The sequence below is a fragment of the Streptomyces sp. NPDC037271 genome, assembly GCF_055603605.1.
Genome location: NZ_JBVJVN010000010.1, coordinates 159734 through 216254 on the forward strand (window position 1 = coordinate 159734; position 56521 = coordinate 216254).

The 56521-nt window shown below is 73.0% G+C and carries 51 protein-coding genes (2 of these 51 cut by a window edge); 21 read left to right on the forward strand and 30 right to left on the reverse strand.

Annotated elements, in window-relative coordinates:
- From ACZ7G3_RS19400 to bdeA, 9 genes are all read right to left on the reverse strand, one after another.
- Nucleotides 1-386, reverse strand: partial view of an SAM-dependent methyltransferase gene (locus ACZ7G3_RS19400; RefSeq protein WP_426597707.1) — the 5' portion only. The gene continues 433 nt to the left of window position 1, outside the view; only the first 386 of its 819 coding nucleotides appear in the window; the start codon lies at nt 384-386; its stop codon lies beyond the left edge, outside the window.
- A 146-nt stretch (nt 387-532) separates the two neighbouring features.
- On the reverse strand, nt 533-1813 hold the full coding sequence (locus ACZ7G3_RS19405; protein WP_470927020.1) for an ABC transporter substrate-binding protein: 1281 nt from the start codon (nt 1811-1813) through the stop codon (nt 533-535).
- Nucleotides 1810-2946: a branched-chain amino acid ABC transporter permease gene (locus ACZ7G3_RS19410; protein ID WP_470927022.1), complete on the reverse strand. Its 1137-nt coding sequence runs from the start codon at nt 2944-2946 to the stop codon at nt 1810-1812. The genes ACZ7G3_RS19405 and ACZ7G3_RS19410 overlap by 4 nt, the downstream gene beginning before the upstream one ends.
- A complete protein-coding gene (locus ACZ7G3_RS19415; protein ID WP_426597710.1) occupies nt 2939-3835 on the reverse strand; it encodes a branched-chain amino acid ABC transporter permease in 897 nt (298 codons plus the stop codon). The genes ACZ7G3_RS19410 and ACZ7G3_RS19415 overlap by 8 nt, the downstream gene beginning before the upstream one ends.
- Nucleotides 3832-4632, reverse strand: a complete 801-nt coding sequence (locus tag ACZ7G3_RS19420) for an ABC transporter ATP-binding protein (RefSeq protein ID WP_470927025.1) — start codon at nt 4630-4632, stop codon at nt 3832-3834. The genes ACZ7G3_RS19415 and ACZ7G3_RS19420 overlap by 4 nt, the downstream gene beginning before the upstream one ends.
- The gene (locus tag ACZ7G3_RS19425) at nt 4629-5438 is read right to left on the reverse strand and encodes an ABC transporter ATP-binding protein (protein ID WP_470927027.1); all 810 of its coding nucleotides are present in this window, start codon (nt 5436-5438) and stop codon (nt 4629-4631) included. Before ACZ7G3_RS19425 ends, ACZ7G3_RS19420 begins: the two co-directional genes overlap by 4 nt.
- 584 nt (nt 5439-6022) lie before the next feature.
- On the reverse strand, nt 6023-7315 hold the full coding sequence (locus tag ACZ7G3_RS19430) for a PucR family transcriptional regulator (RefSeq protein ID WP_470927029.1): 1293 nt from the start codon (nt 7313-7315) through the stop codon (nt 6023-6025).
- A gap of 117 nt (nt 7316-7432) precedes the next feature.
- Nucleotides 7433-10381 (reverse strand): helix-turn-helix transcriptional regulator, encoded by a 2949-nt coding sequence (locus ACZ7G3_RS19435; protein ID WP_470927030.1) that lies wholly within the window; start codon nt 10379-10381, stop codon nt 7433-7435.
- A gap of 248 nt (nt 10382-10629) precedes the next feature.
- Complete coding sequence (bdeA, locus tag ACZ7G3_RS19440; RefSeq protein WP_470927032.1) at nt 10630-11562, reverse strand: bis(hydroxyethyl) terephthalate hydrolase; 933 nt, start codon at nt 11560-11562, stop codon at nt 10630-10632.
- Nucleotides 11563-12168: 606 nt separating this feature from the next.
- Here bdeA and ACZ7G3_RS19445 point away from each other — a divergent pair.
- Nucleotides 12169-13050 carry a Gfo/Idh/MocA family protein gene (locus tag ACZ7G3_RS19445; RefSeq protein ID WP_470927034.1) on the forward strand — a complete coding sequence of 294 codons (882 nt, stop codon included), beginning with the start codon at nt 12169-12171 and terminating at the stop codon, nt 13048-13050.
- A 188-nt stretch (nt 13051-13238) separates the two neighbouring features.
- On the opposite strand, the gene ACZ7G3_RS19450 is transcribed toward ACZ7G3_RS19445, so the two are convergent.
- On the reverse strand, nt 13239-14150 hold the full coding sequence (locus ACZ7G3_RS19450; protein WP_470927036.1) for a GNAT family N-acetyltransferase: 912 nt from the start codon (nt 14148-14150) through the stop codon (nt 13239-13241).
- Nucleotides 14151-14576: 426 nt separating this feature from the next.
- Here ACZ7G3_RS19450 and ACZ7G3_RS19455 point away from each other — a divergent pair, with 426 nt between their 5' ends.
- The gene (locus tag ACZ7G3_RS19455) at nt 14577-15794 is read left to right on the forward strand and encodes a beta-1,3-glucanase family protein (protein WP_470927038.1); all 1218 of its coding nucleotides are present in this window, start codon (nt 14577-14579) and stop codon (nt 15792-15794) included.
- Between the two features lie 195 nt (nt 15795-15989).
- Nucleotides 15990-16211, forward strand: coding sequence for a hypothetical protein (locus ACZ7G3_RS19460; RefSeq protein WP_426597719.1), 222 nt, complete (start codon nt 15990-15992; stop codon nt 16209-16211).
- Nucleotides 16212-16396: 185 nt separating this feature from the next.
- On the opposite strand, the gene ACZ7G3_RS19465 is transcribed toward ACZ7G3_RS19460, so the two are convergent.
- The 4 genes from ACZ7G3_RS19465 to ACZ7G3_RS19480 form a co-directional block, all read right to left on the reverse strand.
- A complete protein-coding gene (locus ACZ7G3_RS19465) occupies nt 16397-16885 on the reverse strand; it encodes a DUF5709 domain-containing protein (protein ID WP_470927040.1) in 489 nt (162 codons plus the stop codon).
- A 91-nt stretch (nt 16886-16976) separates the two neighbouring features.
- Nucleotides 16977-18455: a hypothetical protein gene (locus ACZ7G3_RS19470; RefSeq protein WP_470927042.1), complete on the reverse strand. Its 1479-nt coding sequence runs from the start codon at nt 18453-18455 to the stop codon at nt 16977-16979.
- A gap of 192 nt (nt 18456-18647) precedes the next feature.
- Nucleotides 18648-21002, reverse strand: coding sequence for a glycoside hydrolase family 65 protein (locus ACZ7G3_RS19475; protein WP_470927044.1), 2355 nt, complete (start codon nt 21000-21002; stop codon nt 18648-18650).
- Complete coding sequence (locus ACZ7G3_RS19480; protein WP_470927046.1) at nt 20999-21739, reverse strand: beta-phosphoglucomutase family hydrolase; 741 nt, start codon at nt 21737-21739, stop codon at nt 20999-21001. Before ACZ7G3_RS19480 ends, ACZ7G3_RS19475 begins: the two co-directional genes overlap by 4 nt.
- Before the next feature lie 80 nt (nt 21740-21819).
- On the opposite strand from ACZ7G3_RS19480, the gene ACZ7G3_RS19485 reads away from it, so the two are divergent.
- Entirely contained in the window at nt 21820-22482 is a 663-nt protein-coding gene (locus ACZ7G3_RS19485) for a nucleoside/nucleotide kinase family protein (protein ID WP_470927048.1), read from the forward strand.
- Between the two features lie 317 nt (nt 22483-22799).
- Here ACZ7G3_RS19485 and ACZ7G3_RS19490 read toward each other — a convergent pair whose 3' ends face one another.
- Nucleotides 22800-22961 carry a hypothetical protein gene (locus ACZ7G3_RS19490; RefSeq protein ID WP_351401975.1) on the reverse strand — a complete coding sequence of 54 codons (162 nt, stop codon included), beginning with the start codon at nt 22959-22961 and terminating at the stop codon, nt 22800-22802.
- Between the two features lie 383 nt (nt 22962-23344).
- Here ACZ7G3_RS19490 and ACZ7G3_RS19495 point away from each other — a divergent pair, with 383 nt between their 5' ends.
- A complete protein-coding gene (locus tag ACZ7G3_RS19495) occupies nt 23345-24262 on the forward strand; it encodes a MurR/RpiR family transcriptional regulator (protein WP_470927050.1) in 918 nt (305 codons plus the stop codon).
- Between the two features lie 317 nt (nt 24263-24579).
- Nucleotides 24580-24963 carry a hypothetical protein gene (locus ACZ7G3_RS19500; protein WP_426519014.1) on the forward strand — a complete coding sequence of 128 codons (384 nt, stop codon included), beginning with the start codon at nt 24580-24582 and terminating at the stop codon, nt 24961-24963.
- A 250-nt stretch (nt 24964-25213) separates the two neighbouring features.
- Here ACZ7G3_RS19500 and ACZ7G3_RS19505 read toward each other — a convergent pair whose 3' ends face one another.
- Entirely contained in the window at nt 25214-25702 is a 489-nt protein-coding gene (locus ACZ7G3_RS19505; protein WP_426597816.1) for a flavin reductase family protein, read from the reverse strand.
- A gap of 24 nt (nt 25703-25726) precedes the next feature.
- Nucleotides 25727-26563 carry an ATP-grasp domain-containing protein gene (locus ACZ7G3_RS19510; protein ID WP_426597727.1) on the reverse strand — a complete coding sequence of 279 codons (837 nt, stop codon included), beginning with the start codon at nt 26561-26563 and terminating at the stop codon, nt 25727-25729.
- Between the two features lie 128 nt (nt 26564-26691).
- Here ACZ7G3_RS19510 and ACZ7G3_RS19515 point away from each other — a divergent pair, with 128 nt between their 5' ends.
- Together ACZ7G3_RS19515 and ACZ7G3_RS19520 are read left to right on the forward strand one after the other, a co-directional pair.
- A complete protein-coding gene (locus ACZ7G3_RS19515) occupies nt 26692-27426 on the forward strand; it encodes a TetR family transcriptional regulator (protein ID WP_426597728.1) in 735 nt (244 codons plus the stop codon).
- 197 nt (nt 27427-27623) lie between these two features.
- Nucleotides 27624-28046, forward strand: a complete 423-nt coding sequence (locus ACZ7G3_RS19520; protein ID WP_426597729.1) for a Zn-ribbon domain-containing OB-fold protein — start codon at nt 27624-27626, stop codon at nt 28044-28046.
- A gap of 53 nt (nt 28047-28099) precedes the next feature.
- Here the strand turns inward: ACZ7G3_RS19520 and ACZ7G3_RS19525 are convergent, their stop codons facing one another.
- Nucleotides 28100-28486 carry a PPOX class F420-dependent oxidoreductase gene (locus ACZ7G3_RS19525; RefSeq protein WP_426597730.1) on the reverse strand — a complete coding sequence of 129 codons (387 nt, stop codon included), beginning with the start codon at nt 28484-28486 and terminating at the stop codon, nt 28100-28102.
- Nucleotides 28487-28536: 50 nt separating this feature from the next.
- The gene (locus tag ACZ7G3_RS19530; RefSeq protein WP_470927052.1) at nt 28537-29715 is read right to left on the reverse strand and encodes a MalY/PatB family protein; all 1179 of its coding nucleotides are present in this window, start codon (nt 29713-29715) and stop codon (nt 28537-28539) included.
- Nucleotides 29716-29945: 230 nt separating this feature from the next.
- Here ACZ7G3_RS19530 and ACZ7G3_RS19535 point away from each other — a divergent pair, with 230 nt between their 5' ends.
- The gene (locus ACZ7G3_RS19535) at nt 29946-31313 is read left to right on the forward strand and encodes a S1 family peptidase (protein ID WP_470927054.1); all 1368 of its coding nucleotides are present in this window, start codon (nt 29946-29948) and stop codon (nt 31311-31313) included.
- A 696-nt stretch (nt 31314-32009) separates the two neighbouring features.
- On the opposite strand, the gene ACZ7G3_RS19540 is transcribed toward ACZ7G3_RS19535, so the two are convergent.
- The gene (locus ACZ7G3_RS19540) at nt 32010-32195 is read right to left on the reverse strand and encodes a hypothetical protein (protein WP_426597733.1); all 186 of its coding nucleotides are present in this window, start codon (nt 32193-32195) and stop codon (nt 32010-32012) included.
- A 150-nt stretch (nt 32196-32345) separates the two neighbouring features.
- Entirely contained in the window at nt 32346-33509 is a 1164-nt protein-coding gene (locus tag ACZ7G3_RS19545) for an ROK family transcriptional regulator (RefSeq protein WP_470927056.1), read from the reverse strand.
- Nucleotides 33510-33663: 154 nt separating this feature from the next.
- Between ACZ7G3_RS19545 and ACZ7G3_RS19550 the strand changes: the two genes are divergently transcribed.
- From ACZ7G3_RS19550 to ACZ7G3_RS19565, 4 genes are read left to right on the forward strand one after another with little or no spacing between them, the layout of a single operon-like run.
- Nucleotides 33664-34560: a carbohydrate ABC transporter permease gene (locus ACZ7G3_RS19550; protein ID WP_470927058.1), complete on the forward strand. Its 897-nt coding sequence runs from the start codon at nt 33664-33666 to the stop codon at nt 34558-34560.
- A 16-nt stretch (nt 34561-34576) separates the two neighbouring features.
- Nucleotides 34577-35542, forward strand: a complete 966-nt coding sequence (locus ACZ7G3_RS19555) for a carbohydrate ABC transporter permease (protein WP_470927060.1) — start codon at nt 34577-34579, stop codon at nt 35540-35542.
- A 10-nt stretch (nt 35543-35552) separates the two neighbouring features.
- Entirely contained in the window at nt 35553-36893 is a 1341-nt protein-coding gene (locus ACZ7G3_RS19560) for an ABC transporter substrate-binding protein (RefSeq protein ID WP_470927062.1), read from the forward strand.
- Between the two features lie 14 nt (nt 36894-36907).
- Nucleotides 36908-38110, forward strand: coding sequence for a Gfo/Idh/MocA family protein (locus ACZ7G3_RS19565; protein WP_470927064.1), 1203 nt, complete (start codon nt 36908-36910; stop codon nt 38108-38110).
- 31 nt (nt 38111-38141) lie between these two features.
- Here the strand turns inward: ACZ7G3_RS19565 and ACZ7G3_RS19570 are convergent, their stop codons facing one another.
- Entirely contained in the window at nt 38142-38837 is a 696-nt protein-coding gene (locus ACZ7G3_RS19570; protein ID WP_470927066.1) for a L,D-transpeptidase family protein, read from the reverse strand.
- A 168-nt stretch (nt 38838-39005) separates the two neighbouring features.
- Nucleotides 39006-39806 (reverse strand): SDR family NAD(P)-dependent oxidoreductase, encoded by an 801-nt coding sequence (locus tag ACZ7G3_RS19575; protein ID WP_470927067.1) that lies wholly within the window; start codon nt 39804-39806, stop codon nt 39006-39008.
- A gap of 49 nt (nt 39807-39855) precedes the next feature.
- Here ACZ7G3_RS19575 and ACZ7G3_RS19580 point away from each other — a divergent pair, with 49 nt between their 5' ends.
- Complete coding sequence (locus tag ACZ7G3_RS19580) at nt 39856-40389, forward strand: hypothetical protein (protein ID WP_470927069.1); 534 nt, start codon at nt 39856-39858, stop codon at nt 40387-40389.
- Here ACZ7G3_RS19580 and ACZ7G3_RS19585 read toward each other — a convergent pair.
- The 3 genes from ACZ7G3_RS19585 to ACZ7G3_RS19595 form a co-directional block, all read right to left on the reverse strand.
- On the reverse strand, nt 40380-41318 hold the full coding sequence (locus ACZ7G3_RS19585) for an SDR family oxidoreductase (protein ID WP_470927070.1): 939 nt from the start codon (nt 41316-41318) through the stop codon (nt 40380-40382). The two genes, ACZ7G3_RS19580 and ACZ7G3_RS19585, sit on opposite strands and share 10 nt — an antisense overlap.
- A gap of 88 nt (nt 41319-41406) precedes the next feature.
- Nucleotides 41407-42036, reverse strand: coding sequence for an MBL fold metallo-hydrolase (locus tag ACZ7G3_RS19590; RefSeq protein ID WP_470927072.1), 630 nt, complete (start codon nt 42034-42036; stop codon nt 41407-41409).
- Complete coding sequence (locus ACZ7G3_RS19595; RefSeq protein WP_426597743.1) at nt 42036-43124, reverse strand: S-(hydroxymethyl)mycothiol dehydrogenase; 1089 nt, start codon at nt 43122-43124, stop codon at nt 42036-42038. Before ACZ7G3_RS19595 ends, ACZ7G3_RS19590 begins: the two co-directional genes overlap by 1 nt.
- A gap of 177 nt (nt 43125-43301) precedes the next feature.
- On the opposite strand from ACZ7G3_RS19595, the gene ACZ7G3_RS19600 reads away from it, so the two are divergent.
- On the forward strand, nt 43302-45056 hold the full coding sequence (locus ACZ7G3_RS19600; protein ID WP_470927074.1) for an ABC transporter ATP-binding protein: 1755 nt from the start codon (nt 43302-43304) through the stop codon (nt 45054-45056).
- 331 nt (nt 45057-45387) lie between these two features.
- Nucleotides 45388-45753: a nuclear transport factor 2 family protein gene (locus ACZ7G3_RS19605; RefSeq protein WP_426597745.1), complete on the forward strand. Its 366-nt coding sequence runs from the start codon at nt 45388-45390 to the stop codon at nt 45751-45753.
- 111 nt (nt 45754-45864) lie between these two features.
- Here ACZ7G3_RS19605 and ACZ7G3_RS19610 read toward each other — a convergent pair whose 3' ends face one another.
- The 4 genes from ACZ7G3_RS19610 to ACZ7G3_RS19625 all read right to left on the reverse strand — a co-directional run bounded on the left by ACZ7G3_RS19610 (nt 45865) and on the right by ACZ7G3_RS19625 (nt 48769).
- A complete protein-coding gene (locus tag ACZ7G3_RS19610; protein ID WP_426597746.1) occupies nt 45865-46365 on the reverse strand; it encodes a metallophosphoesterase family protein in 501 nt (166 codons plus the stop codon).
- Between the two features lie 107 nt (nt 46366-46472).
- Nucleotides 46473-46652 (reverse strand): hypothetical protein, encoded by a 180-nt coding sequence (locus tag ACZ7G3_RS19615; protein WP_470927076.1) that lies wholly within the window; start codon nt 46650-46652, stop codon nt 46473-46475.
- Nucleotides 46653-46736: 84 nt separating this feature from the next.
- Nucleotides 46737-47156 carry a CBS domain-containing protein gene (locus tag ACZ7G3_RS19620; protein WP_470927077.1) on the reverse strand — a complete coding sequence of 140 codons (420 nt, stop codon included), beginning with the start codon at nt 47154-47156 and terminating at the stop codon, nt 46737-46739.
- Between the two features lie 320 nt (nt 47157-47476).
- The gene (locus ACZ7G3_RS19625; protein WP_470927079.1) at nt 47477-48769 is read right to left on the reverse strand and encodes a S1 family peptidase; all 1293 of its coding nucleotides are present in this window, start codon (nt 48767-48769) and stop codon (nt 47477-47479) included.
- 567 nt (nt 48770-49336) lie between these two features.
- On the opposite strand from ACZ7G3_RS19625, the gene ACZ7G3_RS19630 reads away from it, so the two are divergent.
- The 5 genes from ACZ7G3_RS19630 to ACZ7G3_RS19650 all read left to right on the forward strand — a co-directional run.
- A complete protein-coding gene (locus tag ACZ7G3_RS19630; RefSeq protein WP_426597750.1) occupies nt 49337-49552 on the forward strand; it encodes a type A2 lantipeptide in 216 nt (71 codons plus the stop codon).
- Nucleotides 49553-49776: 224 nt separating this feature from the next.
- Nucleotides 49777-50583, forward strand: coding sequence for a hypothetical protein (locus ACZ7G3_RS19635; protein WP_470927081.1), 807 nt, complete (start codon nt 49777-49779; stop codon nt 50581-50583).
- Complete coding sequence (locus ACZ7G3_RS19640; protein ID WP_426597752.1) at nt 50580-52805, forward strand: NHLP family bacteriocin export ABC transporter peptidase/permease/ATPase subunit; 2226 nt, start codon at nt 50580-50582, stop codon at nt 52803-52805. The genes ACZ7G3_RS19635 and ACZ7G3_RS19640 overlap by 4 nt, the downstream gene beginning before the upstream one ends.
- Nucleotide 52806: 1 nt before the next feature.
- Nucleotides 52807-55629, forward strand: a complete 2823-nt coding sequence (locus ACZ7G3_RS19645) for an NHLP bacteriocin export ABC transporter permease/ATPase subunit (RefSeq protein WP_426597753.1) — start codon at nt 52807-52809, stop codon at nt 55627-55629.
- A gap of 89 nt (nt 55630-55718) precedes the next feature.
- Nucleotides 55719-56521, forward strand: the 5' portion of a protein-coding gene (locus ACZ7G3_RS19650; RefSeq protein ID WP_426597754.1) for a Ppx/GppA family phosphatase. Its footprint extends 208 nt past the window's final position; the window shows 803 of its 1011 coding nt (coding positions 1-803); the start codon lies at nt 55719-55721; its stop codon lies off the right edge, out of view.

Here is a 56521-nt window from a genome sequence, read left to right on the forward strand (position 1 = left end):
TGGATGACGGCGGTCCGGTCGTTCTGGTCGAGCAGCGCCCGACCGTGGACCAGCACCATCGGGTCGTTGTCTATGTAGACGACGCGGGAGTCGGGGGCGACGCGCTGCGCGACCTGGTGCACGTTGTCCTGTGTGGGCAGGCCGGAGCCGTGGTCCAGGAACTGGCGGATGCCGTACTCCTCCGCCAGAGTCCTCACCACCCGGTGCAGGAAGCGCCGGTTGTTCAGCGCGAGCCGGCGGGTACTGGGGACGACCTTGTCGAGTTCCCCGACCGCCGCCCGGTCGGCCGCGTAGTTGTCCTTGCCACCCAGGTAGTAGTCGTACATGCGCGCGGCCGTGGGCACGTTGGCGTCGATCTCCGTGGACAACTGCTTGTCGGCTTGCATCGTTCCCCCAGCTCCGTACCGCGCCAACTGCACCGGCATGACAGAGAGTACATCCTAGGGACCTGGTCTTCAGGGAAACCAGTAGTCGGACCGAGCGGCCGTCAAGAGGGCGGTGCAGCAGGCCACTTGACGGCCGCTCAGGTCGGTCAGCCGCGGGCGGCCAGGTACGCGTCGACGCCGGGGGCCTGGTGGGCCTCCTCCACTCCGACCAGGCCGCCTACGGCCTTGGCGTCGGGCTTCAGCACGTAGGTGGACCGGCTGGCAGGCTCGGTCACGTAGGTGAAGTTCTGCGGCGTGCCGAGGCCGGTGTCGGCGTTCTTCTGCGAACGGTGCGCCTTCACCACGGCTTCGCGGGTGAGACTGCCGCCCTCGCAGGCCTTCTCGAGGTCGGCTCCCATGAGCTGGGCGGCGTTGTACCCGGAGAGCACGCCGGAGTCGACCGGCTGACCCGGGTACTTCTTGCCGTAGGAGGCGACCATCTTCTTGACGCCCGGCAGGTCGGAGCTGACCGCCGGTGCGGCGCTGACCACGTGGACCATGGCTTCCAGCGCCGGTGCCGCGGGAGTCTTCATCAGCTGCGGGGAGTAGCCGGGAGCGCTGCTGACGATCGGCACCGTCAGGCCCCGGGCGGCGGCCACGCCGGCGAGGGAGGCGGTCTGGGCGGGGCCCGCGCTGATCAGGACCGCCTTCACGCCGGCCTTGCTCAGCGCCGACACCTGCGCGGTCAGATCGGTGTCCGTGGCCTTGATCTTCTGGCCGGCCACCTTGATCCCCGCCTGCTCGGCGGCCCACTCGGAGCCTTCCAGCGCGTTGGCGCCGTAGTCGCCCTCGAAGTACACGTGGCCGATCGTGTCGCCCTTGGCGATCTTCTTGGTGCGGGTGAGGAAGTCGACGGCGGCGATCATGTCGAGGTCGTAGGTGGTGCCGAGGACCTGGACGGCGTCCATGCCGAGCAGGGAGGCGGCCCAGGCCTGCGGGAAGGTCAGCATGCTGTCCCGCTGGATGTCGTCGAGCAGGGCGGCGACCACCGGCGAGCCGATGACCTGGGGCAGGGCGACGACGTCCGGGGAGATGTCGGCGTAGGCGGTGACCGCCTTCTGCACGTCGTACCCGTGGTCCTTGACGACGATCTCGACCTTGCGCCCGCAGATGCCGCCCGCGGCGTTGGTCTCGTCGGCCCACATCTGCTGGGCCTGCACGATGGACTTGCCGAGGGTGGCGTAGGGGCCGGTGAGGTCGGTCAGCGCGCCCAGCTTGATCGCCTTCTCGCTGACTCCGGGACCGGCCTTGACGCCGTCGGCGGCGTCGTCGGTGCTCCCGCCGTCCCCCTTGGTGCTGCAGGCGGTGCCCGCGAGCAGCACGGCGGCCAGTGCCGCGGCCAGGGCGGCGGTCCGGGTGGTGCGGGGCCTGGTGTGCGTGACGTTCACGGGGTGGGCTCCTTGGCTCGTGCGGTGGTGTCGGGGGTCCGGGGTGTGGCTGAGGCGTCGGACTGGTCGGTGACGGGTGGTTTGCGCCGCAGGCGGGCGCGGGTGCGGCGGGCCAGCCCGTGCAGGCCGTCGGGGGCGTAGAGCAGGATCACGACGATCGCCGCGCCGTAGAGGTAGCGGGAGGCCTCGGTCGGGCCGATGGAGCCGTCGCCGGATCCGGGGGCCGCCACCAGCGGCAACTGGTCGGCGTAGCGCGTCATCAGCAGGGGCAGCGCGGTGACGAACACGGCGCCGGCGGTGGCTCCGGCCACGGAGCCGAGGCCGCCGATGACGATCATGGCGAGGTAGTCGACGGAGAGGAGGAGGGAGAAGTAGTCGGGTACCACGCGGCGGAAGGAGAGCGCGAGCAGGACGCCGGCGAGGCCCGCGTACATCGAGGAGACGACGAACGCGGCCGAGCGGTACTTCGCCACGTGCACGCCCATCACGGACGCCGCGGTCTCGCTGTCGCGCAGCGCCACCAGGGCCCGCCCGGGGCGTCCGCGCAGCAGTCCGCGCGCGGTGAACCAGGTGAGCGCGAACAGGGCCAGGCCCAGGTACCAGAGCCGTTCCTCGGCGCCGAACGGTACACCCAGGACGGTGAGTTCCGGGTCGGACTCGGCGAAGGTGAACCCGCCCAGCTCCAGAGGCGGCACCGAGCTGCCGTTGAAACCGCCGGTGACGGAGTCCGCGGTGAGCAGGACGTGGTGACCGAGGAAGACCAGGGCGAGGGTGGCCACGCCCAGGTAGATGCCCTTCACCCGGCCGGCGACGGGGCTGAACAGTCCGCCCGCCGCCCCGGCGAGCAGCACGGCGAGGACGAGCGCGACGGCGGGCGGCAGCCCCGGTCCGTTCTCGCCCGCCAGCCATACGTAGCCGTAGGCGCCGACGGCGAGGAAGAAGGCGTGGCCGAGGGAGAGCTGCCCCGCGGTGCCGCTGAGCAGGCCGAGCCCGACGGCACCGATCGCCGCGGCCATGGAGAACAGGCCGATGCGCAGCCAGAACGCGTCCAGGTAGAAGGGCAGGGCGCACAGGAGGAGGGAGGGCAGCAGGAGCCCGCCGCGCTTCACGAGGACCGAGCGGAGGTCAGACACGGGCCGCTCCCTTCGCCGCGAACAGTCCGGTGGGGCGCACCAGGAGGACCAGCACCATCACGGCGTACGGGGCGACGTCGCCGAAGCCCTCGCCGAGGACGTGCAGGTCGGACTGGTAGCCGGCGACGAAGGCCTCGGTGAGGCCGATCAGCATGCTGCCGACCAGGGCGCCGACCGGGGAGGCCATGCCGCCGAGGATGGCGGCCGGGAAGGCCTTCAGGGCTATCTGCCCGGTGGTGCGCTCCAGTCCCGGGGCCGGGAAGGCGACCAGGAAGACCGCGGCGAGCGCGGCGAGTCCGCCTGCCAGGCACCAGGCGACGGTGCGTACGCGGGTCAGCCGTACGCCCATGAGGGCGGCGGCCTCGCCGTCCTCGGCCGCCGCGCGCAGCGACAGGCCCCAGGGCGTGAACCGGAAGAGGGCGAAGGCGCCGCCGATGGCCACGGCGGACACCAGGATCGCGGCGATGCGGCTGTCGGCGACGGTCACCGGGCCCAGGTCGGTCACCGAGTTGCCCCAGGGGTCGCCGAGCGGCAGCAGATCGCCGCCGATGCGCCGGGCCAGGTCGGTCACCAGGACGATGTCGATGCCGATGGTGACGATGGTCTGGACGTGGGCGGCCTGCGGGTCGGTTCCGACGCGCTGCAGCACCAGCCGGTCCAGCACCCCGGCCACGGCCGCCGTCACGAGGACCGCGACGGCCAGCGCCCCGGCGAAGCCGATGTCGTCGTGGAGGACGGCGACGAGGTAGCCGCCGAGGAGCAGGAGCGAGCCGTGGGCGAAGCTCAGGACGCCGGACGCCTTGAAGATGGTGACGAAGCCGAGCGCGATCAGGGCGTAGACCGAGCCGAGCGCGAGGCCGTTGAGGAGGTTGTCGAGGAAGCCGGTCATGCCGCGTCCTCCCCGGTGGTGCCGGTGCCGAGGTAGGCGCGCAGCACCTCGGGGTCGCGGCGGACCTCGTCGGGGGTGCCGTGGGCGATGGCCTTGCCGAAGTCGAGGACGGTGACCTCGTCGGCGAGCCGCATGACCAGGCCCATGTCGTGCTCGACCAGCACGACGGACAGGCCGAGTTCGGCTCGGATCTCCCGGACGACCTCGGTCATGCGGGTGCGTTCGGCGGCGTTCATGCCGGCCACCGGTTCGTCGAGCAGCAGTACACGGGGCTCCAGACAGAGGGCGCGGGCGAGTTCGACCCGCTTGCGGTCGCCGTAGGACAGCAGGGCGACGGGTGCGTCGAAGTGGGCTCCCAGGCCGGTGAGTTCGGCGATCTCACGGGTCTTGGCGAGGTGGTCGCGCTGCTCGCGCACGGCGCGCGGCAGACGCAGGGCGCTGGCCGCGAAGCCGGCGCGGGACAGGGCGTGGCGGCCGAGCATCAGGTTGTCGGCGACGGTGCCCTGGGTGGTGACGATGTTCTGGAAGGTGCGGGCCACCCCGAGGGCGGCGATCCTGTGCGGGGCGAGCCGGGTGAGTTCGGCGTCGCCGAGCCGTACCGTGCCGGCGGTGGGCCGGTACAGCCCCGACAGGACGTTGAAGCAGGTGGACTTGCCCGCGCCGTTGGGGCCGATGACGGCGTGCACGGTGCCCGGGGCGACGGTGAAGGAGACGTCGTCGAGGGCGACCAGGCCGGCGAAGCGCACGGTCACGTCGCGGACCTCGAGCGCGGGCGGCGCCGCGGTACGGGTGGTCACGCGGCCCCCTTGCCATCGGTGGTCTCGGTGGTCTCGGTGGTCTCGGTGGTCTCGCCCAGGTAGAGGCGGCGTACGGCGTCCGTGCGCGCGAGTTCACCGGCGGGCCCCGACAGCCGGATCTCGCCGACCTCCAGGACGTGGGCGTGTTCCGCGAGGGACAACGCCATGCCGGCGTTCTGTTCGACGAGCAGTACGGCGGTGCCCTGGGTGTTGATCTCTCGGACGACCTCGGCGATGCGGTCCACCATCAGCGGGGCGAGGCCGAGGGAGGGTTCGTCGAGGAGGAGCAGGCGGGGTGCGGCCATCAGGGCCCGGCCGATGGCCAGCATCTGCTGCTCGCCGCCGGACAGCAGGCCGGCGGCCTGGCGCGTGCGCTCGGCGAGCCGCGGGAAGAGGGTGAAGACCCGCTCCCGGGCCTCGCGGACCTGCGCCGGGGCGCGCCGGTTGAGACCCAGCCCGCCGGCCCGCAGGTTCTCGTCGACGGTGAGTCCGGCGAACACCCGCCTGCCCTCGGGTACCTGCACGACTCCGGCGCGTACGGCGGCGACCGGGTCCCGGCCGTCGAGGGCCGTGTCGCCGTAGCGGACGCGGCCGGCCGTGATCGCGCCGCGGTGCAGGCGCAGTGTGCCCGACACGGCCCGCAGCAGCGTCGTCTTGCCGGCGCCGTTGGCACCGAGCAGCGCGACGACGCCGCCGTGCGGGACGGTCAGGGACACGGAACGGAGAGCGGACAGTGCGCGCCCGTACGTCACGTCGAGGCTCTCGACGTGCAGCGCGGGTTCGCCGTCCGGTGGTGCTGCGGGCATCACGGCTCCTTCGGACCGTGCCGGGGCCGGCACGGTGACGGGAAAGGGGGAGCTCACGACAGCACGCGCGCCGGTGGCGGTACAGAGCTGCGGCCCGGGTCGCTGCGGCGTCCCAGTCCCGGACCGGAGACTCTGTGCGGACGCCCAGACCGGGCGCCCCGGTCCGCCGAGGACTGTGCGATCCGGGGCGGGCCCGCACCGGCCCGGGGTGCGGGCCGGTGCAAGGCGCACACAGTCCCCCGGCAGGCGGCAGGCGGCAGGCGGCAGACGGCACGCGGCAGACGGCAGACGGCAGACGGCAGACGGCAGACGCAGACGGCAGACGGCACGCGGCGGGCGCGCGGCACACGGCACACGGCACACGGCACACGGCACGCCATCCCACACGCGCGAGCGCGAGAGGGCCAGGGCATGCCACAGCACCGCCTCCCGCCCGCGCGCCAGGGAACCGGGCCGGGTCACCCCGGCAGCCCGCACCGGACGCCCGTTGCCCCACGCCGGCCCTCCCGGCACGCGGGCTGCGTCGGCCCGGGGTGCGTACGTTGCCGGGCCGGAGCCCGGCGGGAGGTGGGACCGCGCGTCCCTCAGTCGCGCAGGACGCGCCGGGCGGTCAGGGCCAGGCTCATCTCGACCACGTCGGCCGGGCGGGCCAGGGACCGGCCGGTCAGCTGCTCGCAGCGGCGGAGACGGTTGAGGACCGTGTTGCGGTGGCAGTAAAGGCGTTCACCGGCCCGCTGCGCCGAGCCGTCGCAGTCGAGCCAGGTGGTGAGGGTGTCCAGCAGGACCTCCCGGTCGGCGGGCTCCAGGCGCAGGAGGGGGCCGAGGACCCTCTCGGCGAGGGCCCGGCCGAGTTCGGGGCTGGAGACGACCAGGGCGGCGGGGAGGTGGTCGTCGAGCCGGACCGTGCCGCCGGCCTCGGGGCAGATGTCCAGCGCGGTGTCCGCCAGCCTGCGGGCGTCGCCGACGCAGGCGAGTCCGTCGACCGCGCTGCCGACGCCGATCCGGAGGCCGGGGACGGGGGCGCGTCGCCCGGCTTCCCGCTCGGACTCCGCCGGCTCCGGGAGCCCGTCGTCGCCGGCGTCGAGCAGGACGATGCCGTGGTCGACCTCCGCCCCTGGGTGCCAGTGGACGCGGGTGCCGGACGGTAGGGCGGCGGCGCGGGCGGCGTCGGACCGCGCGGGGTGCACGCCGGCGACGGCGACGACGAGGTACCGGCCCTGCTCCGGCAGGGCCAACACCTCGGCGGCCTCGGGCAGGTCGGCGATGCGGCTGGTGCCGTCGAGCAGGCCGGCCGCCAGCTGCCGGGCCCGGTTCTCGCGGCGCCGGCCGATCTGCCGCTCGGTCTGCCGGTAGGCGTCGGCGACGACGGTGCAGTGCTCGTCGACGAAGTTCCACACGTCGGCGGCCACGTGCACGAGGAGCCGTACGTCCTCGGGCGCGGCCTTGGAGGTCTCCTCGACCAGCCTCTGCCACACCAGGGCGCCTCCGAGGCGGAAGGCGTGCAGCAGGGCGTCCAGCGGGAGTCCCTGCTCGGCGCGGGTGGCGCCGATCCGCCAGGAGCAGCGGCGGGCCGCGTCCCGCGCGCCGCGCGGGTCGAGCAGCGAGGCCACGCTGTGCCGCAGCGAGCGGTGGGCCTCCTGCCAGGTGGCGGTGGGGTCCCTCGTGATGGCCGCGCGGTACGCCGGCTCCTGCTCCCGCAGCAGGGCCACCAGCCGGTCGGTCAGGTCGGGCAGGTCGTCGAGCAGGGCGCGGGCGGCCCGGTGCAGGACCCGCAGGGCGTCGGCGTCCATCAACGACGCGACGCTCGGTGTCCGCGGACGCGGAACGGGCGTCAGCCCGGTGCGGATCGCTGCTCGTGACCTTACGGCGTGCTGCATCGCGGTCCTCCCCGGGCCAGGGCTTGCGGGGGTGCCCCGCGACGGGCCGTTCGCCCGTGCCGGGCATGCCCCCTGACTCGTCCTGCCCCGAAGGATGACATACCGTCTGGTCGGTCCCTAGGGTTGTGCACCGGTCTTTTCGGCCGGTCCGGCGTGCTCGGCCTGCTCGACCATGCGGGCCAGCTCCAGGCGGGACCGTACACCGAGCGCGGCGAAGACCTTGCGGAGGTGGTAGTCGACGGTGCGGGTGCTCACCGCGAGGGTCAGCGCGACCTCCCGGTTGGTGGCGCCGTCGGCGACGTGCCGCGCGATGCGCAGCTGCTGCGGTGTGAGGCGGGTCAGCGCCCCGGCGTCCCCGCCGTGCGACGCGGCCCCGAGCGCCCGCAGCTCGCCGCGCGCCTGCGCCGCCCAGACGCCGGCGCCGCAGCGGTCGAACCCGGCCAGCGCGGCGCCGAGGCGGCCGCGGGCCTCGCGCGGCCTGCGCCGCCGGCGCAGCCACTTGCCGTACAGCAGCGCGGTGCGGGCCCGTTCGAAGTCGCCGCCCGCCTCGTCGTGCCGGGCGAGCGCGTGCCGGTAGAGGTCGTCGGCGCGGTCCGGCGGGGCGAGCAGGGCGTGGCAGCGGGCCAGCTGGGCGGCGGCCTGCCCATCGGCGCCGAACGCGGCCCAGTCGGCGAAGTCGGCGAGGACCGCACCGGTGTCCTCGTGGCGGCCCGCGAGGACCGAGGCCTCCACGAAGCACGGCACGGCGAGCCGCCACACCGCGAAGTGTCCGCGCCCGGGTCCGGGCAGGACCAGGAGTCCGAGCCGGTCGGCGGCGTCGAAGGGGCGTCCCCGCCCCAGGTCGGCCCGGGCCGCCGCCCACTCCGCCAAGGTGGCCGTCTGGGCCAGTCCGTGGCGCCTGGCGGTGGCCAGCGCGGCCGTCACATGCCGGGCGACGACGTCCGGCTCCTCCTCGATCGACGCCGCGAGGGCCAGCACCGCCCGGTGGTGGGCCGCCGTGTTGCGCTGCCCCGCGCGCAGCGCTGTGCGCAGTCCCTCCTCCGCGTGGGTGCGGGCCTGCGGGTGCCGGCCGGCGCGGAGTTCGGCGTAGGCGAGGTACTCCAGTGCCCGCGGCACCAGCGCGTCCGACCCGAGCTGCCGGGCGGCGGCCAGGGCCCGCGCCCCGGCCCGGCGGGCGGCGTCCACGTCCCCGAGCAGCAACGCGGCCGACGCCGACCGCAGCAGTTCCTCGGGGCGGTGGTCGGTCCTGGCCCGTTCCACGACCCGCCCGAGCGGTACGGCGGCCCGGTCGAGCCGCCCTTCGAGCAGCGCCCGCATACCGACACGGACCTCGCGCACCGTGTCCGGGGACGGTCCGGCGGACTCGCCCGGGCTTCCGCGCCGAGTCCCGGCAGCCGGGTCGGGCGCCCCCGCGGGCCGTGCGGCGGCGCTCTCCCCCCGTCGCGGCGGTCTTCCCGCACCACGCGGCACGGCAGCTCCGTCCGGGGGCCTTGCCTCCCGGGGACGCGGGGGCGGTGCCGCGTGGTGCGGGGGCTTTGCCTCGTAGGGCGGGGCCGGTGCCTCGTGGTGCGGGGTATCGGTGAACCGGGGATCCGGGTGCTCGTGCGAGTGGGGCGGTTCGGGCGCGAGGGTGGCGAGGCAGGCCGGCAGGTCGCCCGCCGCCCAGGCCGCGTCGGCGGCCGCCAGGACGGCGGTCGCGGCGTCGGCGGGGGCGTCCTCGGCCAGCATGGACGCGGCCAGCAGCAGGGACTGGTGGGCGTCACCGACGGGGCCGTCCCGGAGTTCCGTCAGGCCGCGCACCAGCTCGGCCCGCCCTCGTACTCCGGCCGGTGCGGCGCAGCCACGGGCCGCGGCCAGCAGCGGACGTGCCCGGTCGGGGCGTCCGGCGAGAAGGGCCTGCTCGGCCGCGGCCGTGTACCGCTCCGCCCGGCCCGGGCCGTCGGCCGTCAGCTCGGCGGCACGGGCGTACGCCGTCGCGCGCAGCCGGTGCGAGCCCGGCACCGTGCGGTCGGCGGCCACCGCCGCCAGCCGGTCCGCGAGCGCGGGCGCGGACGCCGGGCCGGTCAGGGACCAGGAACGGTGCAGCAGTCCCGGGAGCGGGTGTCCGCCGCTCTCCAGCACGTCGGCCAGCGCGCCGTGCGCGGCGCGGCGCCGGTCGGGGGCTGCGGTGGCGTGGACCGTACGGCGGACCAGCGGGCCGTGGAAACGGAGCCGGTCGCCGGCCAGGGCGAGCGGCGCGGGAAGCGGTTGCAGGGAGGGGGCGGGTGCGGACGCCGGCCGCAGGTGCCGTACGGCGTCGAGGACCGGGGTGGCGTCGACGTCCGGTCCGTCCGACGCCCGTACGGCCGCCGCCACCGTCAGCATCAGGTCCCGCGCCTGCGCGGACAGGCCGGTCAGCGCCCCACCCGCCACCTCCGCCAGCACCCCGGCGTCGGCCAGGGGCCTGGGCAGGGGCCGGTGCCCGCGCAGTTCGGCGGGTGACAGCCGGCGGACGAGGGCGAGGAGCAGTGCCGGGTTCCCCTCCGCCTCGACCAGCAGCTCCTCGCGGACACCCGGGTCGGCGGCGCCGTCGGTCACGTCGTCGAGCAGGGCGTCGGCCTCCGGGGGCGTGAGCGGGTGCAGGCGGACGACGGGCAGGTGGGCGTACTCCGGGTCGACGGCGCGGTGTCCGGCGACGGAGAGGAGCAGGCCGACGCGGCCGGCGGTGCGCAGGTGCTCGACCGCTCGGCCCAGGGTGTTCCGGGCCGGGGCGTCCCAGAGATGCGCGTCGTCGACGCACACGAGCAGAGGTGCCTCGCCGGCCGCCACCCGCAGGGTGTCGAGCAGTCCCGCGGCGAAGGCGCGTGCGCCTCGCTCCGGGCCGGGTCCGAGGCGGAGTACGGGACCGGCCAGGAAGGAGCGGGCGGCCCAGTCGAGGAGGGTGGTCCTGCCGAGCCCGGGCTCGCCGGCCACGACCAGGTGGCCACTGTGCGTGCGCAGCCCTTCCAGCAAGGTGCGCACCGCCTGCCGCTGCGCGCTGCGGCCGTGGATCCGCACGGCCGTACGTACGGTCGTCTCTCCGGTCATTCCCGGGAGGTTACGCGCGCGTAACCTGACGCGGAAGCCGTCGGTCCGCCGCGGCCCGCCTGAGCGTCGGCCCTGTCACCTGCGGCTGCGCACCGCGTGACCCGAATCACGCACTGTGCCGCGGCCCAGCGGTCCGGGCCCGGGGCCGTGCGGCGGCACAACGCGCCGGCGGCGGCCGCTACCTGCCGCGACCGCCGCCGATGGTGCCGGGTGATGCCGGTTGGTGCCGGTTGGTGCCGTCGAGAGTGTCAGGAGCTGTGCGGGCAGTTGCCCCGGTACTCCTCGATGGTCAGGCTCGGCCGGGGCAGCGGGCACAGGAACTGCTCGTAGCGGGTGTCGTTGTCGATGAACCGCTTGAGCCACGAAATGCTGTACTTCGCGATCGTCGTGTTCGACGTGTTCGGCGAGAAGTGGGACGCGCTGTTCAGCTCCAGGTAGGCGCGGTCCGTCCGGGACGGCAGGCTGGAGTAGAACGGCTCGGAGTGCGAGGAGACCGGGGCGATGGTGTCGCCGTCGGCCCCCACGATCAGTGTCGGGGTGCTGACCTCGGGCCAGGTCTTGTCCGTGTTCCAGGGTGTCAGGGGGATCGCGGCCTGGAGGGACGGACGTGACTTCGCGGCCTCCAGGGTGCCGCCGCCGCCCATCGAGTGGCCCATGACGCCGAGCCGGCTGCTGTCGATCCGCCCGCGGACGGAACTGCGCTCGGTGAGGTAGTCCAGGGCGGCCAGCATCTGGCGACCGCGGGAGGAGGGCTGGTCCAGCGTGGTGTTGGTGTCGATGGTGAACACGACGAAGCCCTGCGAGGCCAGCCGCGGACCGAGCCAGGCCATGGAGGACTGGTACGCGGTGAAGCCGGGCGCGATCACGACGGCGCCGAACGTGCCGTCGCTGGTGCTGGTCGGGTAGTAGATCGTGCCCCCGCCGAAGCCGGTGACCACGAGCGAGGAGACGCTGGTGTCCGCCACGGAGTACGGGCCGCGCAGTGCCTCGATGCTGGACTCGGTGGGCGCCGGGCCGCGCTCGTAAGGGTTGTCGGCGGCCTGGGCTCCGGGGCTGGTGAGGGTGCTGAGCGCGACGACGGCGGCCACGGCCGCCGTGACGCCCGCGAGCCGCCGCCGCGTTCCGCGGAACGCCGGGCGCGTGGCCCGGGAGGCGGCGTGGGTGTGGGGGTTCTGCTGCACGAGGAGTCGTCCTCTCTGTCGTGGCGAGGGAGCCGGCCGGTGATCGCACACGGGCCCGGAACACGTGGGGGCGCATCCCGGGACATCCGCCGGACGGACCTCGCCGATGAACTGGCGATGCCACTGTCGGCCGGCGGGGCAGTCGGTGGGATCGGCAATATCACCGGTCTCGTACGACGGACACGGACACGGACACGGACGCGGACGCGGACGGCCGGACGGCCGGACAGGCGAGCGAGCGGACGGACAGGCGAGCAGTCGAGCGAGCGGGCGAGCAGGCGAGCTGCTGGGCAATCGGCCGAACGACCGCCAGGCCCCGGACAGCTGCCGAGCCCGGACGGCTGCGCGGCCGGCTGCGCGGCCGGACGGGCGGACGGACGGACGGACGGGCGGACGGACGAACGACTGGCCGAGCGGGCGAGCGGGCGAGCGCCCATGCGCACGGTGGGAGCTCGTGGTGCACCGCGTCCCGCACCCTCCGCGGTCTTGCCCGGGCACCCGGTCGGTATGACACGCTCGGCACCGGCCGGGCTGTCGTACGCCGGCCGTCCGGGAGGAACGTCGGCGGGCCCGGCACCGGGTTCGGCACCGTGAAGGGGCAACGGCATGCGTATCGGACTGCTCGGCACCGGTCCCTGGGCGGACATGGCACACGCCCCCGCCCTGCGCCGGCACGAAGGGCTGGACTTCGCGGGGGTGTGGGGGCGCCGCCCGGACGCCGCCAAGGAGCTGGCGGACCGGCACGGCACACGCGCCTACGACGACGTCGACGCCCTGCTGGCGGACGTGGAGGCCGTGGCGGTCGCGCTGCCGCCGGCCGTACAGGCGGACCTGGCGGTACGCGCGGCGCGGGCCGGGTGCCATCTGCTGCTCGACAAACCGCTGGCGGCGACGGTGCCCCAGGGGCGGGCGGTGGTCGAGGCGGTGCGTGCGGCGGGCGTCGCCTCCGTCGTCTTCTTCACCACCCGGTTCCAGCCCGAGACCGAGGCGTGGATCACCGAACAGGCGGCGGTGGACGGCTGGTTCACGGCGCGGGCGCAGTGGCTCGGCGCGGTGTTCAGCGGTGACAGCCCGTTCGCCGACTCGCCGTGGCGACGGGAGAAGGGCGCCCTGTGGGACGTGGGTCCGCACGCCCTGTCCGTACTGCTTCCGGTCCTCGGTGACGCCCGGCGCGTCGCGGCGGCGGCACCGGGCCCCGGGGACACCGTCCATCTGGTCCTCGACCACACCGGCGGGGCGTCGAGCACGCTCACACTCAGCCTGACCGCGCCGGCGGCCGCGGCGGGTGCGACCGTGGAACTGCGCGGCCAGGCCGGTGTGACGCTCCTTCCGGAGGCGACCGAAGGACCGGTGCCCGCTCTGCTGCGGGCCGCGGACGCGCTCCTCGCCTCCGCCGGCGGCGGACACCCGCACGCCTGCGACGCAGCGTTCGGCCTGCGGGTCACCGAGCTCCTCTCCGAGGCCGAGTCCCTGCTGAACGACCGGTAGCGCCCCCGGTCAGCCGCCGGTCCGCTTCTCCTCCAACGGTTGCTCGCTCCACCGGAACCAGGACTTCTCACCCTGGATGTGCGGCGGGAACTCGGCGGCCGGGCCGTCGGGAGGGGCCGGCCGCACGCGCCACCGGATCTCGGCGTGGAACGCTCCCGCCGAGCCCGGTGCGCGTGTGCGGCCCTCGGCTACCGGGCCGCCGGGCCGCCGGCCGCTACGGGGCGGAAGTTGATCCGTTCCCGCACGACCGGGTAGCCGGCCTTGGCGAAGTTGGCGGCCATGGGGTGGTTCCCCCGGTCCGTCGCGGCGGAGATGAACTCCGCGCCCCGCTCGGCCAGGAAATGGGTGCACTCGGCCAGGAGGTCGTAGGCGTATCCGTGTCCGCGGTGTTCCGGCACGACGCCGATGAAGCCGACGCAGGGACCGGACGGGTTGTGCGCCGGGATGTGGATGCCCGCGAGCTCGCCCCGCGGGGTGTACGCCACCTGCCACCACTCCCGCGGCGACGGGCACCAGTGGAAGAAGTCCAGCTCCGCCTGTGCGGCCCGGTCCAGGCCGCCCTCCTCGATGTCCAGCAGGGCGTGGGCGTCCAGGGTGACGGAGTGGATGCGGCGCAGCGCGTCGAAGAACACCGCGTCGTCCGGTTCGGGGCGGAAGTCCAGCCGGCCGGTCCGCTCGGGGAGACCGCACTCCGGCGTCCACCGGTACAGGAAGCGTTCGACCAGGAGGTCGTACCCGGCGGCCCGTGCGGCGCTGAAGCGGGCCTCGGTGGCGGCGCGCAGGGCGGGTTCCTCGCGCCAGGTGCCGGGGGGGTTGAGTTCGAGTTCGACCTGCCAGGGGGCGGTGCGCAGGAGTTCGGCCCCGGCTTCCTCCTCGCCCTCGGCCACGTCGAACCAGTTGACGGTGACGGGTTCGGTGTCGTCGGGGCCGCCCCACCAGGCGCCGCGGGCGACGACGGTGCCGTCGCGCAGGGCGACCCGCTGCCAGTCGGGGCGGTGGCGGGTCAGCCGGTGGCCCTCACGGGCGTTCAACGGGTCGGGCAGGGTGTCGAAGAGATGGGCGTCGCTCGCGTCGAGCGCGCGGATGACCAGATCGGTCACGGATTCCTCCGGGATGCGTCGTGCGTGGAGCGCTCCCGGTCAGACGAGGTACGCCGGGACAACAGGGAGGGAGCGCGGGAGTGAGGTGAACTGCACGGCTCTGCCCTCCTTCCGTCGGTCTCAAGGCGTGGGCCACACGGTACGAGGTGCCGCGCGAGTGCGTCCACCGGTTTTCCGGCGCGGGTTACCGGCGTGGATCACCGATGTGGATCACCGATGTGGATTAAACGGCCCTTAAACGGCGGTTAAGTGTTCCCTGCGCAGCGTCCGGCGCCCCAAGTGCCGCCTGGGACAAAGGCATTGAGGACCGGTGGAGGCGGTTGGCCGGGCCACACGTGCTGCGTAGCATCGGCCCGCATCGTGAGAGCGCTCCCAGAAGAGCGTTGCTCGCACTGTCATGCCCCGAACACTCTGGAGACCCCCCACATGACTCCTCGTCACCAGCGCCCGCTCGGCCGGCGCAAGCTGCTCGTCGCCCTCGGTGGAGCGGTCGTGGCCGCGCCCGTCGCCGCCGCCGTCGCCCCGCACGCCCTCGCGGAAGTCGGCTCGGACTCCGGTCCGGCCGCCCCCGAGGCCAGGACCGCGGGCGCCCTGCCGCTGACGATCGTCAACAGCACCGGCGTCTTCGGCGACGCGGACGTCCACGTCTACATCGTCGGCAACCAGGGCGGCCGGCAGGTACGCGTCACCCCCGACGGCACCGTCGCACCCGTGGCCCTGTCGGACAACGGCGCCGACGGCTACACCGACTACGCGATCAGCCTCTCCGGCGGCAGCGGCGGGACCAGGCTGAGCCTGCCCCACCTCTCCGGCCGGATCTACGTGTCGCTCGGCGAGAAACTGAAGTTCAAGGTGGTGGCGGACGGCGCGGGCAACCCGGCGCTGCAGTACCCGGCGGGCTGGGTCGAGTCCGACCCCAACCACGGGGTGCTGCACGACTGCGCCGAGTTCACGTACAACTCGGCCGGGATGTTCTGCAACACCACCATGGTCGACATGTTCAGCGTGCCGCTCGCGATCCGGCTGACCGGCGCCAAGGACCAGACCACGGGCACCGTGCGCGCCGGCGGACGGGCGGCCGCCTTCGACGCGGTGCGGCGGGTCGAGGAGTTCGCGCCGCTGGTCGTGGACGACACCCGGATCATCGCCCCCGGGCACGGCCTGGACGCCGGCCTCTTCCCCGAGGACTATCTCGCCCCGTACATCGACGAGGTCTGGAGCACCTACACCGGCAAGGATCTCAGGATCACCACCCACGCCGGGACCTTCACCGGCCGGGTGCGCGGTGACCGGCTGACCTTCGACGGGCCCGCCCGGGTGTCCTTCGCCAGGCCGTCCACCCGGGACGTGCTGTTCTGCGACGGCGCCCTCGCCGCCCCCAACGACGGCACGACCGGGCCCGTCGCCGCGGTCCTCGGCGCCGGCTTCAACCGCTCCACTCTGCTCTCCTCGGCCGCCCAGCCGACGGCCGACGCCGCCGCGTTCTACGGGACCGCCCTGACCAACCACTACTCCAAGGCGGTGCACGCGGCCACCGAGGACGGCAGGGCGTACGGCTTCGCCTTCGACGACGTGGCGGACTTCGCCTCCTACATCCAGGACACGGCGCCCACCGGGTTCCGGCTGACGCTCACCGCGTTCTGAGCCGGCCCCGCCCCTGTTCGGCGTGCGGGAGACCCGGGGGCGTAGGAGCGTGGTGGTGTGCGTCAGGCGGCGGCCTGAATCACGTCGGGCTCCGGATGCGCGGGCGGCTTCCGCATTGAATGGTGTTATCGGGATATCCGGGACCGACAACAGCACGGCACCGAAGCAGCGATCCGGATCCGAGGAGCACTGATCATGTCGACGTCACAGCCCGAAGCCTCCCGGCCGTCCGAAGCCCGCGCGGGCGACGACCGCGCCACTCCGGACGAACTGCTCCACACCCGCAACGGCACCGACGTGTCCCCGGAGGACCTGGTCCTCGCCGCCGGCCGGGACGTCACCCCCAAGAACCTCGAATGGGCCAGGCGCAAGCTGGCCGAGGAGGGCGCCGCGGCCCTCGACAAGCTGCTGCCCTGACCGGGCGGCCCTGACCGGGCGGCCACCGGATGGCCGAAGGCCCGGACCGGTGCTCCGCGCACCGGTCCGGGCCTTGTGACGTGTGAGGCGCAATGTGATGTGACTTGTGAGGCGCATGACACACGAGGTGCCATGTGACGCTGAGCCTCCCCGTGTGACACATGAGGCCGGTGCGGCGCGGGGCCCTACAGGCCGTCCTCCCGGTCCGGCAGCGCCGTCTCGTCCTCCACGACGTGTACGGCGGCCTCCTCGGCTCCCGCCGCTCCGCCGTCGATGCCGACGTCCTCGGCGACGGTCTCCTTGGTCGTGTCGGTGCGTACGCCCTCGTCGGGGGCGACCAGGCGGCCGGCTCGGCCGGTGCCCGCCTCGGGGTCCACCGGTTCGCCCTCGCCGCCGGGCTCGTCGCCCACGCCGTCCCCGTCCGGGGCGGACACGTCGGGCGTCTCCTGGGACAGCCGTTCGTCGAGGGTCTCGCCGTCGTGCTGCTCGGCGGCCGTGGTGCCGTGCTTGGTCACGCCGAGGGGCTTCTCCGGCGGGGAGTAGCCCTCGTCGAGAGTGTCGTCGTAGGTCCGCTCGCCGACGGCGTCCTGGAGGTCGAGGGGCGCGGCGTCCTCCTGCTCCTCGTTGGTTCCGGTGGGCTGGTAGACGTCGTCGGCCATCGGGTCGGTGCCCATCGCTGCCTCCCTCTCGCGCGGCTCGGTGGTGCGGGTGCCCGGTTCGCGTTTCCCGATACGCGATCGCTAACCCGTTCCCGGTCCGGGATCTTCACCCCCGGGGTGCGACGCGGACGGTCAGGTCGGTGATGCGGTGCGCCGTCCAGTCGCGGGCGTAGCCGGGCGGGGTGCCGCCCGGGCCGGTGACGGTGGCGACCGGGATCCGCCGGGCCGTGTCCACGATCTCGGCGGCGGTGATGTTCTCGTTGTTGCCGCTCGTGGAGCCGGAGGAGCAGCCGGTGTAGTAGCCGATCGGGATGGACTCGTGCCCGGTGACCAGGCAGGGCGGGCGGACACCGAGCCGGTGCAGTTCGTCGGCGACGCGGGTCCAGTCCGCGCGGCTTTCGACGTTGCGGTCCACGGTGCCCACGAGGACGGCGAGCTGCACCGACAGATGCACGGCCAGCGCGAGCGCGACGAGGGACGCGGCCACCGGCCGCCAGCGGCCGCGCTCCGTCCTGGCCAGGTGCCACAGCGCGTCGGCGACCGGGACCGCGAGCAGGGCGTAGGCAGGCTGCAGGAAGCGGGGCGCCGCGTAGCCGATCAGGAACAGGTACGGGAGCGCGGCCGTCACGGCGCAGGCGAGGGGGACCAGCGTGCGGGCCGCACGCCGGGCCCGGACCGCGACGACTGCCCCGAGGCCGGCGACGGCCGGGAGGGCGATCCACCACAGGGTGACCACCGGGTGCGGCATCGAGCCGGTGCACGGGCGGCACAGCCCCCGCCCGCCCAGGCTGCGCATCTGGTCGTCGACGGCGATGTTCCAGCCGAGGCCGCCCTGGATCTCGGAGGCCCTGGACAGCCGCTCCCCGAGGCCGCCGTACCAGCCGTACGCCTCGATCACCCACTCCACTCCCCCGGCCGCCAGGCCGCCCACCAGGGCGAGCAGCAGCGGCCAGTGGCGGCGGACGAGGGTGATGACCAGCAGGGGTACGGTCACCCAGACCGCGTCGGTGGGCCGCATCCACGCCATCAGCGCGGCCCCGGCCACCACACCCCACAGCGCGGCCCGGCCGGACAGCCCCTGCCGGGACCGCAGGAAGCAGCCGACGCAGATCAGGGCGCCGATCGCGACCCAGTAGTTGGGCATGGCCTGCGGACCGTAGAAGAGGGTCACCCACAGGGTGGCGAAGAACGCGCCGGCCGTGGCCAGGACGCGGGCCGGGAACAGGCCCTTCCAGGCGCGCAGGGCGAGGTACAGGCCGAGGCCGGACAGTACGGCGAGGTAGACGCGCAGCAGTTCGGTGGAGGACGACCAGGACGCGACGGGCGCCACCAGCAGGGAGACGCCCCGGGAACGCGGTGCGCTGAAGAAGGCGGCGGGGTGGTGGGAGGTGACCTGGCTGACATACACCGTCTCGTCCCAGCCGAGCCCCATCCAGGGGTGGACGAAGATCAGCTGGGCCAGGGTGAAGACGGCGGCCACCGCCACGAGCGGGGCGTCACCGCCGAGGCGCCGCGGCCTGCCCGGCGTGGCCGCCGCCTCGTCCCGCCGTCCGCCTGCGAGCATGGCGTTCGCCCGGTCGGCCATCGCGCACCCCTTCACCCCCGCTCGTCGCGGGCCGTTCGGTCCTCACCTCCAGCCGCCGGTGGCGGGAGCCCGGAAGCCCGGAAAACCCGGAAAACAAGGTCAAACTAACCCGCGTGCCACGGATGCGCAGGGCGGAACTCGGCCAGTCGGGCCGTCGCGTGCCCCTCTCCCGCACTCCTCGCGTCCGGCCGGTCAGCGGGCGTTGGGGCGGCGGTGCGGGGGCTGTTCGGGGGTGGGGCGCCGTTCGGGTGCCGGGACGGGGCGGGTGACGGGGCCGTCCCCGTTCACGGTCAGCGGGTTCCCGTGGTGGTGGATCGTCAGGGGGGAGCCGCTCAGCAGCGTGTACGTCGCCGTGTCGGCGCCGATCTCCACGCGCAGGCACCGGCCGCGGAACTGGAGCCGGAAGGCGAGGCGGCTGAACTTCTCGGGCAGGCGCGGCGTGAACCGGAGGCTGTCGCCGTCCCGCCGGGTGCCGCCGAACCCGGCGACCAGCGCCATCCACGTACCGGCCAGTGAGGCGATGTGCAGCCCGTCGCGGGTGTTGTGCTCCAGGTCGGCCAGGTCCATCAGGGCGGCCTCGGCGGCGTAGTCGTAGGCCAGGCGCAGGTGTCCGGTCTGGGCGGCGACGACGGCCTGGCAGCACGCGGACAGGGAGGAGTCCCGCACGGTCAGCGGCTCGTAGTAGGCGAAGTTGCGGGCGATCTGGTCCTCGTCGCAGTGGGCGTCGAACCAGCTGCCGCAGGTGTACATCGCCAGGACGAGGTCGGACTGCTTGATCACCTGCTTGCGGTAGAGGTCGAAGTAGGGGAAGTGCAGCATCAGCGGGTACTGGTCGGCGGCGGTGTGGGCGAAGTCCCAGCGCTGGTGGCGGGTGAAGCCCGAGTGCTGTTCGTGGACGCCGAGCTCGTCGTTGTAGGGGATGTGCACGGACTCGGCGGCGTCCCGCCAGGCGGCGCTCTCCTCGTCGTCGACGCCGAACCGGGCCGCCTCGTCCGGGTGGCGTTCGCACACGTCGGCGGCGGCGAGCAGGTTCGACCGCGCCATGAGGTTGGTGTACGTGTTGTCGTAGGCGATGGCGCTGTACTCGTCCGGACCGGTGACGCCGTCGATGTGGAAGACGCCGTGGTGGTCGTGGTGGCCCAGGGAGCGCCACAACCGGGCCGTCTCCACCAGGAGTTCCAGGGCGGTGTCGCGTTCGAAGCCGGTGTCGCCGGTCGCCGCCGTGTAGCGCACCGCGGCGTGCGCGATGTCGGCGGCCACGTGGAAGGCGGCGGTGCCGGCCGGCCAGTACGCGGAGCCCTCCGAGCCGTCGATGGTCCGCCACGGGAACGCGGCGCCGCGCAGCCCGAGCTGGGCGGCGCGGTCCCGGGCGGCGGGCAGCGTGTCCCGGCGCCAGCGCAGCGCCTCGGCGACGGCCCTGGGCTCGGTGTAGGTCAGCACGGGCAGCACGAACATCTCGGTGTCCCAGAACGCGTGCCCGTCGTAACCGGAGCCGGTCAGTCCCTTGGCCGGGATCGCCCGTTGTTCGGCGCGCGCCCCGGCCTGCAGGACGTGGAACAGGGCGAAGCGCACGGCCTGTTGGATCTCCTCGTCGCCGTGCACCTCGACGTCCGCCCGCGCCCAGAAGTCGTCGAGGTAGGCGCGCTGTTCCGCCACCAGGCCGTCCCAGCCGCTGTGCGCGGCGGCGGCGAGCGCCGCCTCGACCTGGTCGCTCATCGCGGGCCGGGAGCGGGCGCCCGACCAGCCGTGGGCGACCGTCTTCTGCACCCGCAGCCGCTGTCCGGGCTCCAGCACGGAGGTGACGGTCAGGCGCGCCACGTCCGTGTTGCTCTCACTGCTGGTGGTGATCTCCCCGGAGGTGTCGACGACGTGGTCGGCTGCCACAGCGACCCTGAGACCACTGCGCCGCGTCCGGTGCACCAGGCGCAGCCGGGACCCGGTGGCCAGGTCCTCCTCGGGCTCCAGCGGGGACCGCAGCGCCTTGGCCGTCCGGGGGTCGCCGTCGGGGTCGGGCAGGCTCTCGTTGGTGACGAGCTCGGACTGGATGACCACCCGGGTCCGGCTGTCGAGGGGCTCCACCTCGTACTCCACGGCGGCGATGGCCCGTTGGGTGAGGGAGACCAGCCGGGTGGAGCGCACCCTGATGGTCGTACCGGCCGGGGAGGTCCACTCGCAGATCCGCTCCAGCACGCCGCGCCGCAGGTCCAGGGTGCGTTCGTGCTTGCCGAGCCGGCCGTAGCGCAGGTCGAAGGGTTCGTCGTCGACGAGCAGCCGCAGCAGTTTGCCGTTGGTGACGTTGATGACGGTCTGTCCGGACTCGGGGTAGCCGTAGCCCGCTTCGGCGTACGGCAGCGGGTGCAGTTCGTAGACGCCGTTGAGGTAGCTGCCGGGCAGGCCGTGCGGTTCGCCCTCGTCGAGGTTGCCGCGCCAGCCGATGTGCCCGTTGGACAGGGCGAAGACCGACTCGCTCTGGGCGAGCAGGTCGAGGTTGAGGGCGGTCTCGCGCACGGACCAGGGCTCGACGGCGTACGTCCGGTTGGTGATCACGCCTGGCCTCCCAGTTCGGCGAGGTCCGTGACGACGCGGTCGGCGCCGTGCGCGTAGAGGGCTTCGGTCTGGCCGACGCGGTCGACGCCGACGACGTAGCCGAAGTCTCCGGAGCGTCCCGCGTCCATGCCGGCGAGCGCGTCCTCGAAGACGGCGGCACGGGACGGTTCGACGCCGAGGTCGCGGGCGGCGGCCAGGAAGGTGTCGGGGCGTGGTTTGCCCGGCAGTCGCCGTTCGCGGGCCACCACGCCGTCGATGCGTACGTCGAACAGGCGCTCGGCGTCGATGGAACGCAGGACGTCCAGGGTGTTGGCGCTGGAGGAGACGATCGCGGTGGCGAGACCGGCGGCGCGGACCGCGTCGAGGTAGCGCAGCGTGCCCTCGTAGGGTTCCACGCCGTCGGTGCGGATCTTGTCGAGGAGCAGTGCGTTCTTGCGGTTGCCCACGCCGCCCACGGTCTGCGCGTCGGGCGGGTCGTCGGGCCCGCCCTCGGGCAGTTCGATGCCGCGGGAGGCGAGGAAGGAGCGCACGCCGTCGGCGCGGGGGCGGCCGTCGACGTACTCGTCGTAGTCGGAGTCGGTGAAGGGGCGGAAGTCCGCGCCGTCCCGCTCGCGCAGGAAGGCGTCGAACGTCTCCTTCCAGGCGGCGGCGTGCACCACCGCCGTTCTGGTGACGACCCCGTCGAGGTCGAAGAGGCAGGCCCGGATGGAGTCGGGAAGTCCCAGCTGCGTCGTCATACCCGACACAGTTCCCCGCAGGGGCGGGTCCGATCGGTTCCCCTCGGGGGCGGGTCCGATCAGGTGACACACTCTGCGGTGTGCCGCTGACTTTCGACGACCTCCTCGCCCGCGCCCGCTCCCTGCCGGCGGGCGGGCGGCGCGCGATCCTGGGCATCGCCGGCAGCCCCGGCGCCGGTAAGTCGACGCTCGCCGAGCACCTGGTGCGGGAGCTGAACGGGACCGGCGAGCCATGGGCCGCGCACGTCCCCATGGACGGCTTCCACCTCGCCGACGCCGAACTGGACCGGCTCGGCCGCCGGGACCGCAAGGGCGCGCCCGACACCTTCGACGCGGCCGGGTACGCGGCGCTGCTGCTCCGCCTGCGCGAGGAGGAGGACGGCGACATCGTGTACGCGCCCGGATTCGAGCGGGTGCTGGAGCAGCCGCTCGCCGGAGCGGTGCCGGTACCTCCGTCGGCGCGGCTGGTCGTGACGGAGGGCAACTACCTGCTGCTGGAGACCGGGGCGTGGACGAGGGTGCGCGCCCGTCTCGACGAGGTGTGGTTCTGCGAGCCGGCGGAGACGGAGCGGGTCCGCCGGCTGGTGGCGCGGCACGAACGGTTCGGCAAGTCCCATGAGGACGCGGTCGCCTGGGCGCTGGGCACCGACCAGCGCAACGCCGGCCTGGTAGCCGCGACCCGGGACCGCGCCGACCTCGTGGTGCCGGCGGGGGCGATGCCGGTCCCGGGGTCACCCGGTTGAGCCACCACCGGTGAGGCCCGGCGGGGGCTCCGCGTGCGGGCGCCGTCGGCGCCGACGTGCGGGAGCACGCTGCTCGCCACCCGGCAGCGGTCGTTCGGCGCGTCGCCCGACCTGGCGACGCGCGCGGCCGGTGGGGCCGCCCACTGGTGTCCGTGCCGTTCGGCGTGCCGGGCCAGGCCGTCGTTCTCCAGCGCCTGATGGCGTCCCTACGGTGTCACCTGACGGGGTTTTCAGGGTCGGTCGACCCGGTGCGGTGGCCCCGGTGCGGTCGGCCCGTGCGGCGCGGTCGAACCAGTGCAGCGCGGTCGACGGTGCGGTCATTCCTCGTCGTAGTCGTCGGGGCGGACGTGTGCCTCCTCCAAAGCCTCGCGCATGGTCCGGCCGGTGCCCCCGGGCGGGCGGGGCGCGTCCTCGTCGCGCTGTTCGAGTACGTCGTCGGTGGTGTCGGTCTTCGGCCGGTTCTCTTCCGGGACGGTCATGGCTGCGGCTCCTCGTCCGTGGTGCGGGTGCGTTTGCTTCCGTGACGGCGGGTTCCCGGTCAGCTCGTCGCTATCCCCGCGGGGTGCGATCCCGGACCCGTGTGGGGCGGACGCCGTGTTCACGTGGGGCGGACGCCGTATTCCAGTGGGGGTGGGCGCCGTATTCCAGTGGGGTGGGCGCCGGTTCACGTGGGGTGGGCGCCGGTTCACGTGGGGTGGGCACCGGTTCATGCGGGGTGGGCACCGCACTCACCTGGGACCGATGCCGGATTCGTACGGGTCCCGCTCCGGACCGCGCGTCCCCGGACGGCCTGTGACACCGCCCGGCCGGACACGAGGGGTGGGCTATGTTGACCTCCGTGGGAGACAAAGGAGGCGCACCCTTGCCATCGCCGCAGCAGGCACGCGCGCAGGCATCGGCGATCACCTCGGGACGGGTGACCCCGGGAACGGAGGCCTCCCCCACGTCCCTGCTCAGGACGCTGTTCGACCGGCCCCGCCTCTCCCCCGGACAGCGGCGCATCGCGCAGTACCTCATCGAACACCTCACCGAGGCGGCGTTCCTGTCGATCACCGACCTCGCGGACCGGGTGGGCGTGAGCCAGCCGTCGGTGACGCGGTTCGCCGCGGCGGTCGGCTTCAGCGGCTACCCGGCGCTGCGGGAGAGGCTCCAGTCGATCGCGCTGGGGACGCGCGGCGCAGCCCCCGCCGAGGAGAACCGGGGCAACGAACTCCAGGCCGCCGTCGACGCCGAGATCGAGAACCTGGAGAACCTGCGGCGCGACTTCGCCGACGCCGACCGGGTGATCGACGTCGGCCGCGAGCTGGCCTCGTCGGCGCCGCTGACCGTCCTCGGGCTGCGTATCTCCGTCTCCCTCGCCGAGTACTTCGCCTACGCCGCCCGCCGCGTCCACCCCGACGTGCGGCTGGTGACCCGGGGCGGCAGCGTCGCCTACGACGCCCTGCTCCAGTCCCGGGAGGCCGGCGGCACCTGGGTGCTGGCCTTCTCCATGCCCCGGCACGCCCACGAGACCCTGGGCGCGGTGCGGGTGGCACGCGGTGCCGGACTGAAAGTGGCACTGATCACCGACCTGGCGCTCGGTCCCGTCGTCGACGAGGCCGACGTCACCTTCGCGACCGGCACGGGGTCTCGGCTGGTCTTCGACTCCTACGCGGCGCCGGGCGTGATGTGCGCGGCGCTGCTCCAGGCCATGACCGACGCCGATCCCGAGCGGACGCAGGCCCGGCTGGAGGAGTACGAGCAGGTCGCCGACCAGCACCAGTTCTTCCTCCGGGACTGACCCGGCGCCGCTTTCCGGGGGCGGGCGGGGGCGAGCGGCCGCGCGGAGGGAATCATTCACGGCGAAGCAGGCATGAATGTTTTCATACGGCTTGCAAAGCAGATGGCATATATAAATACTGCTCACGGAGCGCGACCCGGCCGCCCCGGAGCGCGTCCGCACCTGTTGCGAACATCCCCGGCCGTCGCCTCCTGCCCGTCCGGCACACCGGGGGTGTTCCGTCGGGCATCGCCTGCTCGGGCGCCCGCGGCGGTCCCGGCCGGCCCTGGACCGCCCGTCCCTCGCCCCACCCCCACGACGCCGCACACCCGGAGGCGATGATCATGCCCCTGACGACCACGCGCATCAGCCCGGACTGGCCCTGCCAGGTCAAGACCCCCGGCAGCTACGACTGGGAGCGCTCGGCGGCCAAGTGGCTGCGCGAACTGGTGCCGGCTCGCTACGCCGGCTATCCGGCGCTGATCCGTCACCCCGTGCTGCTCGCCCGCCACGCGCAGCTCCAGGTCCAGCAGGAGATCCGGGTGGCGCGCACCGCTCTGCAGACCGCCCGGGCGGACCTGCCCCGGCTCGGCCTGCCCGAGTCGGTCATCGAGCACACCATCAAGCTGTACGCGGCGGAGGTCCTGCAGTTGCAGCACATCGCGCGCAGCGTGCGGGCGGTCACCGACGCGCTGGTCGAGCGGAGCCCCGCGGGGCGCTGAGTCCGCCCGCGCGGCCGGGGCCCAGGTCGGTGGCGACGGTTCACGCCGCCGACCGCCCGAGGCCGGGACTCTGTTCGTGGCCGGCGACACGGTCGGGCACGGTGTGGACGCCGTCGCGGACACGCCGAGCCGACGAAGCCGGCTTTCCGGAACCGCCGGCGGCCGCGGAACCGGAGGCGGAGGAACGCCGGGACGTGCGTGCTCGGCATCCGGGCGCCGGCCGATCCGGCCGGGTCGTCGTGTGCGCGGGTCACTCCACCGGATGCCCGGGCCGGATGGTGAGGGCGTCGGCGAGCCGCAGCAGCGGTCCGCCGGACGCCTCGCGCCCGCCCCACTCGACGGGTTCGAGGACGTGGCCGACGTGGTCGCCCCCGACGACCCGGTCCACGACGCGGCCGACGAACCACGCCTCGGCGTCCTCCAGGACGGCCGCCCCGCCGTGCCCCTCACGCCAGCGGACCTGCTGGAACTTGTCGGCCCGGTCGCCGGTCTGCCCGCCGAAGACCTCGGCCGTCCGGCGCCGGTCGCGGGCGAGCAGATGGACGGCCAGTACGTCGGCGGCCCGCGCCACCCGGAAGGTCCGGTTGACCTCGGAGAGCCACACGACGAACCGCACGGGTTCGATGGAGCACTGCGAGGAGAAGCCGACCAGGCAGCCCGCCCGTTCCCCGTCCGCCGCGGCCGTCACCACGCACATGTCCGGGTCGAGCCGCTCGAGAAACACGTTCATGCCGTCCAGGCTAGGCCTGCCCTCCGGCCGGGGTCATGCCGCGAGCAGACGCCGCAGGGCCGTCCGCAGGGCGGAGACGAAGGAGTTCCGGACCGCCTCGTCGAGGGCGTCCAGCGACAGGTAGGGGTTGAGGTCCTCCAGCTCGACCAGGAGCAGCTCACCGCCGGGCGCGCGGCAGGCGTCGACGCGCTGGATGCCGTGGTCGATGCCGTTCCACTCGATGAACCGCCGCGCGAACGCGAGGTCCTCCGGGGTGGCGTCGTACGGCTCCAGCCGCCAGCGCCGGTCGGGGTCCGGCGCGTACAGGGCGTACTGGAAGCCGTGGTCGACGAAGTAGAAGGAGACCTCGTAGGCGAAGTCGACGCGTGGCTGTACGAGGACGTCCCCGGCGTCGCCGAGCACCGTTTCCCGTAGGCGGTCCGCGGGCACGAACCGCAGGCCCGCCGAGTCCGCGCCGAGCCTGGGCTTGACGACGTACTCGTCCGCCGGGGGCAGCCGGTGCACGTCGTCCAGCCGGTCGACGGTGGGGATGACCGGGTGTCCGGCCTCGGCCAGGTCGAGGAGGTACTGCTTGCCGTTCATGTCCGCCCTGCCCGTGAGCTGGTTGTAGACACGGGTGCCGCGCTCGGCCGCGCGCTCGCGAAAGGCGTCGTAGGCAGCCTGATGGCCCAGCACGGGACCGCTGTTGCGTACGACGACGGCGTCGAAGGCGTCCATCAGCGCGGCGGCGTCCGCCGGATGGCACAGGGCCAGGTCGAAGTCCGCGCGCAGGCGGGAGGTCAGGAAGACGTCCTCGTCGCCGTAGCGCCGCCCGCGCGCCTCATAGGCCAGGTCGGTGACGTACAGGATGCGGGGGCGGGCGGGTGCCATGCGGGACTCCTCGGTGCTGACCGGAAGCGATCGTATGCGACCGGTACGGCGAGGCGGCAGGGCACTCAGTTCCCTCCCTGTCCTGCACTGAGTGCCACAGGCGCCGATGAGCTGCTACGTTCCCCTGCATGAGCTCCAGCAGTGCGGCGACCCGCCGCGGGGACGGGACGGACGCGGCGGGTGCCCGGCCGCCGATGCGGGAGGCGCTCGTCGCGGCCGCCTTCCGGTTGTTCCTGGAGCGGGGCTACGAGCAGACGACCGTGGACGACATCGTCGCGCTCGCCGGTGTCGGACGGCGGTCGTTCTTCCGCTACTTCCCCTCCAAGGAGGACGTGGTCTTCCCCGACCACGAGCGCTGCCTGGCCGACATGACGGCCTTCCTGGCCGCTTCCCCCGAGGACGCCGACCCCGTGCGACGGGTCTGCGACGCGGCCCGGCTGGTGCTGCGCATGTACGCCGAGAACCCGGCCTTCTCGGTGCAGCGTTACCACCTCACGAAGAAGGTCCCCGGGCTGCGCGCGTACGAGTTGTCGGTGGTGTGGCGCTACGAACGCGCCCTCGCCGCGTACCTGCGCGGACGCCTGGGCGGGCGGCCGGACGGGCTCCTGCGCGCCGACGTGATCGCGGCCGCCGTGGTCGCGGCGCACAACAACGCCCTGCGGTCCTGGCTGCGTTCACAGGGGCGGGACGACGCCGGCGCCGCGGTGGACCACGCGCTGGCGTACGCGCAGTCCACGTTCGGCGGCCCTCCCGTCCCGCCGTCGGCCGAGGGGCCCGAGGACGTGGTGGTCGTGGTCGCGCGGCGCGGTACGCCCCTGTGGCAGGTCGTACGGGAGGTCGAGACCGCCCTCGCCCGCGACTGACGGGCGGCACCGGCCGCCGGCGGTCACGGCAGCACCGGCACCGCACCGCGGACGCGGAATTGGGGTACCGAGTGCCTTTACGAGTGGCACTCAGTGCCATACGCTGGGCGGCGTGCACGGTGGCACGACGAGCCGCGCACACGCGTGCCCGGTGACCGCGCACGCGGATTCCGGCCCGAGTGCAGGGAGTTGACAGCGTGTACCACCACTCAGGAAACGTCGCTCAGCAGGCAGCCGGCTCCGCGACGGGCGTGCTCGACCCCAGGGCCCCCGCTGCCCCGGACACCGAGGCCGTCTTCTTCCAGCGCTGCACCTGGTGCGGCACGGCCATGTACCACCGGGTGCTGTGCCCGGTATGCCGCGGCAGCGACCTCCGGACGGAACGCAGCGACGGGACGGGCACGGTGCGCCACACCACGGTGGTGCACCGCAACACCCCCGCCGCACGCAACGTGTCCCTGATCGAGATGGCCGAGGGCTTCGTGCTGCGCGGCCGGGTCATGGGGCCGCTCATCGGCATCCACAGCGGCGACCGGGTGCGGCTGTCCACGGCCAAGGACCCGGTACGGGGCCAGCCCGTCTTCCAGCTGGTCGACGAACCGTACCGGGCCTGGACCTGAGCGCCGGCCGGTTGCTCCAGGCGTCAGCCGTCGGCTCGGCGGAGAGCCGCCGTTCAGGACGTGAGCGTGATCCGGATACCCAGGGTGCCGTCCAGACCCCGGCGCAGCCGGCTGCCGAACAGGGTGAGCCGGCCGACGACGCCGTACTTGCGGGCGATCAGCCGGCGGTAACGGCCGGTGGTGGCCGGGTCGCAGATCTCCGCGGTCGCCGGCACCTGGTCGCCGGTCGGGTTGCCGCGCAGGTCGCAGGGGCCGACCAGGACGTCGGCGCGGTTGCGGACGCGCTTGACCTTCCAGGAGTCGGCGGCCGTCCAGACGCCGAGCGAGTCCCCGTCCCGTACGACCCACACCGGTGTGGCGATCGGGGTGCCGTTCTTCCGGTACGTGGTGACCAGCAGGTACTTGCCGGAGCCCAGCCGGGCCAGTGACGCGTCGTCCATGGCCGGAAGTCTAGGCGCGCGCACTGTCGGGCGGGGCCGCACGCCCCCCTTCAGGCCACAGCCGCCGCCATCCTCCGCACCGCCTCCGTGATCACCTCGGGCGAGGTCGCCAGGTTGAACCGTACGTGTCCCGCTCCGCCGGTACCGAAGGGGACGCCGGAGCTGAGGGCCACCCGGCCGCGGTGGAGGAAGACGTCCGCCGGGTCGTCGCCGAGGTCCAGCGCACGGCAGTCGAGCCAGGCCAGGTAGGTCGCCTCGCCCGGACGGTGGACGACACCGGGGAGATGCTCGGCCAGCAGGCCGGTGAGCAGCCGCCGGTTCTCGTCGACCCCGGCCAGGACGGCGTCCAGCCACGCGGCGCCGTCGCGCAGGGCGGCGGTGTGGGCGAGTACGCCGACGTGGCTCGGTCCGTGGCCGACCTCCTCGGGCATCCGCGCCAGGTCGGCGGCGGCGCCGGAGCCGGCGAGGGCGAGCGCCGCCTTGAGCCCGGCCAGGTTCCAGCCCTTGGACGCCGACATCAGCGCGAGGCCGCGCTCGGCGCCGGGCACGCTCAGGTACGGCACGAACCGGGCCCCCGTGCCGACCACCGGCGCGTGGATCTCGTCGGCGACGACCCGGACGCCGTACCGCTCGGCGAGGGCGGCCACGGCGGACAGCTCGTCGGCGGTGTGCACGGTGCCGGTCGGGTTGTGCGGGCTGCACAGCAGGTAGGCGGCCCGCCCGCCGTCGGCGACGGCCCGCCGGAACGCGTCCTCCAGCGCACCGGGGTCGATCCGCAGGTCCGCGCCGAGCGGAGCCTCGACGACGCGCCGGTCCAGGTGGGTCACGAACTGGTAGAACGGCGGGTACACCGGCGGGTTCACGACCACCGGGTCACCGGGCCCGGTGACCAGTTTGAGCATCTCGACGACGCCCAGCATCACGTCGGGCACGATCGCGGTGCGTTCCACGGCGAGGTCGTCCCACCCCCACCGCTTGCCGGCGAAGGCGGCCAGGGCCTCGGCGTAGGCGCTGCCGACCGGGTAACCGGTGTCGCCGAGTTCCATGGCGTCGGTGACGGCGCGCACCACGGGTTCGGCGAGCGGCACGTCCATCTCGGCCACCCACAGCGGCAGTACGTCCGCGGGGTGGGTGCGCCACTTCATGCTCGTCCGGCGGCGCAGCTGGTCCAGGGTGAGTGCCTGCAAGGGGTTCGGGTCACTGGGCTGGTCCTGCCGAATGCTGGTCATGGCCAACAAGATAGGGGGCCGTGGTGCGACCGGGAAACGGGACGACGGGCACGGACGGCGCCGACGGGGTCGGCCCGAACGGACGCGATGACGCCCCGTCCGCCGCGTCCGCGACCGGTCCGCCGGCCCGGTGAACGCGGGCGGGTCCTTCCCCGTACGGGAGGGGGGCGCTCGACGTCCGGAGGCCCCCGCGGTGGCGACACCGCGTGTCCGGGTTCGGGAGCACGCACATGAGGCACGCACGACGGCACATCGTCCGGCGAACGGCACGGCTGGCGGCCGTATGCGGACTCCTGATCGGGGGGACGATGGTCACCCGGGCCGTGGCGGACGAGCCCCCCGCCGCGTCGGCCGCGCCGCACACAGCGGCGCGGACCGCGGCCGCAGCCGGCGCCGGACTCGTGTCACGGCTGGGCACCTCTCGTACGGCGGGCCACTGGGTCGGCTCCGACGGGCGGCCGGTCGTCGCGGTCACCGACGAGCGCACGGCCGAGGAGGTGCGGCGGGCCGGTGCCGAGGCGAAGGTCGTGCGGCACAGCATGTCCGAGCTGAAGTCCGGCGCCTCGGCGCTGCGTTCGGCGCCCCGGGTGCCCGGGACGGCGTGGGCGCTCGACTACCGGTCGAACGAGGTGGTGGTACGGGGTGACAGCACGGTCTCCCGATCCGACTGGTCCCGGCTGACGGGTGTCGCGGAGGGCATCGGCGAGTTCGTCCGCATGGAGCGCACCGACGGCACGTTCACGACTCGGCTGAACGGGGCGGAGCCGATCCTGTCCACGGCGGGGCGCTGTTCGGCGGGCTTCAACGTGACCGACGGAACGAGGGACTTCATCCTGACCGCCGGCCACTGCGGGCCGACGGGGTCCGTCTGGTCCGGCGGCGGGGACGGCCGGCAGGTCGGCAGGACGGTCGCCGGGAGTTTCCCCGGGGACGACTTCTCCCTGGTGGAGTACGCGGACGGGAAGGCCGGCGACGGCGCCGACGTGGTGGCGGTCGGTGGTGACCAGGGGGTGCGGATCACGGGTACGGGTGAACCGGCCGTAGGGCAGCGGGTGTTCCGCAGCGGCAGCACCAGCGGGCTGCGCGACGGGCGGGTGACGGCGCTCGACGCGACGGTGAACTATCCGGAGGGCACGGTCACCGGCCTCATCGAGACCGACGTGTGCGCCGAACCGGGGGACAGCGGGGGCCCGATGTTCTCCGAGGGCCTCGCCCTCGGCGTGACGTCGGGCGGCAGCGGCGACTGCGACAAGGGGGGCACGACGTTCTTCCAGCCGTTGCCGGAGGCCATGCGGTCGCTCGGCGTACGGCTGATCGTCTCCGCGGAGGAGGGGGCGGGGCCCGGAGCCGCGTCCTCGCCGCCGGCCGCCGACGGCGGCGGTGACACCGCGCCGGGGACCGCGGCACCGGGGGCGGTGGCGCCCGTGACGGGCGTCAACGGCTCGACGCCGCTCTCCCGGCTCACCGACCGCCGGAACGTCGGTCCCGGCATGCTCGTCGTCGCGGGCAGCCTGGTCGCGCTGGTGGCCACCCGGTGGATCCGCGCGGAGCAGGACCGCAAAGCCTACCGACGGCACTACTCGACGACGTGGGGGTGAGCTGTGGTGCGGGGGAGGCAGGGCGTGGGTGAGGGAGGCGGCGGCGCGTCCGGAGGCGCCGCGCACGGGGGTGGCCGGCTCGGCCCGCCGGACTGCGGCGGGACGTTCGCCGGCGCCGTCCGGGGCCGTCACCGGACGCAGCGGATGTGCGCCGCCCGGCCCTGTGCCCGCCGGGCGACATCGGGCGGCCCGCAGGACGTGGAGCACCGCCCGCGGTCACCACCGCGGAGGACGGCCGCGCGCCGGCCGCCCACGTGGTGGGCGGGGCCGGCGTCCGGTTCGGCCGGTGGGTTGTCCGGTGAGGCGGTCCCCCAGGACGGGTACGCCGCACAGGACGGAGAGCGCGACGCCTGTGACGGTGCTCACGGGCACCACGACGCTCATCGCGCCGCGGCGCGGGCCCCGGGTCGAGGGAGTGCATGGCGACGCCGCTGCCCACGCCGGGCAGGCCGCCCCACCCCAGGTCCGCGGGGCGGACGCCGGGTGCGGTCACGAGGAGGGCGGCCCGCAGGCGAGTGCGAGCCCGCCGACCTGGCCGAGGAAGGTGACGGCGACGACGTGGACGCGCCGGGACCGCAGGCCGCCGGCGAAGTCCACGGTGCCGTAGCAGACGGCCGAGGTCAGTGCGAGAAGGGCACCCGTCCGTTGGGGGTGCCCGGGGCCAAGGCTCCGGAGCGCCGAGGAGTCAGGCGGCGTTCAGGCAGCCTTCGCGGGCTCCGGGGCCGCGGTGGCCCACTCCATGACGAGCCGCTGGTACTCCGCGCGCTGCTCGACGCTCAGTATCCCGCCCGACCGGAGCCACAGGGCCCGGATCTCCTCGTTGACCTCGGCAGCCGATCGCTCGGAGGAGGGTTCAACAGTGGTGGACATGCTGTGAAGCATACGGCGCCCGGCGTGAAGACGATGTGAGTAATGGCGAGCCAACCGGACATAACGGACCGTGTTACTGATCACGTCAATCGTCTCATCTGTCAAGGCCTACCGGCGAGTTCGTTCACACCATCTGTGTTCTGGCGCACATGGCACGCCTCTTCACACCTGCGCCGCTCCCAGTACCAGAACCTGGATCGCCAACACCGCGGCGCCGCGCGCCCAGTCGTGGAAGTCGGACACCCTGGTCTCCAGACCGACCGGCGCGGCCCGCGGATGCCGGTTGTCGCGGATGGTGTTCTCCACCACCTTTCCGGCCACGTCCATCAGGCCCACCCCCTCCCCCGCGAGCAGGATCTTCTGCGGCATCACGAAGTTGGCGATCTGCGCCACCAGGGCGCCCAGGGCCCGTCCGGCCTCCTCGACGACCCGGGCGGACACGGGCTCGCCGGCGGCGGCGGACGCGAGGATCTCCTCGTAGCCCAGGTCCCGGCCGGTGGCGGCCTGGACCTGGTAGCGGATGTTGGGGATGGTCAGCAGCGAGACGGCGCTGCCGCGCCGGCCGTCGGGGGTGAGCGGACCGTACGGGTCGAGGATCCAGTGTCGGCCGAAGCCGCGGTCCTCGTCCCCCGGGTAGGGCACCCGCTTGCCGCCCAGCACGAGCCCGTACCCGAGCCCGGCGCCGATGGTGAGGACGACGAACCGGTCCAGGCCGCGCCCCGCCCCGAACCAGGTCTCGGCCTCCACGAAAGCGGCGGTGTCGTTCTCGACGACGACCGGCAGTCCGGTGCGCTCCTCGACGAGTCCGGCCAGCGGGACTCCCCGCCACCCGAGGAAGGGGGACTCGCCGACCACGGCCCGGCCCTCGACGAGTCCGCCGACGCCGATGCCGATACCGGCGACCCGGGGACGGCCGCGGGACAGCTCCCCGGTCATCTCGGCCAGCAGGTCGGCGACCTCACCGGGCTCGTGCGTGGTGAGCGCACGGTCGTGGCGGGCGACGATCTCGCTCCTGAGGGTGGTGACGACGCCGTACACCGTGTCACCGGTGATCTTGAAGCCCAGGAAGTACCGGGAGTCGGTGACCACGTCGAGCGGCTGCGACGGACGCCCCGGGCGCGCTCCCGCCGGCGCGCCCGCCTCGGGGACCTCGACCAGCAGCCGCGACTCGATGAGCGGCTTGGTCAGCCGGGTGAGGCTGCCCGGTGAGAGGCCCAGCCGCCGGGCGAGCTCGGTACGGGACAGCGGTCCGTGCACGAGCACCTCGATCGCCACGGAGCGTTCTCCGGGACTCAACGGCAGCCAGCTCTCGGCGCTTGTGGGCATGTGATCGAGCCCCACTTTCTTCCGGACCGGAAACAACGGAACCAGTCTAGGCAACTTTTCCTTTGAAAAGGATGTTCGTGTGACCTCTTGACGCATTGATTATTCCAGCCCAAAAGTAAATGGGACGAGCCGCCGCATGCGAGGGAGTCCACCGATGACCATCGCCTCCAGCAGCCCCGGCGGGAAGCGGGGTGACGGACGTCTCGCCGCGGTGTTCATCGCCCCGGCGCTCCTGGGCTTCGTGGTCTTCCTGCTCTGGCCGACGCTGCGCGGGATCTACCTGAGCTTCACCCGCTTCAACCTCCTGACCCCGGCCCGGTGGGTGGGCCTGGACAACTACGTGCGGATGGTCAACGACCCCATCTTCTGGGAGTCGATGCGGGTCACGGTCGTCTACGTGGTCATCAACATCGGAGTGCAGACGGTCTCGGCCCTGGCCATCGCCGTGCTCCTCCAGCGGCTGACCCAGTCGTCACTGCTGCGCGGGATCGTGCTCACGCCGTACCTGATGTCCAACGTCGTGGCCGGCATCGTCTGGCTGTGGATGCTGGACACCCAGCTCGGCATCGGCAACGAGATCGTCGCGGGGCTCGGTCTCGACCGCATCCCCTTCCTGGCCGACGAGACCTGGGCGGTCCCGACCATCGCGCTGATCAACGTGTGGCGCCACGTCGGCTACACCGCGCTGCTGCTGTTCGCGGGGCTCCAGGCCATCCCCGGCGACATGTACGAGGCCGCGAAGGTGGACGGCGCGAGCGAGTGGCGGATGTTCTGGCGGATCACGATGCCGCTGCTGCGGCCGGTCCTCGCGGTCGTCCTCATCATGACGGTGATCGGTTCGTTCCAGGTCTTCGACACGGTCGCCGTGACCACCGGGGGCGGACCGGCCAACGCCACCAACGTGCTCCAGTTCTACATCTACGGCGCCGCCTTCGGCCGCTTCCAGTTCGGGTACGCCTCGGCGATGTCGGTCGCCCTGCTGGTCGTGCTGAGCGCCATCACCTTCGTCCAGTACCGGCTCACCCGGGCCGGCCGGACCGACCTCGGCTGACGGAGAGGAGAACGGGATGACCGACACGACCTCCACGGCCGACACGGCACCCGCGGACGACGCGGCCTCCGTGACCGGCCCGCCGACGGCACGGCGCGGCAGGCGCGGGCGGCTCTCCCCCGGGCGGATCGCGGCCTGGGCGGTGATGGCCGCGATCGTGCTCGTCACCCTGCTGCCCTTCTACTGGATCCTGCGCACCGCGCTGTCCACCAACACCGGGCTGGCCGCCCACCCGGCGGACCCGCTGCCGGCCGACCCGACCACCAGTGGTTTCGAGCGGGCCCTGGGCCTGCAGTCCGCCGAGGAGGCGATCGCGCAGGGCGGCTCGGGCAGCGGACTGAGGTTCTGGCGGTACCTGCTCAATTCGGTGTTCGTCTCCACCCTGATCACGGTCTGCCAGATCCTCTTCTCCGCCATGGCCGCCTACGCCTTCGCCCGGCTGCGCTGGCGGGGCCGGGACACCGTGTTCGCCCTGTTCCTGGCCGGGCTGATGGTGCCGGCCATCTTCACCCTGCTGCCGAACTTCGTCCTCATCAAGGAACTCGGGCTGGTGGACTCCCTGCTGGGCATCGCTCTCCCGACGATGTTCATGACCCCGTTCGCGGTGTTCTTCCTGCGGCAGTTCTTCATGAACCTCCCCAGGGAGGTGGAGGAGGCCGCCCTGCTGGACGGCGCCGGGAAGGTGCGGGTCTTCTCCCGGGTGATGCTGCCGATGGCGGCGACGCCCGTGCTGACACTGGCCGTGCTCACGTACATCACGTCCTGGAACGACTACTTCTGGCCGCTGATGGTCTCCTACAGCGACAGCTCGCGCGTACTCACCGTGGCACTGGCCGTCTTCCGCGCGCAGACCCCGACGACCGGCACCGACTGGTCCGGACTGATGGCGGCCACGCTCATCGCGGCACTCCCGATGCTGCTGCTCTTCGGTGTCTTCGCGCGCCGCATCGTCAGCACCATCAGCTTCACCGGCATCAAGTGAGGGGACGGACATGCGATTTCGTACGGCCGCCGCTCTGACCGGGGCGCTGGCGCTGTCCCTGGTGAGCGGCTGCGCCCGGGGCGGCGGCGCCGGATCGGCCGCGGACACGGTGACGTACTGGCTCTGGGACACCAACCAGCTCCCCGCGTACCAGGCGTGCGCGAAGGACTTCGAGAAGCGGAACCCCGGCCTGGACGTGAAGATCTCCCAGATGGGCTGGGACGACTACTGGACCAAGCTCACCGCGAGCTTCATCGCGGGCACCCAGCCCGACGTGTTCACCGACCACATCCAGAAGTTCGGCCAGTTCGCCGACCTGAAGGTGCTGGAGCCGCTGGACGACCTGGGCATCGAGGACTCCGCCTACCAGCCCGGTCTGGCCGCCAGCTGGCTCGGCGAGGACGGCCACCGCTACGGCGCCCCGAAGGACTGGGACACCGTCGCCCTCTTCTACAACGAGCGGATGGCGCAGGACGCCGGGCTGAGTGCCGAGGAGCTGAACGGCCTCTCCTGGAACCCCGTGGACGGCGGCACCTTCGAGAAGGCGATCGCGCGCCTGACCGTGGACGAGAAGGGCCGGCGCGGTGACCAGCCCGGCTTCGACAAGGACAACGTCGAGGTCTACGGCCTGGCCACCAACGGCGGCGGCGACGGTGACGGCCAGACCACCTGGAGCCACCTCGCCGCGTCCGCCGGCTGGACCTACACGGACAAGGAGCGGTGGGGCACCGAGTACCGGTACGACGACGACACGTTCCAGTCGGTCATCGAGTGGTACTTCGGGCTGGCCGACAAGGGCTACATGGCCCCCTTCACCGACTACTCCGTGTCCAACCAGGCCAACGCCCAGGTGGCCGCGGGCAGGGCGGCCACCGCCTTCGACGGAGCGTGGATGCTCTCGACGTACGCCGGTTTCGAGGGCGTCGACTTCGCCACCGCCGTCACGCCCGCCGGTCCGACCGGCAAGCGGGCCACGATGATGAACGGTCTGGCGGACTCCGTCACCAAGGACGCCCGCAACAAGCCGGGCGCCCTGAAGTGGGTGAAGTACCTGGCCTCCGAGGAGTGCCAGCGGACCGTGGGCGGCTACGGCATCGTCTTCCCGGCCACGCCCGACGGCACCGAGGCGGCCGTCGCGGCCTACGCGAAGAAGGGCATCGACGTGACGGCCTTCACCCGGCCGGTCGACGACGAGGAGGAGTTCCGGACCTTCTCCTACCCCATCACCAACTACGCCGCGGACGTGCAGGCACTCATGCGCCCCGCCATGCAGGACGTCTACGGCGGCGGAAAACCCGTCAGCAGCCTCGACGAGACCAATGACCAGATCAATCTGATCCTCGACCAGTGAAAGGCACATCATCCATGACGTTCTCCCTCGGCATCGTAGGTGCCGGCCAGTTCTCCGGCCAGTTCGCCAGGCTGTTCATGGCCCACCCGGGTGTGAGCGACGTGTACGTCACCGACCTGCTGCCGGAACGGGCCGAACGGCTCACCGCCGCCGAAGGCCTCACCGGCACCTTCCCGACCTACGAGGCGATGCTGGAGTCCCCGGCGGTCGACGCCGTCGCGGTCTTCACGCAGCGCTGGACCCATGGCCCGCTGGTGCTCCAGGGGCTGGGCGCGGGCAAGCACGTGTACTCGGCGGTCCCCATGGCGATCAGCACGCAGGAGATCGCGGAGATCATCGACGCGGTCAAGGCGACCGGACTGACGTACATGATGGGCGAGACCAGCCAGTACCACCCGGCGACCGTGCACGCCCGCAACCGGATCGCCGAGGGCGCCTTCGGACGGCTCTTCTACGCCGAGGGCGACTACGTCCACGACATGGACCTGGGGTTCTACGAGGCCTACCAGTACAGCGGCGGCGAGGGGTGGAAGGCCACCGCCAGCTATCCGCCGCTGCTGTACCCGACGCACTCGGTGGGCGGGGTGCTGGGCGCCTGGCAGACGCACGCGGTCAGCGTCTCGGCGCTCGGGGTGGTGGACGAGCGCGGGGACGGGGTCTTCGACCGGTCGGTCAGCCAGTTCGACAACGACGTCTCCAACGCGACGGCACTGTTCGAGGTGGCCGGCGGCGGGTCGTTCCGTACGAACGAGTTCCGGCGGGTCGGCTATCCCTCGCACATCCGGGAGTCCCGTTTCCGGTTCTTCGGAACCGAGGCGAGCATGGAGCAGCTCGCCACGGTGGCGCTGTGGCAGGACAAGAACGGGGTGGAGGACATCAGCGAACTGCTGGAGCCCAAACCCACCACGTCCCCCGACGACCCGTCCCTCCAGCACGTCGCACCGGAGCTGCGGGCGGCCTTCACCTCGGGTTCGGCGCCGGTGCACGACCGGGCGCGGCTGCCACGGGCGTACGACCGGATGAGCAACGGGCACGAGGGCAGCCACCACTTCCTGGCGGACGACTTCGTGACCGCGGTCAACTCCCGGACGCTGCCGTCCGTGAACGCGTGGATCGCCGCCCGCTACACCCTGCCGGGCATCGTCGCGCACGAGTCCGCGCGGCAGGGCGGTACCAGGCTGGAGATCCCGGACTTCGGGGACGCTCCCCAGCTGTGACGCGAAGGCGTGAGCCGGGTGCCCGGATCCGTCAGGTGCCCGGCTTGCGTCCGTACATGTGGACGTCGTCGCCCTTCCTCAGCAGCGACCAGTACTTCTTGGCGTCGGACTTGGTCATGTTGACGCAGCCGTGCGAGCCCGGCGGGCTCCACATGCTGACGCCGGCCGCGTGGAAGGCCTGGCCGCCGTCGAAGAACTGGCTGTAGGGCATCGGCACGTCGTAGATCGTCGAGTGGTGGTCGATGTTGCGCCAGTAGACCTTCTTCGGGCCGGTGCGGGTCTCGTGGCCGTTGCGGCCGGTGCGGACCGGTACCGGGCCGTACACGAGCTTCCTGCCGTCCTGGATCCAGCTCAGCTGGAGCGTGAGGTCGACGCAGGCGATACGGCCCTTGTTGACCGGGCACTTGCCCGACTTGTTGGGATTCTTTCCGACGGCCTTCTGCTTCGTCATCAGGTCCATCACACCCCAGGTGACGGGGCCCGCGTAGCCGATGTTCGGCGTGATGCCGTGCTTGGTCTGGAAGGCGCGGATCGCCTTGCAGTCGGCGGTGGACTGTTTGCCGTCGGCCGGGCGGCCGAGGAACTTCTCCACCTTCTTCTGGTGCGGCCCCGTCTGCGTCGTACAGCTCGCCGCCTGGGCCGGTGCGGCGCCGAGCGCGAGCGTGAGCGGTGCCACCAGTGCGGTGACCCCGAGTGCGACGGCTCCCCGTCGGTGCATGTCCCCCATGGCTGGTCGGCCTTTCGCGTCGAAGCGGTGGATCGGACGGAGGGGGTAACCCGTGGTGCGCTCCCCCCTTGGGGGACCACCGCCCGGCCGTTTCGGTTGCCCGACCCGCCCGTACCGCGACGAAACGGTGACAAACGCCGCCGGGTGCCCCGGCCCGTCGAGCGGCCGTCAGTCCGTGCCGTCCCCTTCCCGGCACGCCTGCCGGAACCCGGTGTTGACCGCGGTGAGACCGCCGTCGACGACCAGCGTGGTGCCGGTGATCCAGGACGCGTCCCGCGAGGCGAGGAAGGCGACGGCCGCCGCGATGTCCTCGGGTTCGCCGACCCGCCCCAGCGGGTACAGCCGCCGGACCGCCGCCAACTCCGTGTCCCGGCCCTCCCAGGCCGTGGTGCGCACGGTGCCCGGCGTCACGAGGTTGACGCGGACACCGCGCGCGGCGGCGTGTCCGGCGAGGGTGCGGGTGAGGGAGGCGAGGCCCGCCTTGGCGGCGCTGTAGGCGTGGTTGCCGAAGTCCTGGACGCCGTTGACCGAGCCGACGCTCACGATCGCGCCGCGCCCCGAGGCCGCGAGGTGGGGCAGCGCGGCGCGGCAGCAGCGGTAGGCGCCGGTGAGGGTGACGTCGAGGTCGCGGGCCCAGACCTCGTCCGGCTCGTCCTCGAAGAGCGGGGCGTCGGGCGTGCAGGCGTAGGCGTTGTTGACCAGCACATCGAGGGTGCCGAAGGTGTCCGCGGCGTGGGCGACGGCCGCCTCGACGGACGCCCGGTCGGTCACGTCGCAGGCGAACGCCTCGGCGGTGAGCCCCTGTTCCGTCAGCTCACGCGCCGTCCGTCGCGCCGCGGCGAGGTCCACGTCGGTCAGCAGCACCCGCGCCCCCTCGCCCGCGAGCCGGCGTGCGGTGGCCGCGCCGATGCCCCGGGCCGCGCCCGTGACCAGTACGCCGTGGTCGGTGAAACGCCCTGTGTCCGTCATGGCCCGACGGTACTGCCGGAACGATCACTCGGGCAGGTAGCGTGCCTCCATGTCCGCGTTCCTGCAGCAACTCCCCGCGCTCATAGGTGTCGTCATCGGCGCGCTCGGCTCGTATCTCGCCGTGGTCCGCAGCGACCGGGCCCGGTTCCGCAGCGAGACCGCGGCCCGCTGGGAGGAGCGCAGGCTCGCGGTCTACGCCGACTACGCGCGGGCCCTCAAGACCTCCGTCACACTGACGTACCGGATCGCCGCGCACCTCGGCAACGACCCGCACCCGCACCCGCTGCCCCCGCGGGAGGCCGCGCCGGCCCAGGCCGAGGCCACCCTCGCCCGGGACCCCGCCGGGGAGGCGCTGCTCCTGCTGGGCAGCAGGGAGGTGGTGGAGAAGGCCCGGGCCTGGGTCCTGACGGTGATGGAGATGGAGCGCTTCCTGCGCGAGGGGACGCGTGACCCGGACGCCTGGCAGGCCCTGCTGGAGCGGCAGCGCGCCGGACGCGAGGGCTACTACACGGCGGTGCGGGAGGACCTGGCGCTGCCGCCGGGTCACACGGCCCGCTGGCCGCTGCCGCCCGGTCAGCGGTAACCGGTGACGTCGGCCGGCTTGTCCGCGTCCTGTACCTCGACGACGTAGCGCCAGGCATCCGGGCGGCTGCCGTCGAGGTCCGTGAAGCCGTACTCCTGCGCGAGGCCGCCGCTGGAGAGGGACCGGCCGTTGAACCGCGCCACGTCCGGGTCGGACGCGAGGGCGGCGACGGCGCGGCCGACGTAGCGGGGCGTCTCGGAGATGGCGAAGTGCGGGACGCGGTCCAGGGCGTCGCGCCAGTTCTCCTCGCGTACGCCGAAGTGGTCGAGCATGATCTCCGAGCGCAGCCAGCCCGGGGTCAGCGCGACGGCGGTGGCGCCACGCGGTCCGAGTTCGTGGCCGAGGGCGAAGGCCATGCGCAGGACGGACGTCTTGGCGAGGTCGTAGAAGAAGGAGACGCGGTAGTGGTCGCGGTTGTAGTCGTCGGTGCCGTCGGTGACCTCGACGACCAGTCCGCCGGGGTGGCGCAGCAGCAGCGGCAGGGCGTGGTGGCTGGTGACGGCGTGGGTCTCGACCGCGAGCCGCAGGAGCCTGAGGCCGTTGTCCAGGTCGTGCTCCCAGACGGGGCCGTCCCATGCGAAGAGGTTCTCGCCGCCCCAGATGTCGTTGACCAGGACGTCCAGGCGGCCCTGTTCGCGGGCGACGCGGTCGACGAGCGTGGCGACCTGCGCCGGGTCGAGGTGGTCGGCGGGTACGGCGATGCCGTGGCCACCGGCCTCGGTGACCAGGTCGGCGGTGTCCTCGATGGTCTCGGGACGGTCGTACTCCGAGCGCCGGGCGCGGGTGCTGCGGCCGGTGACGTAGACGGTGGCGCCGGCCGCGCCCAGTTCGACGGCGATGCCGCGTCCGGCGCCCCGGGTCGCCCCGGCGACCAGTGCGACCCTGCCCGTCAGCGGCTTCTCCCGTGATGCTTCCTGTGACGCTGCCATGTCCGGCTCCCGTTCCTCTTGCGCACGAGCGATGTCGTGATCGAGAGTGCCCTGGAAGCCGGACATCTTCTGTCACCTTTTACGTGTGTCAGTGACCGCGCTTGATCCACTCGTCCAGGTGCGGGGCCTCGGCGCCGATGGTGGTCGGGTCGCCGTGGCCGGTGTGGACCTTCGTCTCGGGCGGGAGGACGAGCAGCCGGTCGCGGATCGAGTCGATGATGGTCGGGAAGTGGGAGTAGGAGCGGCCGGTGGCGCCGGGCCCTCCCTGGAAGAGGGTGTCGCCACTGAAGAGGGCGCCGAGGCCCGGGTCGTACAGGCAGACCGCGCCGGGCGCGTGCCCGGGGGTGTGCAGGACGGTCAGGTCGGCACCGGCGGCCTCGATGATCTGGCCGTCGGTCAGCCAGGCGTCGGGGTCCCGGTCGGGGTGGGTCTGCCGCCACAGCGGCAGGTCGTCGCGGTGCAGCCAGACGACGGCGCCGGTGCGCTCGGCGAGGGCCGGCGCGGCGTTGACGTGGTCGTTGTGGGCGTGGGTGCACACGACGGCGGTGAGCCGGCGGTCCCCGACGGCCTCGACGATCGCGTCGACGTCGTGGGCGGCGTCGATGACGATCACCTCGTGGTCGTCGCCGACGAGCCAGACGTTGTTGTCGACGTCCCAGGTGCCGCCGTCGAGGCTGAACTGCCCGGAGGTGACGAGGCGTTCGATGCGGGCGGCCATCACAGCACCACCACCGAACGCAGCACGTCACCGGCGTGCATCCGCTCGAAGGCCTTCTCGACCTCGTCGAGCCGGATGGTCTCCGTGACGAACTTGCCCAGGTCCAGGCGGCCCTGGAGGTGGAGGTCGATGAGCATCGGGAAGTCGCGGGAGGGCAGGCAGTCGCCGTACCAGGACGACTTCAGGGAGCCGCCGCGGCCGAAGACGTCGAGGAGCGGCAGTTCCAGCTTCATCTCGGGTGTCGGTACGCCGACGAGGACGACGGTGCCGGCCAGGTCGCGGGCGTAGAAGGCCTGCCGGTAGGTCTCCGGGCGGCCGACGGCCTCGATGACGACGTCGGCGCCGAAGCCGCCGGTCAGTTCACGGATCGCCTCGACGGGGTCGTTCTCGCGGGAGTTGACGGTGTGGGTGGCGCCCATGCCCCGGGCGGTCTCCAGCTTGCGGTCGTCGATGTCGACGGCGATGACCTTCGCCGCCCCGGCGAGGTGGGAACCGGCGATCGCCGCGTCGCCGACGCCACCGCAGCCGATGACGGCGACCGTGTCGCCGCGGCCGACGTTCCCGGTGTTGATCGCGGCGCCGATGCCGGCCATCACCCCGCAGCCCAGCAGGCCGGCCACCTGCGCGGAGACGGCCGGGTCGACCTTGGTGCACTGTCCGGCGGCGACCAGCGTCTTCTCGGCGAAGGCGCCGATGCCGAGGGCCGGGGAGAGCTCCTGGCCGGTCGAGGCGAGGGTCATCTTCTGCTCGGCGTTGTGGGTGTCGAAGCAGTACCAGGGCCGGCCGCGCAGACAGGCCCGGCACTTGCCGCACACCGCACGCCAGTTGAGGATCACGAAGTCACCGGGGGCGACGTCGGTGACACCGGCGCCGACCGACTCGACCACGCCCGCGGCCTCGTGGCCGAGCAGGAAGGGGAAGTCGTCGCTGATGCCGCCCTGCTTGTAGTGCAGGTCGGTGTGGCACACCCCACAGGCCTGGATACTGACCACGGCCTCCCCCGGTCCGGGATCGGGCACGACGATCGTCTCGATCCGCACGGGCTCGTCCTTGCCCGGTGCGATCACGCCGCGTACTTCCTGCGCCATGGTCCTGACTCCTTGTTCGGCCGTTCAGCGTCCCCCCCGACCCTACGCGCAACCGATCGGCAAAGCGCAGGTGACAGGCGGTTCGGGGGTCCGCCGGTGCCCGCTCGCCCATCCGCGGGCTCCTCCGTACGGCCACGGCGTAGCCTGAGTCGTCCGCCCACCTGCCGAAGGAGTGCCGTGAGCACCGCAGAGACGGAGACCGGTCCCCCCGCTTGGCGACTGCTCCTGACATACGTACGGCCGCACCGCCGGGCCCTGCTCGTGGGCGCCCTGCTCTCGCTGGCCACGGGAGCCACCGGGCTGATGCTGCCGCTGGTGGCGCGGGAGCTGATCGACGACCTGTCGCACGACCGCACCATCACGGGCGCCCTGCTGGCCATGTCGGGCCTCGTGGTCGCCAACGCGGCGCTCGGCGGCCTCGGTTCCTACGTGTTGCGGCGCACCGCCGAGTCGGTGGTGCTCGGCGCGCGGCGCTCCCTGTCGTCGTATCTGCTGCGGCTGCGCATCACGGCCGTGGACCGCACCGAGCCCGGTGACCTGATGGCCCGGATCACCTCCGACACGACCCTGCTGCGCGAGGTCACCACCGACTCGCTCGTCGGTCTCGGCACCGGCGGGCTCACGCTGGCGGCGACCCTGGTGATGATGGGTGTGGTCGATCCGGTGCTCCTCGGGGTGACCCTGGCCGTGATCTTCGGGGCGGGTACGGTCCTGGGGCTGATCGTGCCGCGCATCAACCGGGCGAGCCGGCAGGCGCAGGACGCGGTGGGCGTGATGGGTGCCGCGCTGGAGCGGATCCTCGGCGCCTTGCGCACGGTGAAGGCGTCCGGCGCCGAGCCCCGGGAGGAACGGGTGCTGCACGAGGCCGCCGAGGAGTCGTGGCGGCAGAGTGTGCGCGCCGCCAAGTGGTCGGCCGCCGCGGGCAACACGGCCGGGCTGGCGATGCAGATCGCCTTCATCACGGTGCTCGCGGTGGGCGGGGCGCGGGTGGCCACCGAGGCGATCGACATCGGCACGCTGGTCGCGTTCCTGCTGTTCGTCTTCTATCTGATGGCGCCGATACAGCAGGTCGTCGGCGCGGTCACGCAGTATCAGACGGGCAAGGCGGCGCTCGCCCGTATCCAGGACGCCCTGCGCCTGCCCGCCGAGCCGCCCGCCCGGCCGGCCCCCCTGCCGTCCCCGGGCGCGGAACCGGCCGCGGTGGCCTTCCACGACGTCCGCTTCCGTTACGCCGACGACCTGCCGTACATCCACCACGGGGTGACCTTCGACGTGCCGGCCCGCGGCATGACGGCGTTCGTCGGCCCGTCCGGCGCGGGCAAGACCACCGTCTTCTCCCTCATCGAGCGGTTCTACGACCCCGTCTCCGGGGAGATCACGCTGGACGGCCGGAGCCTGGCGGACTGGGAACCGGCCTCGCTGCGGGCGGCGATCGGCTATGTGGAGCAGGACGCTCCTGTACTGTCCGGCTCGCTGCGGGACAACCTGCTGCTGGGCAACCCGGACGCGGACGACGGCTCCCTGGCCACGGTGGTGAAGACGACCCGCCTCGACGGTCTGGTCGCCCGGCTGCCGAACGGCCTGGACACGCTGGTCGGGCATCGCGGCACCAAGCTGTCGGGCGGTGAGCGTCAGCGGGTCGCCATCGCGCGGGCCCTGCTGCGGCGTCCCCGGCTGCTGCTGCTCGACGAGGCGACCTCGCAGCTGGACGCGGTCAACGAGGCGGCCCTGCGCGACACCGTGGCCGATGTGGCCCGCACGACCACGGTGCTGGTCGTCGCGCACCGGCTGTCCACGGTGACGATGGCCGAACGGATCGTGGTGATGGACGCGGGGCGCGTCCGGGCGGTCGGTACGCACCGTGAGCTGGTGACCGCCGATCCGCTGTACGCGGAGCTGGCGGCGACCCAGTTCCTCGCCACCGGCGGCTGAGCCACGCCGGACGCGCGTGGACACGTGTGAGGGCCGCCCGGAGCCGGATGGTCCTCGACGGCGGCTGCGGTCCGGCCGTCGGCCGAGTGCGGGGCCGGCGCCGGACGACGGAGGGGGACCGGGCCGGTGACATGCTGGAGCGGCGACGCTACGTCGTGTCGAGGCGTGCTCCGACCGGCGCCGGACGCGAACACGGGCCGGACCGCACAGCTCACGTGTGAGGTCCGGTGGGCCCGGTCACGATTGCCGTGGGCGCCCGGACGGAGGAAGCTCGAAGGTGAGGGCCACGGCCGTCCGTTCCCCTCGGGTCGCGGCCTTCGAGGAGGACGTCATGGGCACCACGGCAGGCTCCGGCTTCGACATCGAGGCACTGCGCCGGGGCATCGAAGGAGAGACGGCGGCACCGCTCGTGTCGCTGTACGCACAGGACGCGGAGGTGCGCCTCGTCGACCGGTACGACCAGCCCAGCCGCCCCAAGGTCCTGCACGGCCGGCAGGAGATCGCCGAGATGCTCGACGACGTGTACAGCCGTGACATGACGCACCGGCTGGAACGCTGCGTCGTCCAGGGCGACCACGCCGCGTTCACCGAGGAGTGCAGGTATCCGGACGGCGTGCGGGTCCTCGCCGAGTCGATGCTGTCGCTGCGGGACGGCAAGATCGTCGAGCAGACCACCATCCAGGCCTGGGACGAGTAGCCGGGGCGTGCTCTCCGAGGGCCGCGCGGCGAGTACGGTGCGCCGCGCCGGGGGGGTGCGCCGTGCCCCGGGCCCCGGCAACGCGCCGTACGCCGTACCGGGCGGGTCCGCCTACCGCCGCGGGAGCCGGTGCAGCTCGACGTCCCCGAGCCGGCCGTCGGCGACCGTCGCCGTCATGTAGGTGCAGTACGGCTGACGGCGCCGGTCGGTCGGCGACCCGGGGTTGAGCAGGCGCAGACCGGTGTCCGCGGTGGTGTCCCAGGGGATGTGGCTGTGCCCGAAGACCAGGACGTCGAGGTCGGGGAAACGGGCGGCGCAACGTGCCTCGCGGCCCTGGGCGGCGCCCGTCTCGTGGACGACTCCGAAGCGCAGGCCGCCCAGGTCGGCGTAGGCCACCTCCGGCAGCCGGGCGCGCAGACCGGTCCCGTCGTTGTTGCCGTACACCCCGACGAGTCTGCGGCTGCGGCCCTCCAGCAGGTCGAGGGTGGCCGTGTCCACCCAGTCCCCCGCGTGGAGGACGACGTCGGCGTGCGGGATTTCCGCCAGCAGCGGCGCGGGCAGTTCCTTCGCCCGCTTCGGCAGGTGGGTGTCGGACATCAGCAGCAGGCGCACGGATCCACCGTATGGGAAGGGGTCGGGGGGGCTGGTCGGCCCGGACGCGCACCGCGCCGGCGTCGAGGCCGGCGCGTTGGGCATGTCTCCGTTGTCAGGGCTTGTCGTCAGTCCTCGCCCCTGACGATGTTCGTCTCCTGCCCGGCTTGCGGTGCGCGTGCGGCGGTGCCGTCCTCGACGGCCGGTATCGACGTGCGCACGGCGCCCCTGGCCCGCAGGCGGCGTGCTTTCGACCAACCCGTCTCCAGTCGACGGGCGACGGGTTTTTCGCTGGTGTCGGTGGTCACGGGCATCATCTTCCTTCTGCGTCCGGTGCCGTCGGCCTCCGGGTCCCCGGGCGTGACTCCGTGAAACGCCGGTGCGCGTGGACGCTACGGGTTGGGCCGGGCCACACTGATGTCGCCGAGCGCCGACTCCGGGTCGCGCTCCATGGCCAGGTCGCCGAGGGAGACGATGCCGACGGGGCGGCCGTCGTCGACGACGGGGATCCGGCGTACGGCGTGGCTGCGCATCAGCTCGACGGCGTGGTTCAGCTCCTCGTCGGACCGTACGGTCACCACGTCGTCGCTGCACGCGTCGGCCACGGTGGTCTGTTCCGGGTCACCGCCCTCCGCGACCGACCGGATCACCAGGTCACGGTCGGTCACCAGTCCGCGCAGTTCGCCGCCGTCCGTGACCAGGACGGCGCCGAGGTCCTGATCGCGCATGATGCGGGCCACCGCGGTGACGGAGGCCTGCGGCTCCACGGTCACCGGGTCGCCGGTCATGATGTCGCGGACGTACTGGGTCATGGCGTGGTCCCTCGTTTCTTCGCTCGCTCGTGGTGGGGCCGACCGGGTACCCGGCGCGGCGCCGCCGGCACCTCGTCGGCGGCGCGGATTCGCGCGGCGCCGCACCGGGAAACCGGTGTCGGTCGGCGGATCCAGCCCCGCGGTGCGGCGACGGGAGGCGACGCGGACCCGGGACCACGCGTGCGGGCGCGGATCCGGAGGTGCGGGAGGTACGGCGGTCCGGTCCTCCCGCCGGAGGGCCGGACCGCTCACCGCCGACCGGTCCGTCGAGGGCCGGTCGGTGGTTCGTGTGCCTGTGCCCGAGGTGTGCGGCGGTCGGATCAGCCCGTCGGACCGGATCCGTCCGCGCCGCCGAAGCCCGTACCGTCGCCAGCGTCCCCGGCACCGCCGTCTCCGGCACCGCCGTATCCACCGTCGGACTCGTCACCACCGCCGACGGCCTCGCGGCCCCCGGTCTCCGCCCCGCCCGCCCGGTCACCGGCGCCGGCCGCCTCGCCGCCCAGGGTGGCGCCGACGGCCTCCAGGGCGGTGGTGACCGGCTGGAAGAAGGTCTCGCCGCCGACCGCGCAGTCGCCGCTGCCGCCGGAGGTCAGGCCTGTCGCGAGGCCGTCCTGGGTGAAGAGGGAACCGCCGCTGTCGCCGGGTTCGGCGCAGACGTCGGTCTGGATGAGGCCGGTGACCGTCCCCTCGGGGTAGTTGACGGTGGCGTCCAGGCCGAGGACCTGCCCGTCGGCCAGTCCGGTCGTACTGCCCATGCGGAAGACCCGCTGACCGACCGCCGCATCCGCTGCCCCGCTGATCCGGACGGTCTGGTCCCCGAGATCGACCTCGCTCGGCGCCTCGGTGGCGGGGTCGTCGTACGTGACGAGCGCGAAGTCTCCCTCGCCGGGGAAGACCGCCTGGTCCACTGTGGCGATCGGCTGTCCGCCCTGCGCGTCGGACCACCGGTCCTCCGCGACGCCGCAGTGTCCGGCCGTCAGGAAGGCGGGTGAGCCGTCGCCCGTGGTGACGTTGAAGCCGAGGGAGCAGCGCGCGCCGCCGCCGAAGACGGCGTCACCGCCCGACGCGAAGGTCTTGAAGGTGCCCTCGGACTTCTTGATGGCCGCCATGCCGGGGCCGAGGCTCTCGACGGTGGACTCCAGCCGCTCCCAGTCGGCGCCGGTGACGGTGGTGTCCGCGGTCACCAGGAGCTTGTTGGTGCGCGGGTCGATCGCCCACGAGGTGCCCGGGATGGTCGCCTCGGATTCCAGCGTCCGCGCGCCGGCCCTCAGCTCGCCCATGCTGTTGTCGACCTCGCGGACCTCCGCGCCCGCCTTCTTCGCCTCCACGACGACCTGGTTGTCGTCGCCGGGTACGACGTTGACGACGAGCCGCCGCTCACCGGCGTCGTAGTACGACCCGGCGAAGGCGTCGCCGAGCAGGCCGGCGAGCCGCTCGGCGAGATCCGACGCGTCCGCCGCCTTCAGGGTCCTCGGTGCCGCCGCGACGTCGTCCGAGGTGTCGCCGTCCTGCGAGGCGTTGGCGTTCGGCAGCAGGACGGCGGCCGCGCCGAGCGCCATCACACCGCCTGCCGCCATCGCGGCCCTGCGCTTCGGAATTCGCTTGTGACTCAACCTTCTCGACCTCCTGGGACGGGGTCCCTGCCACCGGTCCGGCGGCTGTTGGGGGGCGCCTGGACGGCTGTTGGTACGCAGAGGCCGGACGGGCCGTTCAATCGAGCCGGATCGACACCCTCCGCATTCGGCCGGGAACGTTCTGTTGCGACCGTGGGGCGGAATCCCTGCTTCAGTGAATCTGCACATCGAATGCCCAACCCGGTCACCCTCGTTGGAGGATCTGCACAAACCCGAAGTGCCCCGCACTCCTTTGGGGCGGGTGTGCCGGATTCGCCTCCGTACGGGCAAGGGGTCGCACGGGACGATGTCGCGCACCATGTGAAGAAGTCGCCGCGAAGGAGTGCGCAGACCTGCACCGTTGGGCACTTGGAAGACGGAAGTTCCCTGGTGGGAGGGGTGATTGATTGGAAGCGCGGACCGGCCGCGTGCTTTGATCCATCGCACCGCGGGGGCCGCGGAGGGCTCCGGAAACGGGCGCCCGGCGCCCGCGGTCGCGGCCGTCATCTGTCCCCAGAGGGGGCCGCTCCCCCCTTGTGAAATGGCTATACGAAGGGAAGTTCCATCATGAACTCCACCCCCCAGGTTGAGACCGTCGAGATCTCCGACGCCGACCTCGACAACGTCTCCGGCGGCCTGTCCGTGAACGCCCTCGGCACCGTCACCGGCCTGGTGGACGGCATCGCCCCGGTCTCGGGCCTGCTCAACACGGCCGTCGGCACCGTCGAGGGTGTCACCGGCCTGAACACCGCCCCGGTCGCGGGCCTGGTCGCCGGTCTCTGATCGCGCCCTTGCGCCGCCGAGTCCCGGAGCCGCCCAGGCTCCGGGACTCGGCGGCCGTTCTTGCGCGACTCCCCTTGCGTGACGCCTCCTGCGTGACGCCTCCTCCGCGCCTCCTCCTCTTCCGCGGCTTCCTTTCCGCAGCTCCTCGTCCATGACTTTTCTTCCGTGACCTCCTCCACGGTGTCTTCCGTGGCTTCGCCGGAAAACCCTGGGATACGTCCGACGTGCAGTTCCGCCAACAAGCCCTCGCAAAACTCCAGTCACCGGAGGAGCTCGACCTTCCGGTGCGCTTCGCCCGCCCGCAGGGCTGGCTGGTGCTGTCCGTGACGGTGGTCGCGATGGCCGCCGCGTCCGTGTGGGCGATCAGCGGCGCGGTGACCTCCACGGTCACCGCGCCCGCCATCCTCACGCACGGGCAGGGCAGTTACCTCCTGCAGAGCCCGGTCTCCGGCCAGGTCACCGCCGTGCTCGCACGCCAGGGCGAGCGGCTCGCCGCCGGTTCCCCCGTACTGAAGGTCCGCACCGCCGAGGGCGACACCACGGTCCGCACGGTCGACGCGGGCCGGGTCAGCGCGCTCGCCGCCACCGTCGGCCAGATCATCCGGACCGGCGCGAACGTCGCCTCCGTCGAGAAGGTCGCCCACACCGACGACCCGCTCTACGCCACCGTCTACGTCCCGGCCGAGAACGCCGCCGCCATTCCCGCGCACGCCTCCGTCGACCTGACCGTCCAGTCGGTGCCGACGCAGCAGTACGGCGTACTGCACGGGAAGGTGAAGTCGGTCGACCGCTCGGTGCAGTCGGCGCAGACGATCTCCGCGTTCCTCGGCGACAGCCAGCTCGGCGAGCAGTTCACCAAGGAGGGCAGGCCGGTGGCCGTGACGGTCCGGCTGGACACCTCGAAGTCCACGAAGAGCGGCTACGAGTGGTCGTCCGCGGACGGACCGCCGTTCGGCCTGACCTCCATGACCATGGCCACCGGCTCCATCCGGCTGGCCGACGAGCGTCCCGTCGATTGGCTGCTGCCGTGAGCACCGCACAGGAGACCCGGGGCAGACGCCGCGCCGCCCCGCCGAAGCGCAGGGTGCCGAAGAACCGGGCCAAGACCGTGCGCACACCCACCGTCCTCCAGATGGAGGCCGTGGAGTGCGGCGCCGCCTCGCTCGCGATGGTGCTCGGCCACTACGGACGGCACGTCCCACTGGAGGAGCTGCGGATCGCCTGCGGCGTCTCCCGTGACGGCTCGCGCGCCAGCAACCTCCTCAAGGCGGCGCGCAGTTACGGCTTCACCGCCAAGGGCATGCAGATGGACCTGGCCGCCCTCGCCGAGGTGACGGCGCCGGCCATCCTGTTCTGGGAGTTCAACCACTACGTCGTCTACGACGGCATGGGGCGCCGCTTCGGCCGCCGCGGGGTGTTCATCAACGACCCGGGCAAGGGCCGCCGCTTCGTGTCGCTGGAGGACTTCGACGGTTCCTTCACCGGGGTCGTGCTGACCATGGAGCCCGGCGAGGACTTCGCCCGGGGCGGCCGCAAGCCCGGCGTCCTCGGCGCGATGCCGGCCCGGCTGCGCGGCACCGCCGGCACGCTGCCCGCCGCCGTGCTGGCGAGCCTGCTGCTGGTGGCGGTGGGCGCGGCCGTGCCCGCGCTGAGCCGCACCTACATCGACATGTTCCTCATCGGGGGGCGGACCTCGCTGCTCGGCGTGCTGTTCGCGTCGATGGCGGCGTGCGTGCTGCTCACGGTGGTGCTGACCTGGCTCCAGCAGGCGAACCTGCTGCACGGCCGCATCATCTCCTCCACCCTCTCCAGTGCCCGCTTCCTGCGCCACCTGCTGCGGCTGCCGGTGACGTTCTTCTCCCAGCGCAGCCCGGCCGACCTGGTGCAACGGCTGCAGTCCAACGACGCCGTCGCCGAGACACTCGCCCGCGACCTCGCCGCGGCGGGCGTCGACGCCATCGTGGTCGTCCTGTACGCCGTACTGCTGTACACGTACGATCCCCAGCTCACCTTCGTGGGCATCGGCGTGGCACTGCTCAACATCCTCGCGATGCGGATCGTCATCCGGCTGCGCGCCACCCGCACGGCGAAGCTGCGGGCGGACACCGCGCGGCTGACCAACACCGCGTACACCGGCCTCCAGCTGATCGAGACGATGAAGGCGACCGGCGGTGAGGACGGCTACTTCCGCACCTGGGCGGGGCAGCACGCCACCACCCTGGAGGAGCAGCAGCGGCTCGGGGTGCCGAGCGCCTGGCTGGGCGTGGTCGCGCCGACGCTGGCGACGCTCAACAGCGGGCTGATCCTGTGGATCGGCGGCATGCGGGCGGTCGAGGGGCACATCTCGGTCGGTCTGCTGGTCGCCTTCCAGGCGCTGGTGGTCCGTTTCACGGCCCCGCTGACCCGGCTGAACGGTGTCGCGGGCCGCATCCAGGACTTCGCGGCCGACGTGGCCCGGCTCAAGGACGTGGAGAACTTCCGGGCGGATCCGCTCTACGACCGGCCGGGCGGCGCCGGCGACTCCACCCGCCGGCTGCGCGGCCACGTGGAGCTGCAGAACATCTCCTTCGGCTACAACCCCCTCGACAAGCCCCTGCTCACCGGTTTCGACCTGACCGTCGGGCCGGGGCAGCAGGTGGCCCTGGTCGGCGGCTCCGGCAGCGGCAAGTCCACCGTGTCGCGGCTGATCTCGGGGCTGTACGCCCCGTGGGACGGTGTGATCCGCATCGACGGGCAGCGGCTCGAGGACATCCCTCGCGGGGCGCTGGCGTCCTCCGTCTCCTTCGTGGACCAGGACGTGTTCCTCTTCGAGGGCTCGGTCCGCGACAACGTGGCGCTGTGGGACCCGTCGGTCCCGGACGACGCCGTGGTGGAGGCGCTCGAGGACGCCGCCCTGTACGACGTCGTGATGCGCCGGCCGGGCGGCATCCACAGCGCGGTCGAACAGGACGGCCGGAACTTCTCCGGCGGTCAGCGCCAGCGCCTGGAGATCGCCCGGGCCCTGGTGCGCAGGCCCAGCATCCTCGTCCTGGACGAGGTGACCAGCGCCCTGGACGCGGAGACCGAACTGGTGGTCATGGACAACCTGCGCCGGCGCGGCTGTGCCTGCGTGGTGATCGCGCACCGGCTCAGCACCGTCCGGGACAGCGACGAGATCGTCGTGCTCCAGCACGGCACGGTCGTGGAGCGCGGACGGCACGAGGAACTGGTCGCGCACGGCGGCGCGTACGCGGCGCTGGTCAGGGAGCGGTGAGATGAGATCCGTGCACGAAGGACAGGGCGACCTCGTCCTCGGGGCGCTCGGCTCGCTGGGCAGCCGCGTCGACTGCGCCGGGTTCGGCCGCCTGGACCTGGAGGGCCCGCAGGTGCTGTGGCTGGTGGCGTCCGGCGCGGTGGACCTGTTCGCGGTGGACGCCGAGGAGCAGGGCCACTGGCACCACCTGGGCCGCCTGGAGGCGGGCTCGGTGCTGCTCGGTCCGGTCGCCGGGCCGCAGCACACGCTGGTCGCGCGTCCGCTGCGGGACTGCGTGGTGCACCGCATCGGACTGCGCGAGCTGTACCAGCCGGCGAGCACGCAGACCTGGTCGTACGACGAGTACGGCAACCCCCAGTACGTACCGCCGACGACGAGCCCGCTGGAGTACGCCCTCGCCCTCGGCGTCGGCCGCGGTCTGACCGTCCTCTTCCAGGCGCCGATGGCGACCGAGCGGGCGGCCGCCCCCACCGACGACGACGTGTTCTGGATGCAGGTCCCGCCGGGCAGCGTGCAGTACGGGGCGCTGTACGGCGACGAGGCGGCCGCCGACCTGCTGATGGACCCGGGGCTCTGGCAGAGCCTGGTCGACCAGCAGTACCGGCTGCTGACCACGCTGGACCGCTGGATCGAGCAGCTGGAACGCACCCACGAGACCCGTACCGCGGCCGGTATCAAGGCCGGCGAGGCGGTACGCGCCCGGGCCGACCGGACGCTGCTGGCCTCCATCGGCAAGCGGTCGGGGCAGCGCACCACATCCGCCGACGCCGACGCCACGTACGCGGCGTGCAGGCTGGTCGCCGGAGCCGCCGGCATCCCGCTCGCCGAGCCCGCCCGGAACGGGACGGAGAGCGACCGGCTCGACCCGGTGGAGCGGGTCGCCGTCGCCTCACGCGTACGTACCCGGACCGTACGGCTGGACGGCCGCTGGTGGCGGGACGACGTCGGGCCGCTGATCGGTCACCGGGCCCTGTCGGGCGCGCCCGTGGCGCTGCTGTGGCGGCGCGGCGGCTATGTGGCCGTCCATCCGTCGACCGGCCGGGAGACGCCGGTCGAGAAGGCGAACGCCGCGGAGTTCGAGCCGCGTGCGGTGATGTTCTACCGGCCGCTGCCCGAGCGCCGGCTCAGTCCGCTGCGGCTGCTGCGGTTCTGTATGCGGGGCACGCGTGGTGATCTGACCGGTCTGCTGCTCGCCGGGCTGGTGACGGTGGGGATCGGCGCGCTCGTGCCGATCGCCACCGGCAAGGTGCTCGGCGAGTTCGTGCCGAAGGCGCAGACCGGGCTGATCGCGCAGGTATGTCTCGCGGTGATGCTGAGCAGTGTCGTCGCGGCCGCCTTCATGCTGCTGCAGAACCTCACCATCCTGCGGCTGGAGGGGCGGGTGGAGGCGACCCTCCAGCCCGCGGTGTGGGACCGGCTGCTGCGGCTGCCGACGAAGTTCTTCACCGAGCGCTCCACCGGTGAGCTGGCCGGCGCGGCCATGGGCATCAGCGCGATCCGCAGACTGCTGGCGGGCGTCGGTCCGACGGTGGCCCAGTCGGTGACCGTAGGGGCGATGAACCTGGGACTGCTGCTCTGGTACAGCGTGCCCATGGCGTTCGCGGCGATCGGCATGCTGGTGGTCGTCGCCGCCGTGTTCCTGGGGCTGGGGCTGTGGCAGGTGCGCTGGCAGCGGCGGCTGGTCAAGCTCACCAACAAGCTGAACAACCAGGCGTTCCAGACGCTTCGCGGGCTCCCCAAGCTGCGGGTCGCGGCGGCCGAGAACTACGCGTACGCGGCGTGGGCGGAGCAGTTCGCGCGCAGCCGGGAACTCCAGCAGCGTGCGGGCCGGATCAAGAACCTGAACGCGGTGCTCGGCGCGGTGTACCTGCCGCTGTGCACGCTGCTGATGTTCATGCTCCTGGCCGGTCCGGCGCGCGGTTCGATGTCGGCGGCCGAGTTCCTCACCTTCAACGCCTCGGTGACGATGCTGCTGACCTCGGTCACCCAGCTGACCGGCGCGTTCGTGTCGGCGGTGGCCGCGCTGCCGCTGTTCGAGGAGATCAGGCCGGTCCTGGACGCCACGCCCGAGGTCCGCACGGCGAGCACCCGGCCGGGGCCGCTGTCCGGGGCGGTCGAGGCGCGGCGGCTGTCCTTCCGCTACACCGACGACGGACCGCTGGTCCTGGACGACGTGTCGTTCGAGGCGCGGCCGGGCGAGTTCGTGGCGGTCGTCGGTGCCAGCGGCTGCGGCAAGTCGACGCTGCTGAGGCTGCTCATCGGCTTCGACCGGCCGCTGTCGGGCAGCGTCCTGTACGACGGCCAGGACCTGGCCGCCCTCGACCAGTCCGCGGTGCGCCGGCAGTGCGGGGTGGTGCTCCAGCACGCGCAGCCGTTCAGCGGCTCGATCCTGGACGTGATCTGCGGCACCGAGCCGTACACGCCGGAGGAGGTGATGGCGGCGGCCGAGATGGCCGGGCTCGCGGAGGACATCAAGCGGATGCCGATGGGCCTGCACACGATCGTCTCCGGCAGTGGGGCGGTCTCCGGGGGCCAACGGCAGCGGCTGATGATCGCGCAGGCGCTGATCCGCCGGCCGCGCATCCTCTTCTTCGACGAGGCGACCAGCGCCCTGGACAACGAGACGCAGCGCGCGGTGATCGAGTCCACCAAGGCCCTCGACGCCACCCGGATCGTCATCGCCCACCGCCTGTCCACGGTGCTCGACGCCGACCGCGTGATCGTGATGGAGGACGGCAGGGTCGCCCAGCAGGGCCCGCCCGCCGAGCTGCTCGCCGACACGGGCGGCCGGCTGCACGAACTGGTGCGACGGCAGCTGGCCTGACGGGCCGGAGTGCGGCCGGCACGCCCGGTTTCCGGCCGTACCGGCCCCGGGCCCGTTGGACCGGCGCCAAAATGGGTACCTGCGCCTTCATGCGTATCAGCGTGGTGGATGTGGGCTCGAAGACGGTCCGGCTCATGGTGGCGGACGCCGAGGGTGGGGTTCCGCTTCCGGTCCACACCGCGAAGTGGCGGCTGCGGCTGTCCGAGCAGGTCAAGCCCGGGGATCCGGTCCCCGAGGAGGCCGTGGAGCGGCTCGTGGAGGCGGTCACCGACGCGAACAGGACCGCGGCCCGCTGGGGAGCGGCCGACCCGCTGGCCTTCGCCACCGCCGTGGTGCGTGCCGCGCCCAACCGCCGGGAGGTGCTGCACACCGTCCGCGCCCGCACGGGCACCGCCCTGTGCACGCTGCCGGGCGAGGTGGAGGCGGAGCTGACGTTCCTCGGGGCCCGGCGCTGGATGGGCTGGCGGGCCGGGCCCCTCGCCCTGCTCGACATAGGCGGCGGCTCCCTGGAGATCGCCTTCGGCCGCGGCCGGCTGCCCGACTTCGTGGCGTCGCTGCCGCTGGGGGCGGCACGGCTGACCCACGAGTTCCTCGCGGGCGGTGAGGAGGCACCGCCACCGGAGCAGGTGCGGGCGCTGCGCCGCAAGGTCCGCCATCAGCTGCGGGACGTCGCGGCGCGGATCCGCTGGGAGGGGCCGCGCACGGCGGCGGCCACCTCGCGGACCTTCCAGCAGCTCGGGCGGCTGTGCGGGGCCTCGCCGGGACGGCACGGGCCGTTCACGGAGCGGCAGCTGCGCTGCTCGGACCTGGGAGAGGCGATCGGCCGGCTGGCCGCCCTGTCCGCCGCCGAGCGGGCCCGGCTGCCCGGCATCTCCGCGCCGCGGGCGGCGCA

Excerpts from the sequence above, each read along its gene's own strand:
- ACZ7G3_RS19415 (WP_426597710.1), bottom strand. The coding sequence starts at position 3,835 with ATGACCGGCTTCCTCGACAACCTCCTCAACGGCCTCGCGCTCGGCTCG.
- ACZ7G3_RS19425 (WP_470927027.1), bottom strand. The coding sequence starts at position 5,438 with ATGCCCGCAGCACCACCGGACGGCGAACCCGCGCTGCACGTCGAGAGC.
- ACZ7G3_RS19430 (WP_470927029.1), bottom strand. The coding sequence starts at position 7,315 with ATGCAGCACGCCGTAAGGTCACGAGCAGCGATCCGCACCGGGCTGACG.
- ACZ7G3_RS19435 (WP_470927030.1), bottom strand. The coding sequence starts at position 10,381 with ATGACCGGAGAGACGACCGTACGTACGGCCGTGCGGATCCACGGCCGC.
- ACZ7G3_RS19445 (WP_470927034.1), top strand. The coding sequence starts at position 12,169 with ATGCGTATCGGACTGCTCGGCACCGGTCCCTGGGCGGACATGGCACAC.
- ACZ7G3_RS19455 (WP_470927038.1), top strand. The coding sequence starts at position 14,577 with ATGACTCCTCGTCACCAGCGCCCGCTCGGCCGGCGCAAGCTGCTCGTC.
- ACZ7G3_RS19460 (WP_426597719.1), top strand. The coding sequence starts at position 15,990 with ATGTCGACGTCACAGCCCGAAGCCTCCCGGCCGTCCGAAGCCCGCGCG.
- ACZ7G3_RS19465 (WP_470927040.1), bottom strand. The coding sequence starts at position 16,885 with ATGGGCACCGACCCGATGGCCGACGACGTCTACCAGCCCACCGGAACC.
- ACZ7G3_RS19470 (WP_470927042.1), bottom strand. The coding sequence starts at position 18,455 with ATGGCCGACCGGGCGAACGCCATGCTCGCAGGCGGACGGCGGGACGAG.
- ACZ7G3_RS19480 (WP_470927046.1), bottom strand. The coding sequence starts at position 21,739 with ATGACGACGCAGCTGGGACTTCCCGACTCCATCCGGGCCTGCCTCTTC.
- ACZ7G3_RS19490 (WP_351401975.1), bottom strand. The coding sequence starts at position 22,961 with ATGACCGTCCCGGAAGAGAACCGGCCGAAGACCGACACCACCGACGAC.
- ACZ7G3_RS19500 (WP_426519014.1), top strand. The coding sequence starts at position 24,580 with ATGATCATGCCCCTGACGACCACGCGCATCAGCCCGGACTGGCCCTGC.
- ACZ7G3_RS19510 (WP_426597727.1), bottom strand. The coding sequence starts at position 26,563 with ATGGCACCCGCCCGCCCCCGCATCCTGTACGTCACCGACCTGGCCTAT.
- ACZ7G3_RS19515 (WP_426597728.1), top strand. The coding sequence starts at position 26,692 with ATGAGCTCCAGCAGTGCGGCGACCCGCCGCGGGGACGGGACGGACGCG.
- ACZ7G3_RS19525 (WP_426597730.1), bottom strand. The coding sequence starts at position 28,486 with ATGGACGACGCGTCACTGGCCCGGCTGGGCTCCGGCAAGTACCTGCTG.
- ACZ7G3_RS19530 (WP_470927052.1), bottom strand. The coding sequence starts at position 29,715 with ATGACCAGCATTCGGCAGGACCAGCCCAGTGACCCGAACCCCTTGCAG.
- ACZ7G3_RS19535 (WP_470927054.1), top strand. The coding sequence starts at position 29,946 with ATGAGGCACGCACGACGGCACATCGTCCGGCGAACGGCACGGCTGGCG.
- ACZ7G3_RS19540 (WP_426597733.1), bottom strand. The coding sequence starts at position 32,195 with ATGCTTCACAGCATGTCCACCACTGTTGAACCCTCCTCCGAGCGATCG.
- ACZ7G3_RS19545 (WP_470927056.1), bottom strand. The coding sequence starts at position 33,509 with ATGCCCACAAGCGCCGAGAGCTGGCTGCCGTTGAGTCCCGGAGAACGC.
- ACZ7G3_RS19550 (WP_470927058.1), top strand. The coding sequence starts at position 33,664 with ATGACCATCGCCTCCAGCAGCCCCGGCGGGAAGCGGGGTGACGGACGT.
- ACZ7G3_RS19555 (WP_470927060.1), top strand. The coding sequence starts at position 34,577 with ATGACCGACACGACCTCCACGGCCGACACGGCACCCGCGGACGACGCG.
- ACZ7G3_RS19560 (WP_470927062.1), top strand. The coding sequence starts at position 35,553 with ATGCGATTTCGTACGGCCGCCGCTCTGACCGGGGCGCTGGCGCTGTCC.
- ACZ7G3_RS19565 (WP_470927064.1), top strand. The coding sequence starts at position 36,908 with ATGACGTTCTCCCTCGGCATCGTAGGTGCCGGCCAGTTCTCCGGCCAG.
- ACZ7G3_RS19570 (WP_470927066.1), bottom strand. The coding sequence starts at position 38,837 with ATGGGGGACATGCACCGACGGGGAGCCGTCGCACTCGGGGTCACCGCA.
- ACZ7G3_RS19575 (WP_470927067.1), bottom strand. The coding sequence starts at position 39,806 with ATGACGGACACAGGGCGTTTCACCGACCACGGCGTACTGGTCACGGGC.
- ACZ7G3_RS19580 (WP_470927069.1), top strand. The coding sequence starts at position 39,856 with ATGTCCGCGTTCCTGCAGCAACTCCCCGCGCTCATAGGTGTCGTCATC.
- ACZ7G3_RS19585 (WP_470927070.1), bottom strand. The coding sequence starts at position 41,318 with ATGGCAGCGTCACAGGAAGCATCACGGGAGAAGCCGCTGACGGGCAGG.
- ACZ7G3_RS19590 (WP_470927072.1), bottom strand. The coding sequence starts at position 42,036 with ATGGCCGCCCGCATCGAACGCCTCGTCACCTCCGGGCAGTTCAGCCTC.
- ACZ7G3_RS19595 (WP_426597743.1), bottom strand. The coding sequence starts at position 43,124 with ATGGCGCAGGAAGTACGCGGCGTGATCGCACCGGGCAAGGACGAGCCC.
- ACZ7G3_RS19605 (WP_426597745.1), top strand. The coding sequence starts at position 45,388 with ATGGGCACCACGGCAGGCTCCGGCTTCGACATCGAGGCACTGCGCCGG.
- ACZ7G3_RS19620 (WP_470927077.1), bottom strand. The coding sequence starts at position 47,156 with ATGACCCAGTACGTCCGCGACATCATGACCGGCGACCCGGTGACCGTG.
- ACZ7G3_RS19630 (WP_426597750.1), top strand. The coding sequence starts at position 49,337 with ATGAACTCCACCCCCCAGGTTGAGACCGTCGAGATCTCCGACGCCGAC.
- ACZ7G3_RS19645 (WP_426597753.1), top strand. The coding sequence starts at position 52,807 with ATGAGATCCGTGCACGAAGGACAGGGCGACCTCGTCCTCGGGGCGCTC.